This window comes from Labrys monachus, assembly GCF_030814655.1.
Classification (GTDB): Bacteria; Pseudomonadota; Alphaproteobacteria; order Rhizobiales; family Labraceae; genus Labrys; species Labrys monacha.
This window is the reverse complement of sequence record NZ_JAUSVK010000001.1, coordinates 3,946,241-4,002,658: the sequence shown is the minus strand read 5'-3', so window position 1 is coordinate 4,002,658 and position 56,418 is coordinate 3,946,241. Positions and strand designations below refer to the sequence as shown.

The window sequence follows — 56,418 nt, the reverse complement described above, 5'->3', positions numbered from 1 at the left end:
CCGAACCGGGCCATGTGCCAGGCGCGTCGGAAGCACGCCGATGTCGAGCATCCCAAGGTTCGCTGGCTGAGGCGTGCGCGCCGTTTCGTTTTGAGATAACAATGTGCCGCGCGAAACCGGGCCCATCAATGAAGGAAATGCCATGCTGGAATATCGCATGAAACGCCGCGACTACGCCTCTCTGGCCGCCTTCAAGGGCGCATTGCTCGCCGCGACCCTGTTCGCCGCTCCCGCGTTTGCTCAGACGGCGACGCCCGAGGGAGCCAAGCAGTTGCAGGATGCGCTGTCGAAGACGTTCGGGCCGGCCATGTTCGACAAGGGTGTCGTCAGCATTACGCCGCAAGGTGCCGCCTATGCCGTGAAGGTCGACTTCAATGCCTTGCGCGGCGAGGCCGACAAGGCCGGCGTCACCATCAACATCGGTCCGCTCGTTTATATGGCGACGCCGAACGCCGACGGCACCTATGGGGTGACGTCCGATTCCCCGATCGACTATTCCATGTCCAGGAAGGGAGACAAGCCGATCGATGCGAGCTTCAAGCTGGACGGCTGCAAGTCGACCGGCGTGTTCGATCCGAAGATTTCGGCCTTTTCGAGCTATGACGTGTCCTGCCCCGGTGCGTCCCTCATCGTGCATTCTCCGGAACAGGATATCGAGGCCAGCTACGGCGCGATCACGACCAAGCTGACCGGCCGGTCCGCGGGCCCGGACGGCACGACGATCAGTGTGGACGGCGTGCTGAACGACTTCGTCGAGACGGTCGTGCTCAAGGACTCGGAGACGCCCCTCACCATAACGATCAAGGCCAAGTCCGGCGTCCAGTCGGCGGCGATCGACAATCTGCGGGTCGCGCCGGCCCTCGATCTCGTTTCGCTCGCGGCCAATGCCGGCGGACGGAAGAACCTCATCGCCCAGCAGGACGCCATCAAGCAGAAGCTGCTCGCCGCCCTGCCGCTATGGGACAATATGAGCGGCAGGCTCACGCTGAGCGACGTCAGCGTCGGCACGCCGATGGGCGAGTTCAAGCTCGGCAGCCTGGAGGAGACGCTCGGCGTCACCGGCGTCGTCAAGGATGCGACCTACGGCATCGGCCTCAAATATGCCGGCCTCGAACTGCCGGAGGGACCCGTCCCGGCATGGGCGACGCCGCTGGTGCCGACCCAGGGCAATATCGACGTCAAGTTCTCGGGCGTCGATCTCGACGGCCTCGCCCGCCTCGCCATCCAGAACTTCGATGCCACCAAGAAGCCGCCGATCCCCGACAGCCTGAAGGGGCAATTCCTTGCCATCGCCCTCAGCGGCCAGCCGCATGTCACGCTGTCGCCCAGCACGTTCACGGCTTCCTCCGGTGCGGTGAGCGCCGAGGGCACCATGTCGGTGTTCCCGTCGCAGACCGGCAAGGTGACGATCTCCGCCACCAATCTCGATCAGATCATCGCGTCGATCAACAAGGCGGACGTTCCCAACAAGGACCAGGCCATGATGGGCATCGCCCTGCTCAAGGGCCTGGCCCGTTCCAGCCCGGACGGCAAGGCCATCTGGGACGTCGACTTCGACGCGGCGACCCAGGCGGTGAGCGTGAACGGCCAGGTCCTCAGTGCCGGCAAGGGTGGCGACGACCAATAGGCTTCACCATCCGTCATGCAAGCAAAGGGAGGGAGGCGGTCATCCGCCTCCCTTTTTAATGGGCCGATGCCATAGGCAGATCGGGGCGATCCCATGCCCGCTGCATCCCGCAAGCGCGGCGCGGACGCGGGACGACGGGCGGAAGCAACCTCTTCGGGGGAAAAGGCGGACGCATAGCAACGCGCGCGTGCAGCATGGCGTCCTTGCCATCGTCCTGTTTTTATGGATGGGCGAGCCCCTTGTCGGCGGCGGTCGCGTCTGGTCTTCTATTGCCGGGTCTTCGCTTTCTCGAATCTTGGCGGGCGTGGGGGAAACATTTCGTCAACGGATTTCATCGCAGGAGAATATCGATGTCTGCTTCCATGCTCGCTTCGATCCGGCTTCGCCGGCGCAGCGGGAGGCCGGCTGCTTGTGTCGCTTCGCTCGCGCGGGCGAGGGTCCTCGGTGCGCTCGTCGGCATCGGCTTCGCGGCATCGCCGGCCTGGGCGGAGCCGGCGACGCCGCAGGGCGCCCGGGACCTGACGGATGCGCTGGCCCGTTTCATCGGCCGGGCCCCTTTCGACAAGGGGCTGATCACCATCACGCCGCAGGGGGAGAGCTACGGGCTCGACGCCGACTTCGACAGCGGCAAGCTGGGTTTTCCCGCCGACGGTCCCGTCATCCGCTTCGGTCCCTTCCATCTCCAGCTGACACCTCAGGATGACGGCACCTACGCAATGACCTCGGCTCCGGCGCCTCTGTTCTTTTCCTTCGCGAGCGCCGGGAAGGCTCCGGCCGTCCGTCTCGAGGAACGGCTGGAGGGATGCACGGCAACCGGCACGTTCGACCCGAAGCTCGCTCTCTTCTCCCGTTCGACGTCAGGCTGCGATCGGCAGACGCTGACCCTGCGCACGCCGGTCGAGGATATCGACGCCACGTTCGGAAGGATCGCCGTCCAGACAAGCGCCGCCCCGGCCGCCGACAGTGTGGACGCCCATATGACGGCCGATCTGGCCGATCTCGTCGAGACCGTGACCGTGAAGAACCCACTTCGGCCGACGCCCGCGACGGTCATACGGGCCGGTGCCGCGCATCAGGACTTCACGGTAAAGGGTCTCGCCGCCGGCAAGATCCTGGAAATCATCGCTCTCCTGGCCGGCAAGGACATGGCTGGCGGGATCGCCGCCCTACAGGAGGGCATGAAGTCGAAGGCGCTCGCCGCGCTGCCGCTCTGGCGGGAGATCTCGGGGGATATGGTCCTCAACGATTTCAGCATGGGAACGCCTGCGGGTATCGTGCGTGCGGCGGCCGTCGACGAGAAGATCCGCAGCACTGGCCTCGTTCCGCAGGCGCGCTACAGCTTCGGTATCGCGGTCTCGGGGCTCTCCCTGCCGGACGACCTCGTTCCCGACTGGGCCAAGTCTTTCGTGCCGACGCAGGGGCGGCTGGATTTCGAGATTGCGGGCTTCGATCTCGAGGCCATGGCCCGCCGGGTCATCCGGGACTTCGACGCCACCAAATACCCGCCTCTGCCGGGCGACTTGCACGCGGCGCTCGCCGGCCTGTTCGCGCAAGGCCATCCGCGCCTCCATTTCGAGCAGGAACTCAAGGCATCCGGCTTGGATGTCACAGGGCGGGGCGACACGTCCATCGTTCCCGCCCAGCAGGGCACGGCGACCATTTCGGCCAGTGGGCTGGACGGGTTGATCGCGGCGATCAACGGTTCATCCCTGCCCAACAGGCAGCGCGCCCTGCTCAGCCTCGCCTTCATCAAAGGCCTGGCGAAGGCGGGCCCGGACGGGCGTGCCGTGTGGGATGTCGAATTCGACAGCCTGGCAAGGAGGATCACGGTGAACGGGCAGACCTTCGGGCCCGGCAAACCGAGGTGAGCCAAGACGGCGGCGGCTCGAACGGGCAAAAGAAAAACCCTGCCGACGGCATCGTCGCGCAGGGCTTTTGTCCATGAAGGCTTTTGGAGCCGGGCGTTTAGTCGCCGTCGTGCTTGTCCGCGTCTGCCGAAGCGGCATGCGCGTCGGTGGCGCGCTGGTTATGCAGCGGGCGGATCGTCTGGAAGGAGGAGCGCTCCTGCACGGCCGGCCGTGCGGTCAGGCTGACGACGTCGCGGCGGACGCTGGCGATCAGCTCGCGGATGGTGCCGCTGTCGCCGTCCGGGCGATATTCCTCGCCGAGAACGTCGAGCTTGGCGCAGAGTTCGACGGCGTTCTTCGAGGGAGCGCGCGAAATCGAGAGCGCGATCGAGCGCAACTCGTTCACGAGCTCGTCGCGCAGGCCCTTCTGGTCATCCGCGTCGATGATCGGGGAGGCGAGCATGCCACGCAGCGCCGCACGCCGCAGGCCCAAGGCGGCCACAGTGTTGGCGCTGTCGGTGGAGTCGCGCTGTTGTCCAAGTCCTGCCATGATGCTGCCCTCGCATAGAGTTCACTGTGAGCGATCAGCCTCCCTGCACGGCCAATGTGGCGAAAGAGCGATGGGAGGATCCGTCGCGGAATCCATCCCGCGTTTATCCTGCAACATCAGCAATGATGGCAAGGGTTTTCATCGAAAATATCACGTGTCTCCACAGTATTGCCGCAGACCGCACGGGCCCCGCGCAGAGGGGGTGACCGAAAAATCTGATCTGCGCAGGGCGAGGCGGACGGAATGCTTCGCCGGCTCGAATCGAAGCTTGCATCGCGCGAACAAATGTGGAACAAAAGCGTGCTCGCGGCATACGGCCATTTGGTTGGGGATAGGCAAGGCATAAATGCGCTCCCTGGCGTATTCCGCGCCGAGGACATGTTAAAGCAGAAGCGATGACGCGCTTTGACGGCGCGTGGAGGCGTGCGGCCGGATTCTGTGCCGGCGCCGTGAAGCGAAGGAGGATGCCGATGTCGGGATCGGTGAACAAGGTTATTCTTATCGGCAATCTCGGCCGTGATCCGGAGGTACGGCGTCTCAATTCCGGCGAGCCGGTGGTCAATCTCAGGGTGGCGACGACCGAGAGCTGGCGCGACAAGGCGACCGGCGAGCGCAAGGAGAAGACCGAATGGCACAGCGTCGTCATCTTCAACGAAGGGCTGGCGCGCATTGCCGAGCAGTATCTGCGCAAGGGCTCCAAGGTCTATATCGAAGGCCAGCTCCAGACACGCAAATACAATGACCAGCAGGGCGTCGAAAAATATTCGACCGAGATCGTGCTGCAGCGCTATCGCGGCGAGATGACGCTGCTCGATTCTCGCGGCGGCGGCGCCCCGGCTGCCGAGGGCGGCCGCGACTATGCCGGCGCCGATTTCGGAGCAGCCAGCCCGATGGAACGCCGTCCGGCACCGGCGGCGGCAGGCAGCAAGTTCTCCAGCTCCGACATGGACGACGACATTCCGTTCTGAGAGGTCCGGAGGCGGGCAGGGGGCGGAAGAAGCGTCCCCGCCCGCCCCGTCGGGTCCGGCGCCGCACAGGCGCTCATCCGGCCAGGACGGCGCGCGCTCCATCCAGGATGAACTGCACCGCCAGGGCCGACAGCACGATGCCGAGCAGGCGCGTCAGCACCACATTGCCGGTGATGCCGAGCAGCCTGTTGATGACCGATGCCAGGCGGAACGAGACATAGCAGCCCACCATGACGAGGGCGATCACCACGAACAGCATGCCGAAATCGACGATCCGGCCATGGGCCTGTTCCGCCAGCAGCATGGTGGCGGTGATCGCGCCCGGCCCGGCGATCAGCGGGATCGCCAGGGGAAAGGCCGCGACGTTCGAAATGAAATCCTTGGTGATCGCGGTCTCCGCGGTTTCGCTCTTGCGCGTATTGGAGCGGTCGAACACCATCTCATAGGCGATCACGAACAGCAGCAGGCCGCCGGCGATGCGCAGGGCCGGTGTCGAAATGCCGAGCAGTCGCAGGAAGGGCTCTCCGGCAAGGGCGAAGAAGGCGAGCACGCCCCCGCCGATCACGCTCGCCCGCCATGCGACGGCATGGCGCTGGTCCTTCGTCATGCCGCGCGTCAGGCCCAGGAAGATGGGACCGAGGCCCGGGGGATCGACCACCACCAGCAGGGTCACGATGGCGGCGGTGAGATAATCGGTGATCGACATGCCTTTTCCGCGTCCGCCGCTTCTTGTTGCGCCACGTCTTGCGCCGCACCCGCGCCTCACCAAGATTGACGCTGCGACGCAGCCTGAATAAGGCTGTGCGTCAACAGGCTGCCGGCAAAGGCCAAACCGCCGGGAACGGCCGGTCGTCCTCCGCAGCTAGCAGGAATCGTCGAGTTCATCATGTCAAATCTCTATCCGGCCGAGCTCGTCGCGGCCGCAAACGTTTCCGCCGCCTGGCCGTTCGAGGAGGCGAGGAAGCTCGTCTCGCGGCTCGAGAAGCGGCCCGGAGACGCGAAAGAGATCCTGTTCGAGACCGGCTACGGCCCCTCCGGCCTGCCGCATATCGGCACCTTCGGCGAGGTGGCGCGCACCAGCATGGTACGGCACGCCTTCCAGGTGCTGACCGAGGGCCGCGTGCCGACGCGCCTGATCGCCTTTTCCGACGATATGGACGGGCTGCGCAAGGTGCCGGGCAACGTGCCGAACCCCGCCCTGCTGCAGGCCAATCTCGGCAAGCCCCTGACGCAGGTTCCCGACCCCTTCGGCCAGTATGAGAGCTTCGCGCATCACAACAATGCGATGCTCAGGCGCTTCCTCGACAGCTTCGGCTTCCAATATGAATTCCTGTCCTCGACGCAATGCTATCGGAGCGGCCGCTTCGATGCGGCGCTGCTGCACATGCTGCGCCATATGGATGCGGTGATGGCGGTGATGCTGCCGAGCCTGCGCGAGGAGCGTGCCTCCACCTATTCGCCGTTCCTGCCGATTCACCCAAAGACCGGCATCGTCATGCAGGTGCCCGTCGAGGAGACCCGCGCCGAGGCCGGCACCATCGTCTGGAAGGATCCGGAAACCGGCGAGCGCTTCGAGACGCCGGTGACCGGCGGCCATTGCAAGCTGCAATGGAAGCCGGACTGGGCGATGCGCTGGTATGCGCTCGGCGTCGATTATGAAATGGCCGGCAAGGACCTGATCGATTCGGTGAAGCTGTCGTCCGAGATCGTGCGCGCCCTCGGCGGCACGCCGCCCGACGGTTTCAACTACGAGCTGTTCCTCGACGAGAACGGCCAGAAGATCTCCAAGACCAAGGGCAACGGCCTTTCGATCGACGAGTGGCTGACCTACGCCTCGCCCGACAGCCTCGCCCTGTTCATGTATCAGAAGCCGCGCGAGGCCAAGCGGCTCTATTTCGACGTCATCCCGCGCGCCGTCGACGACTATCTCCAATTCCTCGGCGGCTATGAAAAGCAGGACTGGAAGAACAGGCTCGGCAACCCGGTCTGGCATATCCATGGCGGCCATCCGCCCCAGCCCGAGACGATCGGCGGAGACGGGGAACGCACTTCCGTCACCTTCGCCCTGCTCCTCAACCTGGTGGCGGTGGCCAATGCCGAATCCAAGGACGTGCTGTGGGCGTTCCTGCAGCGCTACGCGCCCGGCGCCAGCGCGGCGACCCATCCGCGCCTCGACGCCATGGTGGGCTTCGCCATCCGCTATTTCCGCGATTTCGTGAAGCCGGCAAAGCGCTATGCGGCACCCACCGCAGAGGAAAAGGCCGCGCTGGAGAAGCTCTCGCAGGCCCTCGCCGACCTGCCGCCCGGCGCCGACGCCGCCGCCATCCAGGAGGCGGTCTACGACGTCGGCCGCGCCCTGCCGCCCTACCAGGATTTCAAGGCCAAGGGCGCCACGCCCGAACGGCCGGGCGTGTCGCTCGAATGGTTCAACACGCTGTACCGCATCCTGCTCGGCGAGCAGCGCGGCCCGCGCTTCGGCTCCTTCGTCGCCATCTACGGCATCGCCGAGACGCGGACCCTGATCGCCAAGGCGCTCTCCGGCGAGCTGCTGCGGGAGCACGAGACGTTCGTCGCCTCGCGGAAGGCGTCGTGACCGATCTTTGGCCGAAATAGGGGGCTGGTGCAGCCCGAATTGCCATCCTATATGCGCGGGGGTAGCCAGGGGCCCTCTCTTCGTGTAGGAACCCGCGCGAATTATATCCGGATCAGTCAATGCAAACCGTTCTCATTTCGATCCACCTCATGGTGGTTCTCGCGCTCGTCGTCGTGGTGCTCCTGCAGCGTTCCGAAGGCGGTGGGCTCGGCATCGGCGGTGGCACGGGCGGTTTCATGACCGGACGCGGCCAGGCCAACCTGCTCACGCGGGCGACGGCAGGCCTCGCGACGGCCTTCTTCATCACCAGCCTCCTTCTGAGCATCCTCGCCAATTATCACGGCAGTTCCTCGGGGTCGCTGCTCGACCAGATCCGGGCCCCGGCCGCCCCGGCGTCGCAGTCGGGCGCCCCCGCCCAGCAGCCCGCCGCGCCCGCCGGCAATTCCGGCGGCACCCTGTTCGACCAGTTGCAGCAGCAGCCCGCCGCGCCGGCGCCGGCCGCTCCCGCCAAGCCGTAGCGGCGAGTCGCCGTCCGGCCCTGGCCGGACGGCTCGATCGGTCGTGAAAATAATCCCGCGGGCAGTTGTTGCCCGCTCGTCGAATCATTTTGTTTTTCATTAAGTGGGGCTCCATGACGCGGTACATTTTCATAACCGGCGGCGTGGTCTCCTCTCTCGGCAAAGGTCTGGCCTCCGCCGCCCTCGGCGCGCTCCTGCAGGCGCGCGGCTACAAGGTTCGTCTGCGCAAGCTCGATCCTTACCTCAACGTCGATCCGGGCACGATGAGCCCGTATCAGCACGGCGAAGTCTTCGTGACGGACGACGGCGCGGAGACCGATCTCGATCTCGGCCATTACGAGCGGTTCACCGGCCGTCCCGCTTCGAGGGACGACAACATCACCACCGGCCGCATCTATCTCGACATCATCACCAAGGAGAGGCGCGGCGATTATCTCGGCGCCACCATCCAGGTCATTCCCCACGTCACCAACGCCATCAAGGAGTTCGTGCTGAAGGGCAATGACGGCATCGACTTCGTGCTGGTCGAGATCGGCGGGACGGTCGGCGACATCGAGGGCCTGCCCTTCTTCGAGGCGATCCGCCAGATCAAGAACGACCTGCCGCGCGGAGCCTGCATCTACACCCACCTCACGCTGCTGCCCTATATTCCCTCGGCCGGCGAGCTCAAGACCAAGCCGACCCAGCATTCGGTTGCCGAATTGCGTTCGATCGGCATCCAGCCTGACATTCTCCTGTGCCGGACCGACCGCGAGATCCCGCGGGAGGAGCGGCGCAAGCTCGCGCTCTTCTGCAATGTCCGCGAGGCCGCGGTGATCGAGGCTCGCGACGTCGCCTCGATCTACGACGTGCCGGTGGCCTATCACGAGCAGGGCCTCGACGGCGAAGTGCTCGCGGCCTTCGGCATCGAGGATGCGCCGCGGCCGGACCTGTCGCGCTGGCGCAGGATCTCCCAGACGATCCACAATCCCGAGGGCGAGGTCACCATCGCCATCGTCGGCAAGTATACCGGGCTCAAGGATGCCTATAAATCGCTGATCGAGGCCCTCACCCATGGCGGCATCGCCAACGGCGTGAAGGTCAATCTCGACTGGATCGAGAGCGAGATCTTCGAGCAGGGCGATCCCACGCCCTATCTCGAACATGTGCACGGCATCCTCGTGCCGGGCGGCTTCGGCCAGCGTGGCGCCGAAGGCAAGATCAAGGCGGTGACCTTCGCGCGCGAACGCAAGGTGCCATATTTCGGCATCTGCTTCGGCATGCAGATGGCGGTGATCGAAGGAGCGCGCTCCCTTGCCGGCATCGCAGAGGCCAACTCGACCGAATTCGGCCCGACCAGCGAGCCGGTGGTCGGCCTGATGACGGAGTGGATGAAGGGCAACGAGCTCGAGCAGCGTGCGCAGGGCGGCGACCTCGGCGGCACCATGCGGCTCGGCGCCTATCAGGCGACGCTCAAGCGCGGCTCGAAGATCGCCGCCATCTACGATACAACCTCCATCTCCGAGCGCCATCGCCATCGCTACGAAGTCAATATGGGCTATCGCGAGCGGCTGGAGCAGAAGGGCATGGTGTTCTGCGGCCTGTCGCCCGATGGCCTCCTGCCGGAGACGATCGAGTATGACGACCATCCCTGGTTCATCGGCGTGCAGTATCATCCCGAACTGAAGTCCCGCCCGTTCCAGCCGCATCCGCTGTTCTCCAGCTTCATCGCGGCCGCGGTGGAGCAGAGCCGGATGGTGTAGTCGCAAGGCCGGTCGTCCTGACCGGCCTTGCGGGAAGGCCGGTGAGGCGATCGGGCCCTGTCGGCGGGCAATCCAGGAGCATGCCATGGCGCGCGGTCTCGACCATCTCGTTCTCGCCACGCGCGACCTCGATGCCGCGGCCGACCACTACCGCTCGATGGGCTTCACCGTCGGGGCGCGCAACCGCCATCCCTGGGGCACCGAGAACCGCATCGTGCAGATGCCGGGCACCTTTCTCGAACTCATCACGCTGGGCGAGGGGATCGAGCTTCCCGCGCCCGAACCGGAAACGATGAGCTTCGCCCGCACGATCGCTCGCCAGTTCGACGCCCATGGCGACGGCTTCCCGATGCTGGTGGTGGAATCGCTGGACGCGGCGGCCGACAAGGAGGCCTTCGATGCGGCCGGCATCGGTGGCTTCAGGCCGTTCTTCTTCGAGCGCATCGCGGTGAAGCCGGACGGCACGAAGGCGCGGGTCGCCTTCACGCTGGCATTTGCCGCCGATCCCGCCATGCCCGAGGCCGGCTTCTTCGCCTGCCAGCAGCACGAACCGCAGAATTTCTGGAATCCCGCCTTCCAGCGCCATCCGAACGGCGCCACGGGCGTCGCCGGCGTGGTGCTGCTGGCGGAAACGCCGGCGGCGCTGGTGCCGTTCTTCGAAGCCTTCACGGCATCGAGGGCGGCCTGCGCCGGTGCACGCAACATGGCGATCGTGACGCCGCGCGGGACGATCGAGGCGATGACGCCCGACTGCTATCGCGATGTGCTGGGGTTGGAGCCTTCTCTGTCGCCGGCCGGCGGTCCGCGCCTTGCGGCGTTCAAGGTCTCGGCGCCTCTCGAGGCGATGGCGCAGCGGCTGGAGGAGGCCGGCATTCCCTTCCTCCGCCACCGCCGGCATCTGGCGGTCGCCGCCCCCGACAATTTCGGCACGGCGATCCTGTTCGAGGAGCCGAAGGCGGGCGCGCCGCGCGCCTGACCGGCGAGGCCGCGGTTGCCTCGGTGTCCCCGTGCCTCCATCCCCATCCCCGATGAACCCACCCCGGATCGATCATGAAACCCAATCCTGTCGTCGCCCTCGGCTCCCTGCGCATCGGCAATGCGCTGCCGCTGACACTGATCGCTGGTCCGTGCCAGATGGAAAGCCGCGACCATGCGATGGAGATGGCGGCGGCGATCAAGGAGATCACCGACCGGCTCGGCATCGGCCTGATCTACAAGACCTCCTTCGACAAGGCCAACCGCACCTCCGCCAAGGGCGCGCGCGGCGTCGGCCTCGACAAATCGCTGCCGGTCTTCGCTGAGATCCGCGAGAAATTCGGCCTGCCCGTGCTCACCGACGTGCATGAGATCGAGCAATGCGCGAAGCTGGCGCAGGTGGTCGACGTGCTGCAGATCCCGGCCTTCCTCTCCCGGCAGACCGACCTGCTTGTCGCCGCGGCGCGCACCGGGCGGGTGATCAACGTCAAGAAAGGCCAGTTCCTGGCGCCCTGGGATATGGCCAACGTCGTCGCCAAGATCACCGAAGCCGGTAACCCCAACGTGCTGGTGACCGAGCGCGGCGTCTCCTTCGGCTACAACACGCTGGTGAGCGACATGCGCTCTCTGCCGATCATGGCGCGGCAGATCGGCGCGCCCGTGGTGTTCGACGCCACCCATTCGGTGCAGCAGCCGGGCGGGCAGGGGACCTCGTCCGGCGGCCAGCGCGAATTCGTGCCCGTCCTCGCCCGTGCGGCGGTGGCGGTCGGCGTCGCCGCCGTGTTCATCGAGACCCATCAGGATCCCGACCACGCCCCGTCGGACGGCCCGAACATGGTGCCGCTGCGCGAACTCGAAGCCCTGTTGAAGCGGCTGAAGCAGTTCGACGAGATCGCCAAGAGCTGATCCCCCGGGAGCGCGGGCTTCCAGCCCGCATCCTGAAACGCGGGGGGCTAGGAAAGAGCGGACAGGATGTCCGCGCTGCCGCTCAGCCCCGTCCGCGATAGGTCGGCACGCCCTGGTCGGGCAGCCAGAGGCTCTCCGGCGGCTTGCCGGTCTGCCAGAACACGTCGATGGGCATGCCGCCGCGCGGATACCAATAACCGCCGATGCGCAGCCAGTGCGGATCGAGCAGGTCTACCAGCCGCCGGCCGACCGCGACCGTGCAGTCCTCGTGGAACGCACCGTGGTTGCGGAAGCTGGCGAGGTAGAGCTTGAGGGATTTGGACTCCACCAGCCAGTCCCTCGGGGCATAGTCGATGACGAGGTGGGCGAAGTCGGGCTGGCCGGTCACCGGGCAGAGCGAGGTGAATTCCGGGCAGGTGAAGCGCGTGAGATAGAGCGTGTCCGCCTGCGGGTTGGGCACCCTGTCGAGGCGGGCTTCCCTGGGCGAAGAGGGGATGGCGGCGGCGCTGCCCAGCTGCAGCGTGGAAGGGTCGAAAGACGTCATGGGTCCTCGCTCGCATGGTGGGGACCCGGCACGCGGCCGGATCCCGCCATGCGTCAAAAGGCCGTCGCGAAAGCTTCGCGTATGGCAGGCTAGAGTCGAGGCGAGCCATTCCGCCATTTCCGGGGCGGATGCAAGCTTTGCGTTCTGCAGCGGCCATGGACTGGCCGATATGACGGGATATACGAAACGGGAGGCGCTGGAATCCGGCGCTTTCAACCCGGGAGCGCTCCGATCGATGGCGTTCCCATGACATTGTTTTACTCTTCCGCCTCTTCCTCTCATCCGCTATGAGCCGGACCGACGTCACAACCGAACAGGAGCAGCCCCATGACCGCCATCAGCGACATCATCGCGCGCGAAATTCTCGACAGCCGCGGCAATCCGACGGTCGAGGTCGATGTCCTGCTGGAAGACGGATCGATGGGGCGCGCGGCGGTTCCCTCGGGCGCCTCGACGGGCGCCCATGAAGCGGTCGAACTGCGCGACGGCGACGAGCGCTATGGCGGCAAGGGCGTCCAGCTGGCCGTCGATGCCGTCAATGGCGAAATCTACGACGCGCTGGGCGGGCTCGACGCCGAGGACCAGATCCAGATCGACCAGACGATGATCGATCTGGACGGCACCGCCAACAAGGCGCGTCTCGGCGCCAATGCCATTCTCGGCGTTTCCCTGGCGGTGGCGAAGGCCGCGGCGCAGTCTTCCGGCCTGCCGCTCTGGCGCTATGTCGGCGGCGCTTCGGCTCGCGTCCTGCCGGTCCCGATGATGAACATCGTCAATGGCGGCGTCCATGCCGACAATCCCATCGACTTCCAGGAGTTCATGGTGATGCCGGTGGGCGCCGAGAGCTTCGCCGAAGGCCTGCGCATGGGCGCCGAAATCTTCCACACGCTGAAGAAGGCGTTGAAGAAGGCGGGCCACAACACCAATGTCGGCGACGAGGGCGGCTTTGCCCCGAACCTGCCTTCTGCCAAGGCGGCGCTGGACTTCGTCATGACGGCGATCGAGGAGGCCGGCTACGAGCCGGGCGGCGACGTCATGCTCGCGCTCGACTGCGCGGCCACCGAATTCTTCAAGGGCGGCGTCTATGACTACACCGGCGAAGGCGTGAAGCGCGACATCGCGGCCCAGGCCGACTATCTGGCTTCGCTCGCCGCCGACTACCCGATCGTATCGATCGAGGACGGCCTTTCCGAGGATGATTTCGAGGGCTGGAAGCTCCTGACCGACAAGATCGGCAGCAAGGTGCAGCTTGTCGGCGACGACCTGTTCGTCACCAACACCGAGCGCCTCTCCATGGGCATCAAGCAGGGCCTCGGCAATGCGATCCTCGTCAAGGTCAACCAGATCGGTACCCTTACCGAGACGCTCGCCGCCGTGGAGATGGCGCACAAGGCGGGCTATCGCGCGGTGATGTCGCATCGCTCCGGCGAGACCGAGGATTCGACCATCGCCGATCTCGCCGTCGCCACCAATTGCGGACAGATCAAGACCGGCTCCCTGGCCCGCTCCGACCGTACCGCGAAGTACAATCAGCTCCTGCGCATCGAGGAAGCCCTGGGAACGCAGGCGCTGTATGGCGGCCGCGCCGCCTTGAAGGCGCTCGCCTGACGCTTTCCGCACCGCCTCCCGACGGAGCGGTCGGCACTTTACTTCGATGCCGGAAAGCAACCTTGCCTTCCGGCATTTCTTTTTGCATGGCGATCCTGTGATAGGCGAATGGCTCGCCACGCCCGGGGCGCTGGATGCTGCAGTGCAGCATAAAGTCTCAACACAAAATCAACCACCTCGCGCCATCATGGCGGCATGGTCATCCGCACACGCCTTCGTGCCTTCCTCAACCAGCTCGCCCTCTTCGTCGGGACGGCGGCGGCAATCGCCTATTTCTCGTTCCAGGCCTTCAACGGGGACCACGGCATCCAGGCCCAGCGCCAATTTGACCAGCAGAAGCAGAAATTGAGCGACGAGCTGGCGTCGCTGAAGGACCAGCATGCCGCGCTCGAGCGCCGGGTGAATCTCCTCCGCGCCGACACGATCGACCCCGACATGCTGGAAGAAAAATCCCGCGAGCTTCTCGGCTTCGTCCATCCAAATGACGTAATTGTGTTTCTGCCGAAATAGGCTTGGCTTTCCGCTTGTTGCGCTGCCGCCGAGGCGAAACGACGTTTACTTTCAGCCGCCGCTCCCGACCCGGATTTTGCAACGAATTCATGTCACGAAATTAATTCGATTTCAGTTGATCCTTCAATTAATTGAATTCCGGTTGATTACCAATTCTGTTGCGCATTCAACATGTTGCACTGCAGCATGGCGCCTGCCCCTCGCTTTTTGGTATTGGATGCGCTAGCTGTCTGTCAGCTAAGCCATCAATATTTTCGGAGGGTCCATGGCCGCTACAGCCACCAAGGCCGTCGCCAGCGCCAGCAAAGCGTCCAAGCCTGCCCGCACGGCCGGCAGGGGCGCCGCGGCGTCGCCGGCGTTCGACAAGGCGCAGGAGCTCGAGGCCTATCGCGAGATGCTGCTGATCCGGCGCTTCGAGGAGAAGGCGGGCCAGATGTACGGCATGGGGCTGATCGGCGGCTTCTGTCACCTGTATATCGGGCAGGAAGCCGTGGTCGTCGGCATGCAGAAGGCCGTGCGTGAGGGCGACAAGATCATCACGGGCTATCGTGACCATGGCCACATGCTGGCGACGGGCATGGCTTCCCGCGGCGTGATGGCCGAGCTGACCGGCCGGCGCGGGGGCTATTCCCACGGCAAGGGCGGCTCCATGCACATGTTCTCGGTCGAGAAGGGCTTCTATGGCGGCCACGGCATCGTCGGCGCGCAGGTCTCCCTCGGCACCGGCCTCGCCTTCGCCGGCGCCTACCGGCAGGACGGCTCGGTGAGCCTGACCTATTTCGGCGACGGCGCGGCCAACCAGGGCCAGGTCTATGAGAGCTTCAACATGGCGGCGCTGTGGAAGCTGCCGGTGGTCTACGTCATCGAGAACAACAAATATGCGATGGGCACCTCGGTGAACCGCGCCTCGGCGCAGACCGATTTTTCCCGCCGCGGCCTGTCCTTCAACATTCCCGGCGAGCAGGTGGACGGCATGGATGTGCGCGCCGTCCATGCCGCGGGCCTCAAGGCGATCGAGCATGCCCGGTCCGGCAAGGGTCCCTATATCCTGGAGATGCTGACCTACCGCTATCGCGGCCATTCGATGTCCGACCCGGCCAAATACCGGACGAAGGACGAGGTCCAGAAGATGCGGACCGAGCATGACCCGATCGAGCAGAGCCGGGCCCGGCTGCTGAACGAGCACGGCCTCGCGGAGGAGGAGTTGAAGAAGATCGATTCCGACATCCGGGAGATCATCAACGATGCCGCCGATTTCGCCACCCATGATCCGGAGCCGGATCCCTCGGAACTGTGGACCGACATCCTGAAGTGACGATGTCGTCGGCCGCCTTGCACGGTTCGTCCGCTCCCGCGTTAATCCATCCCAGAATTCGAGGCACCTATGCCTGACGTATTGATGCCGGCCCTTTCCCCGACGATGGAGCAGGGCAAACTGTCCAAATGGATCAAGAAGGAAGGTGACACCATCAAATCGGGTGACGTCATCGCCGAAATCGAGACCGACAAGGCGACGATGGAGGTCGAAGCGGTCGACGAGGGCGTGCTGTCACAGATCCTCATCCCCGAAGGCACGGACAATGTCGCGGTCAACACCAAGATCGCGTTCATCAAGGGCGAGGGCGAAAGCGAGCCGGCGCCGGCTGCTCAAGCTCCCGCCACTGAGGCTCCCGCGGCCCAGGCGCCTGCTCCCGCAGCCGCCGCTCCGGCCGTGACGCCCGCCGTCGCCGCCCCCGCCGTGGCCAGGGACGTCCCGCCCGCCGCCGAGGCGCATGACGCTTCGGGAGAGATTCCGGCCGGCACCGAATTCGTCACCATGACGGTGCGCGAGGCGTTGCGCGATGCGATGGCCGAGGAAATGCGCCGCGACGACAAGGTCTTCGTCATGGGCGAGGAGGTCGCCGAATATCAGGGCGCCTACAAGATCACGCAGGGCCTCCTGCAGGAATTCGGTGCCCGCCGCGTCGTCGATACGCCGATCACCGAGCATGGCTTCGCCGGTCTCGGCATCGGTGCCGCGATGGCCGGGCTGCGTCCGATCGTCGAGTTCATGACCTTCAACTTCGCCATGCAGGCGATGGACCAGATCATCAATTCGGCCGCCAAGACGCTCTATATGTCCGGCGGGCAGATGGGATGCCCGATCGTGTTCCGCGGCCCCAACGGCGCGGCGGCCCGCGTCGCCGCCCAGCACAGCCAGGACTACAGCGCCTGGTATTCGCATATTCCGGGCCTGACCGTGATCGCGCCCTATTCGGCGGCCGACGCCAAGGGCCTGCTGAAATCGGCGATCCGCAACCCGAACCCGGTCGTCTTCCTCGAAAACGAGATCCTGTACGGCCACAGCAATCCCGTTCCGAAGCTCGACGACTTCACCCTACCGATCGGCAAGGCCAAGGTGGTCAAGCCGGGCCGCCACGTCACGCTGGTCGCCTGGTCGATCGGCATGACCTATGTGCTCAAGGCCGCCGAATTGCTGGCCGCCGAGGGGATCGAGGCCGAGATCATCGACCTGCGTACCCTGCGTCCGCTCGATTCGGCGACCGTGGTCGCCTCGGTGAAGAAGACCGGCCGCTGCGTCGTCGTCGAGGAGGGCTGGCAACAGTCCGGTGTCGCGGCCGAAGTCGCCGCCCGCATCCACGAGCAGGCCTTCGACTATCTCGACGCGCCGGTTGCCCGGGTTTCGGGCAAGGACGTGCCGATGCCGTATGCGGCCAATCTGGAAAAGCTGGCTTTGCCGAACGCGGCCGAAGTCGTCGAGGCGGCCAAGGCCGTCCTCTATCGCTGAGGAGCGCACCATGCCTGCGAACGTCCTGATGCCCGCCCTTTCGCCGACGATGGAGAAGGGCAACCTCACCAAATGGCTGAAGAAGGAAGGCGACGCCGTCAAGTCCGGCGACGTCCTCGCCGAGATCGAGACGGACAAGGCGACGATGGAAGTCGAGGCGATCGACGAGGGCGTGCTCGCCAGGATCGTGGTGCCCGAAGGAACGACGGACGTTCCCGTCAACGAGCTGATCGCGGTGATCGCCTCGGAGGGCGAGGACGCTAAGGCCGTGGCCGCCGGGGCCGGCGCAGCGCCGGCGAAGGAGGCTCCTAAGCCTTCCGAAGCTCCCAAGCCTTCCGAAGAGGTCAAGCCTGTGGAAGCTTCGAGGCCGGCAGCGGCGCCCGCCGCCGCGCCGCCCGCCGCCGCGCCGCCCGCGGTGGCCTCCGCACCGGCGCGGAGCGACTCGCGCGTCTTCGCCTCGCCGCTGGCCAGGCGTCTCGCCAAGGAGGCGGGCCTCGATCTTTCCGCCGTGGCCGGCTCCGGGCCGCATGGCCGGATCGTCGAGCGCGATATCCAGGCGGCTGTCGCCGGCGGCGGTGCCAGGCCGGCGGCCGCTGCGCCTGCACCGGCCGCGCCCGCCAAGGCGGCGGCGCCCGTGCCCGCCGCGGCCTCGGACGAGGCCGTCAGGAAACTGTTCGCGCCCGGCTCCTACGAGGAGGTTCCCCATGACGGCATGCGCAAGACGATCGCGCGCCGCCTCGTGGAGGCCAAGTCCACCATTCCGCATTTCTACCTGACGGTGGACGTCGATATCGACGCCCTTCTCGCCTTGCGCGAGCAGATCAACCATGGCGCGCCGCTGACGAAGGACGGCAAGCCGTCCTTCAAGATCTCCGTCAACGACATGGTGATCAAGGCCTATGCGCTGGCGCTGCGCGCCGTGCCGGACGCCAACGTCTCCTGGACCGAGGGCGCCATGCTCAAGCATCGCCAGGCCGATGTCGGCGTTGCCGTCTCCATTCCCGGCGGCCTGATCACGCCGATCATCCGCGATGCCGGCAACAAGACGTTGTCCGCCATCTCCGGCGAGATGAAGGATCTCGCGGCCCGTGCCAAGAGCCGCAAGCTCAAGCCGGAGGAATATCAGGGCGGCACCGGCGCGGTCTCCAATCTCGGCATGTTCGGCATCAAGGCGTTCTCCGCCGTCATCAACCCGCCGCATGCGACGATCCTCGCGGTCGGCGCCGGCATCCAGCAGCCGGTGGTGCGCGGCGGCGAGATCAAGATCGCCACGCTGATGTCGCTGACGCTCTCCACCGACCACCGCGCCGTCGACGGCGCCCTCGGCGCCGAACTGATGCAGGCGATCCGGGGCTACATCGAAAAGCCGCTGGGCATGCTGGTGTGAGGTATGGCGATGGATGCCTTTGGCGCCATCAACGAGACGCAACGCTTGGATCTCCCCTCCCTCTTGCAGGGAGGGGTAAGGGGTGGGAGGCGTGACAGCTGATGCCGCCCGCGGGAAAATGGGCACGCACGCCTTCACATGTCGGCGCAACATTTCGCGCCAAGGCGCTGGCTGTCGACCAGCGCCGGAACATGACGGATCCTGAGCGCAGGCTCTGGCGATCCCTGAGAAAGGACCTACCTGAAGACGGTAGTCATTTTCGGCGTCAGGTGGCGATCGGTCCCTATGTCGCAGATTTTGTCCATCTGGGCGCGCGTCTCATTGTCGAAGTCGACGGCAACCAGCACGGTTTCGAAAGACAAGCGAGGCACGACGAGAAACGCGATGCATATCTGGCCAATGCCGGCTTCGAGGTGCTTCGCTTCTCGAACCATGACGTCATGAGGGCGACCCGGTCTGTCGTCGACACGATCTTCGCCGCACTTCACCCGTCGCCCCCCACCCCTTACCCCTCCCCGCGAGGGGGAGGGGAGGCCCGAGCGTCGCGCTCCTCTAGCCAACAGCCGAGCCTTTCTGGAGACGTTTCATGACTTCCTACGACGTGATCATCATCGGCTCGGGACCCGGCGGCTATGTCACGGCCATCCGGGCGGCGCAGCTCGGGCTGAAGACGGCGATCGTCGAGCGCGAGCATCTCGGCGGCATCTGCCTCAACTGGGGCTGCATTCCCACCAAGGCGCTGCTGCGCTCGGCCGAGATCCTTCACTATGCCGAGCATGCGGGGGATTACGGCCTCGTGCTCGACGGTACGATCAGGCCGGACACGGCGGCGGTGGTCAAGCGCTCGCGCGGCGTTGCCAACCAGCTCAACACCGGCGTTGGCTTCCTCCTCAAGAAGAACAAGGTCGATGTGATCTGGGGCGTGGCGACGGTGACCAAGCCCGGCGAGATCAACGTCATCCCGTCGACCCGGTCGGTACAGGGGCCGCCGGTCGCCGCGCCGAAGGGCGCGCAGGCGCCCGGCATCTACCAGGCCAAGCACATCATCGTCGCCACCGGCGCGCGTCCGCGCGTGCTGCCTGGCCTCGAACCCGACGGCAAGCTGATCTGGACCTATTTCGACGCCATGGTGCCGGCGGTCATGCCCAAGAAGCTCCTCGTGGTCGGCTCGGGCGCCATCGGCATCGAATTCGCCTCCTTCTACCGCACCATGGGCGCCGAGGTGACGGTGGTGGAGGTGCTGCCGCAGATCCTCCCCGTCGAGGACGAGGAGATCGCCGCCCACGCCCGCAAGCGCTTCGAGAAGGCGGGCATCAGGATCCTGTCGAGCGCCAAGGTCGTCAAGGTCGACAAGGGCGAGAACTCGCTCAAGGCGACGGTCGAGACCGCCGACGGCAAGACGCAGGTGATCGAGGCGGACAGGCTGATCTCGGCGGTCGGCGTGGTCGGCAACATCGAGAATCTCGGGCTCGAGAAGCTCGGCGTGAAGACCGATCGCGGCTGCGTCGTCATCGACGGCTACGGCAAGACGAACGTCGCGGGCATCTACGCCATCGGCGATGTCGCCGGGCCGCCGATGCTGGCCCACAAGGCCGAGCATGAAGGCGTGGTCTGCATCGAGGCGATCGCCGGGCAGCACCCCCATCCGCTCGAAAAGGACAAGATCCCCGGCTGCACCTATTGCACGCCGCAGATCGCCAGCGTCGGCCTGACAGAGAAGAAGGCCAGGGAGGCCGGTTACACCGTCAAGGTCGGCCGCTTCCCCTTCATCGGCAACGGCAAGGCGATCGCGCTCGGCGAGCCCGAGGGACTGGTGAAGACGGTGTTCGACGCCAAGACCGGAAAGCTCCTCGGTGCCCATCTGGTCGGCGCCGAAGTCACCGAACTGATCCAGGGCTTCGTCATCGCCATGAACCTGGAGACCACGGAAGAGGATCTCATGCACGCGGTGTTCCCGCATCCGACATTGTCGGAGACGATGCATGAAAGCGTTCTGGACGCCTACGGCCGCGCTATCCATATATGATCCTGCGGCGGCCGCTTCGCGCGAAGCCGGCCGCCCCGCCTCAACCGAAAGGTCCGCCATGCCCGTTGTCGTCGACCTCCTGAACAACGACAGCCGTCCCCGCCATCCCGAAAAGGCCCATCGGCCGGACCAGCCGATGCTGCGCAAGCCGGAATGGATCCGGGTCAAGGCGCCGGGCTCCCCGGGCTGGCGCGACACGCAGGCGATCGTGAAGGAGAACAAGCTCGTCACCGTCTGCGAGGAGGCGGGCTGCCCCAATATCGGCGAGTGCTGGGACAAGAAGCACGCGACCTTCATGATCATGGGCGACACCTGCACGCGGGCCTGCGCCTTCTGCAACGTGCGGACCGGGCTTCCCGGGCCGCTCGACCCGAACGAGCCGGAGCACACCGGCATCGCCGTGGCCAAGCTCGGCCTCAACCATGTGGTGATCACCTCCGTCGACCGGGACGATCTCGCCGACGGCGGTGCGCAGCACTTCGCGGAGGTCATCCGTGCCATCCGCCGGCACGCGCCGGGCACGACGATCGAGGTGCTGACGCCCGACTTCCTGCGCAAGGACGGGGCCCTGGAGACGGTGGTGGCGGCCCGCCCCGACGTGTTCAACCACAATCTCGAAACCGTCGCCTCGAACTACCTCACCGTGCGGCCGGGCGCGCGCTATTTCCATTCGATGCGGCTCTTGCAGCGCGTCAAGGAAATCGATGCGTCGATCTTCACCAAATCCGGCATCATGGTCGGGCTCGGCGAGAAGCGGAACGAGGTCCTGCAACTGATGGACGATCTGCGTTCCGCCGATGTCGACTTCATCACCATCGGCCAATATCTCGCGCCGTCCCGCAAGCATCATCCGGTCGTGGCCTATGTCACGCCCGACGAGTTCAAGAGCTACGAGACGGTGGCCTATGCCAAGGGCTTCCTGATGGTTTCCGCCTCGCCGCTGACGCGGTCTTCCCATCATGCGGGGGACGACTTCGCCAAGCTCAAGACCAACCGCGCCGCCAAACTGGGACGGTGAGGAGAAGCGGCGGGGCGCAGGAGGCCGCCGCGTGTTTTCTGCATCGCAGGCGCACCGAGACGAGGCGGAAGGCTATTCCGCCCCTGCGCCGATGCCTATATGAGGGCATCGGAGTTCTGTTCATGCCGTCTTTCCGCACTTCCCGCCGTGTCAGGCATTCGCCAGACGAGATGTTCGCTCTCGTTGCCGACGTGGAAAAATACCCGCTTTTCGTGCCGCTGTGCGCGGCGTTGCGCGTGCGCAGCCGCCAGCCTCAGGCGGACGGCCGGCTGATCATGATCGCGGACATGACGGTGGCCTACAAGCTCATCCGCGAGACCTTCGGCAGCCGCGTCACCATGAACAGGGACCGGCTGGAAATCCTGGTCGAATATCTCGACGGCCCGTTCAGCCATCTCGAGAACCGCTGGAGCTTCAAGGATGACGGCGCCGGCGGCTGCATCGTCGAATTCTTCATCGACTACAGCTTCCGGTCCCGCATGCTGGGCATGCTGATGGGCACCATGTTCGATGCGGCGTTCCGGCGTTTCGCCGACGCCTTCGAAAAGCGTGCCGACGTCATATACGGCCGCAAGGCGCTCGGTACGGCGTAGCGCCACAGCCCGCTTCCGTGCGGCGGGCCTCCCGGAGCGCTGCGGCATGTCCGGCAAGGCGTCAGGCCAGGACCGTGATCTCGCCGGCCAGCTGCAGCAGCAGGTCCAGCGCCTGCTCGACCGACCGCTTGCGGATCTCGGAGCGCGTGAGTTCGCCGAATCGCCGCTCGACGTGGAGGCGGGGGCCCCGGCGGCTCCAGGCCGCGAAATGCACCAGCCCGACCGGCTTTGCCGCGGTGCCACCGCCCGGACCGGCAACGCCGGTGATCGCCACCGAAAGGCCGGCCCGCGAATGGCCTACGGCGCCCTCCGCCATGGCGAAGGCGACGCTTTCGCTCACCGCGCCGTCCCGCTCGATCAGCGCCCGGGGAACGCCGAGCATCTCGATCTTGGCCTCGTTCGAATAGGTGACGAAGCCGCGGTCGACCACGTCGGACGAGCCGGGCACCGCGGTGAGGGCGCCGGCGACGAGGCCTCCGGTGCAGGATTCCGCCGTGGCGACCGTCAGGCCCTTGCCGCGGCAGGCCGCGAGGACCGCTTCGGCCTGCCGGAAGAAGATGTCGTCGTTCATGAGCCGCTCCATGGTCGTTTTCCCGCCTGTGCCGCGAGCGCCGTCAGTTCCAGGGCAGGCGCACGGTGGCGGAGGCCATCGCGGCGATGCCCTCGCGCCGCCCGGTGAAGCCGAGGCTTTCCGTCGTCGTCGCCTTCACGCCGACGCGATCGACGGGAATGGCGGCGATGTCCGCGATGCGGGCCCGCATCGCCTCGCGGTGAGGCCCGATCTTCGGCGCCTCGCACAGGATCGTCACGTCGAGATGCGCGATGGCGCCCCCGCGGCGGGCGACGAGGCCGGCGGCATGGGCGAGGAAGCGGTCGGACGAGGCGCCCTTCCATTGCGGATCGGACGGCGGAAAATGCGAACCGATATCGCCGTCGCCGATCGCCCCGAGGATCGCATCCGTGAGGGCGTGCAGGCCGACATCGGCGTCCGAATGCCCCTTCAGCGCCTGCTCATGCGGGATCCTGACGCCGTTCAGCCAGACATGGTCGCCGTCCGTGAAGGCGTGGACGTCGAAGCCCGTGCCGGTGCGGACGTCGCCGAGGGCGGCGAGCGGCGAGACGGCCTGTTCGGCACGCTGGAAATCGGCTTCGGTGGTGAGCTTCATGTTGGTTGCCTCGCCTTCAAACACGAAAAGGGGATGTCCGGCCCATTCGACGACGGCGCCGTCGTCGGTCAGCGTCTCGATGCCGGCGGAAGCGGCGCGCAGATGGGCGTCATGGATGAGGCCGAACGCGAAGGCCTGCGGCGTCTGCACCGAGCGCAGGAGCGCCCGCTCGGGCGTATCGACGACCCGCCCGTCCGCATCGATGCGCTTGACGGTATCGGTCACCGCCAGGCCGGGGACGGCGGCGCCGTGGAGAAGCGCCGCCTCGATGGCCCGGTCGATCAGGCCGGCGGAGGCGAAGGGGCGGGCGGCATCGTGCAGCAGGACGATGTCGGGTTTGGCCGGCGCCAGCGCCTGCAGCCCCGCCAGGCAGGATGCCTGCCGCGTCCTGCCGCCGACCACGACGCCCGCAAGCTTGCCGATCCCGCGGGCGCTCGGGCGGAACAGCGGCTCGTCGTCCGGCCCGATCGCCACGACGATGCTGCCGACGGACGGATGCCGCTCGAACAAAGCGAGCGTGCGCGCCAGAACGGTCCGGCCGCCCAGCAGCCGGTATTGCTTGGGAACGTCGCCGCCGACTCGCGATCCGCGCCCGGCGGCGACGACGAGAACGGCGACGGATTTCGGCGGGGTCGCGGCGCCTGGAGACATGGGTATCACAATACACTGGCCCGGCGTGTCGCCGGCGGCGAAGCAATGCGGCGAGTCAGGCCGGATAACACGGTTATGTTCACAATTCTCTCTCGCCACGGACGCGGAACTTGTTACACTCATATACGAAGTGGCGGAATGCCTGCGGCGCGTGAAAACTGCGACCGGGCAAAGTCAAGGTCAGATTTTGGTGGATCGCAGTTTGGAGGGTCAGGCCCCCTGGTCGAGTGACGGTGGAAATGCCGCGGTGCCCAAGATGCACCAGGCGGAGCATGCCCGCCGCCACCATACCTATGCCGCGCTCGACCTCGGCACCAACAATTGCCGGCTGCTGGTCGCGCGCCCCGCCGGCGACGGTTTCCGTGTCATCGACGCCTTTTCGCGCATCGTCCGTCTCGGCGAAGGGCTCGGCGCGACCGGCAGCCTCCACGTCAACGCGATGAGGCGCGCCGTCGACGCGCTGGCCGTCTGCGCCCAGAAGATGCACGACCGGCGCGTCGACCGCGCCCGCCTCATCGCCACCGAGGCCTGCCGTGCCGCCGACAACGGTCTTCTTTTCGTCGAGCGGGTCCTGCGCGAGACCGGCCTCGACCTCGAGATCGTCGACCGCGAGACCGAGGCGCGCCTTGCCGCGGCGGGCTGCATTCCCCTGATCGATCGCCACATGGACGGCGTGGTGCTGTTCGATATCGGCGGCGGCTCGTCCGAGGTCGTCTGGCTCGACATCGATCCGGCAGATCCGGCGCGTCAGCCAGTGGTGAAAGGCTGGATCTCGCTGCCCGTGGGCGTCGTCACGCTCTCCGAGCGCCATGGCGGCGTGCGCGTCACCCGCGAGAGCTTCGAGAGGATGGTCGATGACGTCGCCGCGATGCTCGACCCCTTCGAGCATCGCCAGGCGATCGCCGAGCGCGTCGGGCGGCTGCATCTCCTCGGCACGTCGGGCACCGTCACCACCATGGCGGGCATCCATCTCGGCCTGCCGCGCTATGACCGGCGCCGGGTCGACGGTCTCTGGATGCGACGGGGCGATGTCGATGAGGTGCTTGAAGGGCTGCTGGCGATGACCTATGAGCAGCGCGTGGCCAATGCATGCATCGGGCCGGAACGGGCCGACCTCGTCATGGCCGGCTGCGCGATCTTCGAGGCGATCCGCCGGGCTTTCCCCTGCGAGCGGTTGCGTGTCGCCGATCGTGGTCTTCGGGAAGGACTGCTGGTGCAGATGATGCAGAAGGACCACGTCTGGCGGCGCAACGGCGCGGGACGGCATCCGTGAGCGCTGGCAGCGGCAAGGGCGGCTCGGGCAAGAACAGTTCCGGGCGCGGCAGCGGCGCCCGCGAGATGGGCGTGCGCCTGAAGACGGCGCGCGGCCGCACCCATTCCTCGCAGCTCTGGCTCGAGCGCCAGCTCAACGATCCCTATGTGGTCCGTGCCAAGCGTGAGGGTTATCGCTCGCGCGCCATCTACAAGCTGCTCGAGATCGAGGAGAAGGCCAGGCTGTTCAAGCCGGGCCAGCGCGTGCTCGACCTCGGTGCCGCTCCGGGGGGGTGGTCGCAGCTCGCCGCCGAGCGCACCGATGCGGTCGCCGGCCGCGGCACGGTGGTGGCGATCGACCTGCTGCCGGTCGATCCGATACCCGGCGTCGATTTCATCCAGATGGACTTCATGGACGATGCCGCGCCGGAGCGCCTCAAGGCCATGCTGGGCGGCCCGGCCGATCTCGTCCTCTCCGACATGGCGGCCAACACCGTCGGCCACCGTGCGACGGACCATTTGCGCATCGTCGCCCTGGTGGAGGCGGCTGCGCATTTCGCCGTCGAGGTTCTGGCGCCAGGGGGCGCCTTCCTCGCCAAGGTCTTCCAGGGCGGCACGGAAGGCGAGCTCCTCGCCTTGCTCAAGCGCGATTTCACCGTGGTGAAACACGTCAAGCCGGCGGCAAGCCGTTCCGGATCCAGCGAGATGTACGTGCTGGCGACCGGCTTTCGCCGCAAGGCATAGGCCGGCGGGCGGGAAACCGCAGGCGGAAAAGGACGCGGACGAGATGTCCGCGCGCCCTGTGAAATTGCCATGATCGCCGAGTTGACTGGGCGCTCCGCCGAACGGGATCGCTCATGCACCATCCGGATCGTCTCCTCAGCCGCCGCACCCTCCTGGCGGGGCTCGCCTCCTCGGCCGCAATCGCCCCTGGAACAGCCCACGCCTTCGCCTCGCCCGATCCGCCGCCGCTCATCGCCCGGGACTATGCGATCGACCGCGAGGGTTTCCGCACCCGTCTTCTGCGGCGCGGCCCGGCGCCGGACGAAGGCGATCCGCTGACCCCGCCGGACGGCGCGCGCCTGCTGACCTATCGCTCCGGAGGATTGCAGCTTGCCGCGTGGCGTTCGGTGCCGGAGGGCGGCAGGCGCCCCGCGGTGCTCTTCCTGCATGGCGGCAACGCCCTTGGTGACGGGCATTGGGATCTGGTGCAGCCCTATATCCGCGCCGGCTATGTGGCGATGGTGCCCGCCCTGCGGGCCGAGAACGGGCTGCCCGGCGCGTTTTCGGGCTTCTATGACGAAACCGACGACGTGCTCGCCGCCGGCCGGGCGCTCGCGGCGCAACCGGACGTGGATCCCCACAGGCTCTTCCTGGCGGGGCACAGCGTCGGCGGCGTGCTGACGCTGCTGGCGGCGATGACGAGCCCGATGTTCCGGGGAGCCGCCTCCTTCTCCGGCAATCCCAGCGCGTTCGCCTTCTTCCGGCGCTTTCCCAAGGATATCCGCTTCGATGCGGGCGATATCCGCGAATTCGAGATGCGCTCGGCGGTGTGCTACGCGACCAGCTTCAAAAGCCCCGTGCTGATGCTGCACGGCGCGGCGGAGAGGCAGATGGACGGATCCGCGGACCTGACGACGCGCCGTGCCCGGTCGGCAGGCCTGGAGGTCGACAGCATCTCGGTGCCGGGCGACCATTTCACCGCCATCCCCCAGGAGACCGCGCGCAGCCTCGCCTTCTTCGCACGTCTGGCGAACCGGCCGGGCGGATGACCGGCGCGTCGCAATACCGATGCGAGGAAGCCCTATCATCCGGGCGGCGGTGCTCCCTCGCGCGCCGCGGTCCCGGGCGGGAAAGGCGGCCGGGCGCGGATACATCTTGGAAATCGCTCGCCTCGCGTCTTGATCCTTGGCGCGTGCCATTGCACAAGAGCCGACCCTCTTTTTCGGACTGACTATGGCTGACCCTCTCAGAATTGGCATTGCCGGGCTTGGTACCGTCGGTACCTCGACCATCCGGCTGCTGGACCGCCGTGCCAATGCGCTGGCTGCAAGTTGCGGCCGTGCGATCACCGTTGCCGCCGTCTCGGCCCGTTCGCGCAGCCGCGATCGCGGCATTTCGATCGAGCGCTATCGCTGGTTCGACGATCCCGTCGCCCTCGCGCGCGATCCCGGCATCGACGTGTTCGTCGAGCTGATGGGCGGCGACGAAGGGCCAGCGCATGAGGCGGTACGCGCTGCGCTCGACATGGGAACGCCGGTGGTCACCGCGAACAAGGCGCTGCTTGCCCGCCACGGCGTCGATCTCGCCCGCCGTGCCGAGAAAGCGGGCGTGGCCCTGAATTTCGAGGCCGCCGTCGCCGGCGGCGTCCCGATCATCAAGACGTTGCGCGAGGCGCTCGTCGGCAACAATATCGACCGCGTCTACGGCATCCTGAACGGGACCTGCAACTACATCCTGACCAGGATGGAAGCCGAAGGCCTGTCCTTCGGCGCCTGCCTCGCGGAAGCCCAGCGGCTCGGCTATGCCGAGGCCGATCCGACCTTCGACATCGGCGGCTTCGACACCGCGCACAAGCTCGCCCTTCTCACCAGCCTCGCCTTCGGTACCCAGGTCGACGCCGAGGCCATTCATGTCGAGGGCATCGAGCGGATCACCACCGAGGATCTGGCGGCCGCGGCCGAGCTCGGCTACCGCATCAAGCTGCTCGGTGTCGCCACGCGCTCCGAAAGCGGCGTCGAGCAGCGCGTGCACCCGACGATGGTGCCGCGGTCGACGCCGATCGCGCAGGTCGACGGCGTGACCAATGCCGTGGCGATCGACGCGGATGCCATCCCCGAACTCACCCTCGTCGGCCCCGGCGCCGGGGGGGAGGCGACGGCTTCCGCTGTGGTCGGCGATCTCGCCGACATCGCGCGCGGCCAGGTCATGGCGCCGTTCGGCCGCCCCAGCGGCGAATTGACACCGCTGCCGCATGCGGCGATGCAGGCGCATAAGGGCGGCTATTACGTCCGCCTTTCGGTCGTCGACCGCCCCGGCGCGGCGGCCGGCATCGCCACACGCATGGCCGAAAGGGGCATCTCGCTCGAATCGATCGTGCAGAAGCATCGTGGCGGCCGGGTCTATGGCGGGGACGATCCGAGCAAGGTTGCCGGCTCGGTGCCCGTCGTGCTCATCACCTACGCCACGACGGAAGCGCACATACGCCTGGCGCTCGAAGCCATGGTGGCCGACGGCTATATCGTCGAGCCGCCCCAGCTCATCCGCATCGAACGCGAATAGATCATTGTCAGCGATGGAATTGGAGAAAGCGATGTCGGACATCATTCAGGTCAAACCCAAGGACGTCATCGAACGCATTCTTTCGCTGGAGCTGGTGCGGGTCACGGAGCGGGCGGCGGTCGCCTCGGCTCTGCTGCGCGGCAGGGGCGACGAGAAGGCCGCCGACAAGGCGGCCGTCGACGCGATGCGTCGCGAACTGAACAAGATGCCGATCGACGGCACCATCGTCATCGGCGAGGGCGAGCGCGACGAGGCGCCGATGCTGTTCATCGGCGAGCGCGTCGGCAACGGCCTCGGACCGAAGGTCGATATCGCCGTCGACCCGCTCGAGGGCACGACGCTGTGCGCCAAGGACATGCCGGGCTCGATCGCGGTGATGGCGATGGCCTCCGCCGGCTCGCTCCTCAACGCGCCGGACGTCTATATGGACAAGATCGCCATCGGGCCGGGCTACCCGGAAGGCATCGTCGACCTCGACGCGAGCGTGGAGGAGAACCTCAACGCCCTCGCCAGGGCCAAGGGCGTCAAGCCGCACCAGCTCACCGCCCTGGTGCTCGACCGCCCGCGCCACGCCCCGATCATCGAGGCGATCCGCAAGGTCGGCTCCTCCATCCGCGTCATCACCGACGGCGACGTCGCGGGCGTGATCTTCACCGCCAACGCCTATGAGACCGGCATCGACATCTATCTCGGCACCGGCGGCGCGCCGGAAGGCGTGCTGGCCGCGGCGGCGCTGCGCTGCGTCGGCGGCCAGATGCAGGGCAGGCTGATCCTCGATACCGAGGCCAAGCGCGAACGCGCCGCCAAGATGGGCGTCGCCGATCCCAACAAGAAATACCGCATGGAGGAGCTCGCCTCGGGCGACGTCATCGTCGCGGCGACCGGGGTCACCGACGGAGCGCTGCTGCAGGGCGTCAAATTCCGCGGACCGGTGATCACCACGGAGACGCTGATCTACCGTTCCCTCAACGGGACCGTGCGCCGCATCCATGGCGAGCATCGCCAGATGTCGAAATTCAACCTCGACTGACGGACGCATGATGGAAATCCGCAGCCTCGTCCCCGACGATCGCGCCGCATGGGAACCGCTCTGGCAAGGCTATCTCGCCTTCTACCAGACATCGGTCACCGACGACCTCACGGCGCTGACCTGGGCCCGCTTCCACGACCCGGCCGAACCGATGCATGCCTACGGGGCCTTCATCGACGGCCGTCTGGCGGGGATCACCCACCTCATCCTGCACCGTTCGACCTGGACGGCATCGCCCTACTGTTATCTGCAGGACCTGTTCACCGCCGAGTGGGCGCGGCGCCGCGGCGTCGCCAGCACGCTGATCGAATGGGTCTACGGGGAGGCGGCCCGCCTCGGCGCAGGACGGGTCCACTGGCTCACGCAGGAGAGCAATCGCGAAGCGCAGGCGGTCTATGACCGCATCTCCGCGCGGTCGGGCTTCATCCAGTACCGCACCCTCCTGCCGGTGTAACGGCTCCGGGCGGGGCGCTCCGAGACGCGCTGCGCTCCCCACCGAATCGGCGGGATTCGCAAAGACACATTGGGAACAAGGAGTTAGGGCAAAGCGCGGCTCCGCCGTAAACGCGTTTTGCTCTAGCCATCCCCCGCGGTTCGGATTAGATCGTCGCCATGCCAGTACCGCCGCTCTCCATCTTCATCATCGCCTTCAACGAAGCCGACCGCATCGGCGCCACGATCCGTGCCGTGCGAGCCCTGACGGACGACCTCATCGTCGTCGATTCCGGCTCGACCGACGGGACGCGCGAGGTCGCGGAGGAACTGGGCGCGCGGGTCATCGTCAACGAATGGCCGGGCTACGGGCCGCAGAAACGCTTCGCCGAGGATCAATGCCGGCATAACTGGCTCCTGAACCTCGATGCCGACGAGGTGGTGCCGCCCGATCTCGCCGAGGAGATCGGGGGCCTGTTCGCGGGGAAAGAACCGCAGGCGGACGGCTATGAGATCCGGATCGCCGAGATCTTCCCGGGAGAGAAGAGGCCGCATCCCTGGGGCTATACGCTGGCGCCGGTGCGCCTCTACAGGCGCGACCGCGGCCGCTACGTCGATTCGACCGTGCACGACCGCGTCCATTTCGAGCGCGAGCCGCGCATCGCCCGGCTGAAGGGCATCATCCACCATTTTTCGGTGCGCTCGCTGGGCGACCAGATCGCCAAGCTCAATTCCTACTCCGAGCAGCAGGCCGACGACCTCGACATGCGGGGCAAGAGGCTGAACGAATGGCGCGTGCTCACCGAATTTCCTCTCGCCTTCGTCAAGGCCTATATCGGGCGGCGTCACTTCGTGCGTGGCCTCTATGGGGTGTCGACGGCGATCAACTTCGCCTATTTCCGCTGGCTGCGCGTGAGCAAGCACATCGAAAGGCGACGCCGCCGCGACAGGCGCTGAAGCCGCCGATCCGATCATTCCGCTTGTCTTCGGGACCGGAAAGACCGAAGCTGACATGGCTGGACGGCCGTATGGCGAGGGGTTGGGCAACCTGATCTTGTGGTGCGTATCCTTTCGAAAGGCTATGGCATGGACGGTGGACCGAACTTCGATGCGCAGGCCGTCATCGATGCGATGGGGCCGCTGATCGGTATCGACATCGCGCCGGACGATCGCGACGGCATCGGCGATTATCTGCGGGTCATGGCCGATTTCGCGGCGCTGCTGTTCGCCTTTCCGCTCGACGGCCGCGACGAGCCGGCGCCGGCGTTCGAAGCATGAGCGGCATACTCGATGCCGGCTGCTCGCCGGGCCTGGGCATCCTGGACATCTCGACCGCCGTGCGCAGCGGCCGATTTACCGCTCGATCCATGGTGGAGCATGCGCTCGCACGTATCGCGCGCCTCGACGGCGAGGTCGGCGCCTTCACCGCGGTCATCTCGGAGCGGGCTCTGGCGCGGGCCGACGCCATCGATGCGCGGCATGCGGCGGGCAAGCCGGTCGGTGCGCTGGCGGGCGTTCCCTTCGCGGCCAAGAACCTCTTCGACATCGCCGGCCTGGTCACGCGGGCGGGATCCCGCATCAACCGGGACAATCCGCCCGCCACCCGCGACGCGACCCTGATCGAAAGGCTGGAAGGGCAGGGCGCCATCTGCCTCGGCGCCCTCAACATGGGCGAGTTCGCCTATGATTTCACCGGCGAGAACATCCATGACGGGCCGGCGCGCAACCCGCACGCTCTCGGTCATATGGCCGGCGGCTCGTCGGGCGGTTCGGCGAGTTCCGTCGCCGCCGGCTTCGTGCCGCTGTCGCTTGCCTCGGACACCAACGGTTCGATCCGCGTCCCCGCCTCGTTCTGCGGCCTCTTCAGCCTGAAGCCCACCTTGGGCCGGCTGAGCCGGGCGCGAACCTTTCCTTTCGTTGCCAGCCTCGACCATCTCGGGCCGCTCACGCGTTCGGCTCGCGATCTCGCCCTCGCCTATGACGTGATGCAGGGGCCCGATCCCGATGATCCCAGCTGCGCCGAGCGTCCCGCCCAGCCGGTCCTGTTCGAACTCGGGCGAGGCATAGAGGGCCTTCGCATCGCGGTCGCCACCGGCTATTTCGCCGGCGGCGGCAACAGCGAGGCCTTCCGGGCGGTGGAACGATGCGCGAGAGGGTTGGACGCCACGGAGATCGTCGATCTGCCGCAGGCGGTCATCGCCCGCGCCGCTGCCTATATCGTCACCTCCACCGAGGCGGGGGCGCTGCACCGCGAGAGGCTGCGGCAGCGCGCCGGCGATTTCGATCCCGCGGTGCGCGACAGGCTGATCGCGGGAAACATGGTGCCGGCTACCTGGGCGGCCCAGGCCTATAAATTCCGCAACTGGTTCGCGGCGGAGATGCGCCGCCTCTTCGAGCGGATCGACCTGATCCTCGCGCCGGCGACACCCTGCCGTGCCCCCCGGCTCGGCCAGAGCGTCATCGACATCGCCGGGGAGAGCAGGCCGGTGGGCGCCAGCCTGGGGATCTATACGCAGCCGATCTCCCTTGTCGGTGTCCCCGTCGTCACCGTCCCGGTGTGGGAGGACGGCGAAGACCTGCCGATCGGCGTGCAGATCGTCGCGCCGGCCTGGCGGGAAGACCTCGCCCTGCGCGCCGCGTGGGCGCTGGAGACGGCCGGTATCGTCCGGGCGCCGGTTGCAAATATCGGCTGCGGCCCCTCTACTGCGGGCGCAGCCACGTAATGTCGGCGACATGCCGGCCGGCCCCCCGGGGAGTTGTATGGCCCATCGATTGAAGGCCCTGTTCTTGTTTGTGTCGCTTGCGTTTGCCGGAGTGGCCTGCCTCGCCTCACCGGGCCCGGCTGCGGCCATGGATTTCAATCTCGTGAGATTGTCCCGTGGCGAGCAATGCCGGCCGCGCTGCCCCGAGGTGATGGTTGCGACCGGCGATATGGACCTCGGGACGGCGGACGCTTTTCTCGACTTCTCGCAGAAGGCAGCCGCCCGAGGCGCGAGCAAGATGTTGATCATCGATTCGCCCGGCGGCCATCTGATCGAGGGAATGAAGCTCGGCTTCATGCTGCGCAGCCTGGGCATCAGCATTTTCGTCGGGCGCGTGGGCCAGCAGGGCGGGGGAAACGTCGCCTTCAACGGCTCGTGCATGTCGGCCTGCGTCTACGCTCTGATGGGCGGCAGCAAACGATTCGTGATGCCGGGCTCGCGGGTCGGCATTCACCGTGAACTGCTGCCGGGCAGCACGGGCAATGATCCGATATCCGTTCTGAGAAGCCAGCGGCGTTTTCCCCAGATCACCCAGATGGTGCGCAATTACGCCGAGCAGATGGGGGTAGACCCCGCTTTGGTCGATCTTGCCGAACAATATGGGGCCGGTGGCCTGCGCATTCTGACGCCGGACGATCTCACACGCTTTCGGCTGGCAACAATTGCTCCCTGATTTCGCCGGGCTCGCGGAATTGAGCTTGACACTTCGCAAGCCGCCACGCTATCAGCGCCACGTCAACGCGGTTCGCCGCGGGGCAAGACGGGGGTGTAGCTCAGTTGGTTAGAGCGTCGGCCTGTCACGCCGAAGGTCGCCGGTTCAAGTCCGGTCATCCTCGCCAGTCTTGCCAATGACTTAGTGAACTCCCCTGCGGGGGAGGTTCACCCTGCGGGCTTCCCCTTCACTCATTTATTTGGCGTCCGGTTCGCGATGGTTTCAGTCGCGGAGCTCCACCCACGCGGGCGCGTGGTCGCTCGCTTTCTCCCAGCCACGGACCTCGCGGTCGACCCCGGCGGCGGCGAGACGATCGGCAAGCGAGGGACCCAGCAGGAGGTGGTCGATGCGCAGGCCTGCATCGCGTCCCCAGGCATTCCGGAAATAATCCCAGAACGTATAGATGCGCTCCTCCGGGTGCAGCGCCCGCAACGCATCGGTCCAGCCCTGAGCGACGAGACGTGCGAAGGCGCCGCGGACCTCCGGCCTGAACAGGGCGTCGTCGAGCCAGCGTTCGGGCTTGTAGACGTCGAGATCGGTCGGCATCACGTTGTAGTCGCCGGCGAGCACGACCGGCACACCGTTTGAGCAGGTCGGCGGCATGGGCGCCCAGCCGTTCGAACCAGCGAAGCTTGCCGTCGAATTTCGGGCCGGGCGTGGGATTGCCGTTCGGCAGATAGAGGCAGCCGACGAGGATGCCATGCACGGCGGCTTCGATATAGCGGCTATGCCCGTCCTCGGCATCGCCGGGCAGGCCGCGCCTCGTCTCCACCGGCGCACCGTCCCGGGCGAGGATCGCAACGCCGTTCCAGCTCTTCTGCCCGTGCCAGATGGCGCCGTAGCCGGCCTTCTCCAGGGCGTCGGCGGGGAATTTTTCGTCCGGCGCCTTCAGTTCCTGCAGGCAGACGATGTCCGGCCGAGCCTGCGCAAGCCAGCGCAGCAGCACCGGCAGGCGCCCGTTGACGCCGTTGACGTTGAAGGTGGCGACCTTCATGGGCGGGCAGCCGTCATTTCGACTTCGCCGCCTTTTCGATCACGACCTGGAATCCGAAATCGCCGGCCTTCGAAACCGTGAACTTCACGCCGTTCACCTGCTGGGACTGGGCGTGCTGCTGGGAAATCGCCGCCTGCATCTCCTGGGCGAGGAAGGCGGAGACCTGCGCGACGTCGAAGACCTCGCTCGTCAGGATCGATGCGCCCACGGCGGTGCCGAGCGCGGCGCCGGCGACCTGGTCGGTGTCCGCGATGGGCAGGCTGAACTGGGCAGCCGATCCGTTCTTGCGGCGATAGATCGCCGCAAAGCCGTAAGGCTGGCTCAGGGTCGAGCCCTTCACGGTGACGGTGCAGGCGAAGCTTCCGGCCTCCGCCGGCCGGCAGTCGCCGGCCTTGAAGCTGGCCTTCAGCTTCGCCTCGCCGGAATAGGTGTTCATGGCGGCCACGGTCGACCTGTGCGCGGCCTCCTGGGCGAGCGCCGGCGAACATCCGAGGCCGGCAAGCAACGCGGCAATCCAGATACGCATGATGTTCTCCACGTTTGGGCGGAAGGATGGGGACGATCGCGATCCTGCGCAAGCGACGCGGGCTCGCGGATCTGCCGCGATCGTTGACGGCAAGTCCGGCCATGATGCCGCATGATGGTTTCCGTCCTGGAAACGCATCCCGTCGATTCGCGCCGATCGGCGGATGCCCCGGCATGTTTCCGCGGACGAGCCCTCTGCGGCCTTTCGCGCCGCTCCGCTCGAACGAAGGTTCCGTCAGGGAACACTCGCGAGGGCCGCAGGTTTGCTGGGCATGACCGCATTCCGGCGGGGGAGGGCGGAGGAGGCCGAGCATGCAAACAACCCTGTCATCCGCTGACGCCGGGCAGCGACCCGCTTCCCGCCGGGAGGATGTCAGCCCGTCCTGGATCGCGGGCGCGATGATCGTGCTGGCCGCCTGGTGGCTCTTGCGCAGCCCGCACGCGGCGGCCAGGAGTGCGGCTTCGGCGGGGCCCGGCCAATTTCCCGATCTCCCCGCCGATCCGCTGCGCGACGAGGGGCGGGGAAGGCTGGCCGCCTCGCCGTCGGAAATCCCGGTCCGCGGCTGGAAGGACATCGTCCTGCGCGCCTACGGCAATATTGCCGCCCACCGCATCCCGGCAATTGCGGCCGGGGTGACGTTCTATGCCATTCTCGCGATCTTCCCCGCGATTGCCGCCCTGGTTTCGGTCTATGGCCTGTTCACCGATCCCGGCACGATCGCCGTGCAGACCGACCAGCTCTCCGGCCTGTTGCCGGGGGGAGCCATCGAGGTGATGCGCGACCAGATGACCAGGGTGTCGTCCCATGGCGGCGGCACGCTCGGGCTGACATTCGCCATCGGCCTCGTCACCGCGCTCTGGAGTGCGAATGCGGGCATGAAGGCGCTCTTCGACGCGCTGAACGTCGTCTATGACGAGGAGGAGAAGCGGGGCTTCGCGAAGCTCAACGCGATTTCGCTCGCCTTCACCGTGGCAGCCATCCTCTTCGTTCTCGCCGCGATCGGTGCCCTCGTCCTTCTTCCGGTCGCGCTGACCTTTATCGGGCTGCACGCCGTCACGGAAATGCTCCTCCGGGTCGGACGGTGGCCGGCGCTGTTCCTGGTGGTGGCGACCGCGATCGCCGTCCTCTATCGCTATGGCCCCAGCCGCGACGAGCCGCGGTGGCGCTGGATCACCTGGGGCAGCGCCTTCGCCACCTTCGGCTGGCTGGCCGCGTCAATGCTCTTTTCCTGGTATGCCGCGAATTTCGGCAGCTATGACCAGACCTACGGGTCCCTCGGCAGCATCATCGGCTTCATGATCTGGATCTGGCTGTCGGCGATCGTGATTCTGATCGGCGCCGAACTCAATGCCGAGACGGAGCACCAGACGGCGCGCGACACCACGGTAGGCCGCCCGGAGCCGATGGGCACCCGCGGTGCGGCGATGGCCGATACCGTCGGCTCGCCCCAAGGTTCCTGGAGCGTTTCCCAGAAAAGCTGACGGACTTTTCGTTTTAGCAAATGCCTTGAATCAAAAGGTCTGAGAGGCGCGGCACGCCGCGTTCCGTCCGCAATCGCACTGGGATGGCCGACGGCGTGGATCGAGACGGCACGGTCATCGATGCTTTCCGCGAGCGCCGGTGAAGAAGTCGATCAGTCCGAATGGTGCGCGGTCGTCGAGGCAGAGCTCCAGGATCATCTGCGCGTCGGCGGCAGCCGACTCGCTGCGCGGGAACAGCGCCTCCTCGTAGGCGGTCAGAGCCGTGTCGAGGTTGTCGGGGTGCGCAGCGATCGCCTTGCCGAGTTCGGCCCCGTCGAACATCGCAAGGTTCGCGCCCTCGCCGGCCGGCGGCGCCAGGTGCGCGGAGTCCCCGAGGAGCGTCACCCCCGGCACGTGGTCCCATCGGTGTCCGTTCGGGAGGGCGTGGATCGGACGCGGGATCGGTGCGGTTTCGCCGTCGGTGATCAGCGCGGTGAGCGCCGGCGCCCACCCGTCGAACTCGGCCGCGATGCGAGCGGTCGCGGCGGCCGCATCGGTGAAGTCGATGCCGGCGATCCACTCGGCGGGGCGCTTCAGCGCGACATAGGCGTGAAGAACGTTCCCCGCCTCCCGGTGCGCGAAGATCCCCTTTCCCGGAGAGGGCGCGAACAATGCGCCGCCGCCGACCGCTTCGGCAGCCGCCGCGTGCCGCTCGTCGGCGTCGTACAGGTAGGTTTCGATGAAGGTCGTGCCGACATATTCGGGCCTCGCGTCCGAAAGCCGCGGGCGGACCTTCGACCAGGCGCCGTCGGCACCCACGAGGAGTTCGGTGCGGACGGTGCACCCGTCGGCGAACGCGAGCTCGTGCCGGCCGTCGCCGAACGCCACGACGCCGGTGAGTTTCTTTCCCCATCGGATCGTCCCAGCAGGCAGGGAGTCGAGGAGGAGCCGTCGCAGATCGCCCCGAAGCACCTCGGGGCGTCCACCGGTGCCGTCGTCGGGCTCGTCGAGCAACAGCGTGCCGTGCCGGTCGAGCACGCGCGAGGCCTGGCCGCCCTCGTGGATGATCGCGCGGAACGCGTCGGCAAGGCCGGCGACTTCGAGCGCGAGCTGCCCGTCGCGCTCGTGGATGTCGAGCTGGCCGCCCTGCTCACGCGCCTCCGCCGAAGGCTCCGCCTCGTAAATCGTTGCGGGGATGCCATGGACGTGCAGGACGCGTGCGAGGGTGAGGCCGCCGAGACCTGCACCGACGATGGTGATCGGTGTCGTCATCGTATTCCTTTCAGAATTAGACTGGAACAACGTTCCATAAATAGGTATTGGAACGGCGTTCCAGAAATGTCAAGGTGAAGCTATGGGGATCAGGACTCGACGGACCGAACGGCGCACGGACGCACTCTCGAAGGAGCGGATCGTCGAGGCGGCGATCGAGATCCTCGACAATGACGGCGAGAGCGCCCTGACCTTCCGCGCGCTCGCGGCTCGGCTGACAACGGGGAGCGGGGCGATCTACTGGCACGTCGCCGACAAGAACGAGCTGCTCGCGGCGGCCATCGAGGACGTGATCACCCGAGCCACGACCGACATGGTCGGCGGTACGGAGCCACGGGAGACGATCCGGGCCATTGCGCTGGGGGTGTTCGACGCGATCGACCTGCACCCCTGGGTAGGCAGCCAGCTTTCGCGCGAACCGTTGCAGCCCGCGATGCTGCAGATCTTCGAAGGCATCGGCGGCCGGCTTCAGGCGCTCGGCGTTCCCGAACGAGCGCAGTTCGACTCGTGGTCAGCGCTGGTGAACTACATTCTCGGGGTCGCCGGACAGAACGCCGCGAACGCCCGCCACACGCGCGAGACGGATCGATCGGCCTTCCTCTCGACCGTCGCCGCACGGTGGGCCCAGCTCGACCCTGCGAAGTACCCGTTCCTGCGCCAGGTGGCGACGCCGATGCGCGAGCACGACGACCGCGAGCAGTTCCTCGCCGGCATCGACCTCATCCTGGCCGGCATCGGCACCGTCCGATAGGCGACCGCACGCATGCGGCTCATGGCGCGCCACGACCTCCGGATGAGTGCTGTTTCATCGGTGTCAGCCACGCCGACGTGACGCCTCGGCCGGGCGAGCCGCGGCATGGCGGAACGCCGGGAACTATCCTATCGTGGCCGGCGGGGGATCGACCCGAGGCAGTGTCGACATGGCGGATATCCTGATCGTCGGTGCCGGGCCCGTCGGCCTGACCATGGCAGCCGAACTGGCCCGCTATGGCGTGCCCGTGCGCATCGTCGACCGTGCGGCGCAGGCCACCCAGACGTCGAAGGCGCTGGTGGTCTGGAGCCGCACCCTCGAGCTCATGGACCGCATGGGCTGCACGCCCGCTTTTCTCGACGCAGGGTTGCGCGCTCACGCCGCCGCGATGCGTAGCGGCACCACGCTGCTCGGGCGAGCCCGCTTCGACGACATCCGCAGCCCCTACAATTTTGCCCTGATGCTTCCGCAGCGCGACACGGAACGTCTGTTGTCCCTCCACCTGCGGTCTCTGGGCGTCGAGGTCGAGCGCCAGGTGGAACTCGCTGCCTTCGCCGAGGGGCCCGATGGCGTCGAAGCGCGCCTCCGCCATCCGGACGGACGCGAGGAACGGGTCCATGCCCCCTGGCTCATCGGCTGCGACGGCGCCCACAGCGCGGTCAGGCACGGCCTCGGCTTCGAATTCCGAGGCTCGGCGCAGGAGGATGACTGGCTGCTTGCCGACATCCGCTTCGAAGGAAGGGACAGGCCTGCCCCCGACGAGGTCTCGATCTTTCTCCACCGTGACGGTCCGCTGGTGGCCTTTCCGATGCCGGGCGGGCGGGCGAGGGTCGTCGCCACCGTCGGGAAGGCCGACCCCGGCGGTGCAAGGCCGGACCCGAGCCTTTCGGACGTCCAGGCCCTGGTGGACAGGCGCTGCGGGGGCGACATGCGCGTCGCGGATCCGGCATGGCTCAGCCGCTTCCGCATCAATGAGCGCAAGGTCGCCCGCTATGGCCGCGGTCGGGTATTCCTGGCGGGGGATGCCGCCCATGTGCACAGTCCGGCCGGCGGGCAGGGCATGAACACCGGCATGCAGGATGCGTTCAACCTGGCCTGGAAGCTCGCGATGGTGGTGCGGGGGCAGGGCGCGGCGGCGCTGCTCGACAGCTACAGCCCCGAGCGCAGTGCCGTGGGCGACATGGTGCTTCGCAACGCGACCCGGCTGACCGATATCGCGACGCTGTCCGCTCCTGCGGCGCAGGCGGCGCGCAATGTCGCGCTGCGCCTCCTTCTCAGCCTGCACACCGTGCAGGATCGGCTCGCCAATATGATGGGGGAGGTCGAGATCGGCTATGCCGGCAGCCCTCTGTCGGTCGGCCATGGGGCCGGCGCGAGAGTGGTACCGGAGCATTATGGCGGCTCCGCACCGGGCAGCGGCGGGACGCCGCGCTTCCTGCTGTTCACGGACGATGTCCGGCGCGGTACTGCCGTCGCCGCCCGCTATCCGCAACTCTTGGATGCCCCCCGAAAAGCCGTCGGGCCGGACCGCCTGCTGGCAGTCCGGCCCGATGGCTATATCGGCTTGTCCGCGCCGCCCGGCGATTGGGATGCCCTGGAGGCCTATCTAAGGCGCCTTGCCTGATGCCGCGCTACGGCGCGACATGGTCGACGACAGGATCGTCAAGGCCGCGTACGGAGGCTGGAGCCCCAGCCTCCGCGGCTTGTCTTCCGAGCGATCAGGCAGCCTTGCGGTTGACGGTGGTGTTGGCGAGCTGCGACAGCAGCTTGTCCGTCTTGATCTCCTCCTGCAGCGTCAGGTCGAGCAGCTTCACGGCATCGTTCATGCCGAGCTGTCCGGCCCATGTCTTGAGCGTGCCGTAACGGGCGATCTCGTAATGCTCGACCGCCTGGGCCGATGCCGTCAGGCCGGCATCGAGCGCGGAGGCGCCCTTGAATTCCTCCATCACTTCCTTGGCTTCCTCGATGATGCCGACGATGGCGTCGCAGGTCTTGCCGCGCGCCGGCTTGCCGATCTGCTCGAAGATCTGCTGCAGCCGCTCGACATGGCCTTCGGTCTCGTCGCGATGGGTCTCGAACGCCTTCTTGAGTTCCGGCGACGTGGCTTCCCGTGCCATCTTGGGCAGAGCCCGCAGGATCTGCTTCTCCGCGTAATAGATGTCTTTCAGCGTTTCGATGAACAGTTCGTTAAGGTTCTTTTCGCTGGGCATAAGGATGAGCTCCTTGGAGGGATGATGGGAACACAACTGAGGCGGGAGGAACTTGTTCCGGTTGCACCGACCGCCGGCCCGTGCCCGGCCTGTGCAGGCGGGGCGTCGAATCGCTTGACGCTCGCCCGGGGCGTCGGTGCCGGGCTGTGAAAAAGACGGCGGCCCGCGCACCGGATTCCCGAACGCGCGGCGCGACGCCGGGAGGCGCCCTCCCGCAAGGGTAGTTCCCTTTGCCGCAGTGCGGTATGAATCTGACTGGCTGGAACGCTTCCAAGCTTGCGCCTGTCATGGCCGTGGTTTAAGGCTCGCAGCAGGCGGCCCACCATTCGGCGCGGGACAGAATTTCCGCGCCCGGAAACCTGGGCGGCCCGCATGGGCGTGCGCTCTTCCGTTCGGGACCGCCGTGCCTATATCGTCCAAATAGCGGTCGCCGCAGCGTTTTCGCAGGGCTGCCGCAGCCAGGGTTCTGCCGATGGACACTCTTCTCGCCGGCTATCTGCCGCTCATCATCTTCGTGGGGGTCTCGGCCGTGATCGGTCTGGCTCTGCTGGTGGCGCCCTTCATCGTGGCGTTCCAGAGCCCGGATCCGGAAAAGCTCTCCGCTTATGAATGCGGGTTCAATGCCTTTGACGACGCGCGTATGAAATTCGACGTGCGCTTTTATCTGGTTTCGATCCTCTTCATCATTTTCGACCTGGAAGTGGCGTTTCTTTTTCCCTGGGCGATCACCTTCAAGCATGTCGGGCTGTTCGGCTTCACCTCGATGATGATTTTCCTGGCCGTGCTGACCATCGGCTTTGTCTATGAATGGAAGAAAGGCGCGCTCGAATGGGATTGAATCTCGACGCTCCAACCTCCGGCGTTCGGGGCCGCACGCTGACGGCGCCGGCTCCGCGCGGGATCATCGACCCGAACACCGGCATGCCGGTCGGCTCGACGGATCCCTTCTTCGTCGAAATCAACAATGAGCTGGCCGATCGCGGCTTCCTGGTGACCACGGCCGACAACCTCATCAACTGGGCCCGCACCGGCTCGCTGATGTGGATGACGTTCGGCCTGGCCTGCTGCGCCGTCGAGATGATGCAGGTTTCGATGCCGCGCTACGACGTCGAGCGGTTCGGCTTTGCGCCCCGCGCCTCGCCGCGCCAGTCGGACGTGATGATCGTCGCGGGCACGCTGACCAACAAGATGGCTCCTGCGCTGCGCAAGGTCTATGACCAGATGCCGGAGCCGCGCTACGTCATCTCCATGGGCTCCTGCGCCAATGGCGGCGGCTATTATCACTATTCCTATGCGGTGGTGCGCGGCTGCGACCGGATCGTCCCGGTCGACATCTACGTACCCGGCTGCCCGCCCACGGCTGAAGCGCTGCTGTATGGCGTCCTTCTGCTGCAGAAGAAAATCCGCCGCACCGGCACAATCGAACGTTGAGCGGGCCCGACATGGCAAAGACCGAAGTCCTGCAGTCGATCGGCGAGGCGGTTCAGCAGGCGTTTCCCGGCGCCGTGACCGGCGTCGTCCACGCCTTCGACGAGCTCACGGTCACCACCGGTCCGGACGATATCCTGGCGGTGCTGACCTATCTGCGCGATGATGCGGGCTGCCGCTTCGTATCGTTCATCGACATCTGCGGTGCGGACTACCCCGCCCGGGAGAAGCGTTTCGACGTCGTCTATCATCTGCTGTCGCCGACGAAGAATGCGCGCATCCGCATCAAGGTCGAGACCGACGAGGCGACGCCGGTGCCGTCCGCGGTGGGCGTGTTCTCCGGCGCGCTTTGGTTCGAACGCGAGGCCTATGATCTCTACGGCATCCTCTTCACCGGCCATCCGGATCTGCGACGCCTGCTGACCGATTACGGTTTCGACGGCTATCCGCTGCGCAAGGATTTTCCGCTCACCGGCTTCGTCGAGGTGCGCTGGGACGACGAGGCCAAGCGGGTGGTCTACGAGCCGGTACGGCTCAATCAGGAGTTCCGGAATTTCGACTTTCTTTCGCCCTGGGAAGGCACGGACTACGTGCTGCCGGGCGATGAAAAGGCGAAGGCCGGCTGAACCGGACGATGATTTGAGGCTGGCCGGTTTCCCGCCTGGAGCGTGGAGCCGGCGCCGATGGAACTTCGGGCCGGAGGGGCTTCCGGCGCGCTGGAGCATTTGGGAACGCGATGAACGACCAACCACACCTGCGTAATTTCGCGATCAATTTCGGCCCGCAGCACCCCGCGGCCCATGGTGTGCTGCGTCTCGTCATGGAGCTGGACGGCGAGGTGGTCGAGAGGGTCGACCCGCATATCGGCCTGCTCCATCGCGGTACCGAGAAGCTGATCGAAGCCAAGACCTTCATGCAGGCGATCCCCTATTTCGATCGCCTGGACTATGTCGCCCCGATGAACCAGGAGCACGCTTATTGCCTGGCGATCGAGCGTCTGCTCGGCATCGAGGTGCCCCGGCGCGGCCAGCTGATCCGTGTGCTCTATTGCGAGATCGGCCGGCTGCTGTCGCATCTTCTCAACGTGACGACGCAGGCCATGGACGTCGGCGCCCTGACGCCGCCGCTGTGGGGCTTCGAGGAGCGCGAGAAGCTGATGATCTTCTACGAGCGGGCATCGGGAAGCCGCATGCACGCCGCCTATTTCCGCGCCGGCGGGGTGCATCAGGACCTGCCGCCCGACCTCATCAACGACATCGAGGCCTTCTGCGACCCCTTCCTGAAGGTGTGCGACGACCTCGAGGGCCTGCTGACCGACAACCGCATCTTCAAGCAGCGCAATGTCGACATCGGTATCGTCGCGCTCGACGACGCCTGGGCCTGGGGCTATTCGGGCGTGATGGTGCGCGGCTCCGGCGCCGCCTGGGACCTGCGCAAGTCGCAGCCCTACGAATGCTATGCCGAGCTCGATTTCGACATCCCCATCGGCAGGAACGGCGACAATTTCGACCGCTATTGCATCCGCATGGAAGAAATGCGGCAGTCGGTCCGCATCATGAGGCAGTGCATCGCGCTGCTCAGGAAGACACCGGGCCCGGTTTCGACGGTGGACAACAAGATCGTGCCGCCCAAGCGCGGCGAAATGAAGCGCTCGATGGAAGCCCTCATCCACCACTTCAAGCTCTATACGGAAGGCTACCACGTGCCGGCCGGCGAGGTTTATGCGGCGGTGGAGGCTCCCAAGGGCGAATTCGGCGTCTATCTCGTCTCGGATGGCGGCAACAAGCCTTATCGCTGCAAGATCCGGGCGCCCGGCTTCGCCCATCTGCAGTCGATGGACTGGCTGTGCCGCGGCTACATGCTGGCCGACGTTTCGGCCATTCTCGGCTCGCTCGACATCGTGTTCGGCGAGGTCGATCGTTGAGTATCGTATGTTTGCCGACGGCGGATCGTAGTCCGGCCGGCGGCATCAGGAAAGAGGATTGAGCGCATGTCCGTTCGCAGGCTCGCGCCCCAGGAACTCCAGCCGGCATCCTTCGCCTTCACGGCTGAAAACGAGGCCTGGATCGACCAGCAGATCGCCAAATATCCGCCAGGCCGTGAGGCCTCGGCGGTGATTCCGCTGTTGTGGCGGGCGCAGGAGCAGGCCGGCGGCTGGGTGTCGCAGGCGGCGATCGAGGCGATCGCGGCCAGGCTCGGCATGGCGCGGATCCGGGTGCTGGAGATCGCCACCTTCTACACGATGTTCAACCTGGCGCCCGTCGGCAAATATTTCATCCAGCTGTGCGGAACCACGCCCTGCATGCTGCGTGGCGCCGAAGCGATCAAGGATGCGGTCCGGAAGCGCGTCGGTCCGGAGCATCACGTGTCCGCGGACGGCAATTTCTCCTGGCTCGAGGTGGAGTGCCTCGGCGCCTGCTGCAATGCACCGATGGTGCAGATCAATTACGACTTCTATGAGGACCTCACCGCGGAGAGCATCACCAAGGTGCTCGACGACCTGGCCGCCGGCCGGCCGGTGAAGCCCGGGCCGCAGAACGGGCGTTTCTCCTCGGAGCCGGAAGGCGGCGCGGAGACGCTGAGCGACCCCGCCCTTTATGACGGCTCCGTCGTCGGTTCCTGGCAGAAGCGCTTCGCCGAGGAGAAGGAGAAGCAGGCTGCCGCCAAGGCGGCCGAAGCGGCCAAGGCTGCGGAGGCGGCCAAAGCTTCGGCGGCGGCTCCGGTCAAGCCGGCGTGACGGCGAAAGGGGAGGGCGGCTTCGCATGATCCGCCCTTCGACGACAGGTTCTTTCGCCGGGCGTGGTTCGACGAAATATTTTCCGCTCTCAGATTTTCAGGTCCGCCATGCTTGCTGATCGCGACCGTATCTTCACCAATCTCTACGGGTTTCACTCGCCCGGCCTGCAGGCCGCGATCAAGCGGGGCTCGTGGGACGGCACCAAGCAGATTCTCGAGATGGGCCAGGACTGGATCATCAATGAGATGAAGGCTTCGGGCCTGCGCGGACGCGGCGGAGCGGGCTTTCCGACCGGCCTCAAATGGTCCTTCATGCCGAAGAAGTCGGACGGCCGGCCGAGCTATCTGGTCGTCAACGCCGACGAGTCGGAGCCGGGCACCTGCAAGGACCGCGAGATCATGCGGCATGATCCGCATCATCTGGTGGAAGGCTGCCTGATCGCCTCCTTCGCGATGAACGCCCATGCCTGCTACATTTATATACGCGGCGAATATGTGCGCGAGCGCGAGGCGCTGCAGGCAGCCGTCGACGAGGCCTACGAGGCCGGCCTCATCGGCAAGAACAACAAGCATGGCTGGGAATTCGATCTCTACGTGCATCACGGCGCCGGTGCCTATATCTGCGGCGAGGAAACGGCGCTGCTCGAGAGCCTCGAAGGCAAGAAGGGCATGCCGCGCATGAAGCCGCCCTTCCCGGCCAATATGGGCCTGTATGGCTGCCCGACCACCGTCAACAATGTGGAATCGATCGCCGTCGCGCCGACCATCCTGCGCCGCGGTGCCGGCTGGTTTGCCGGCATCGGCAATCCCAACAATGTCGGCACCAAGCTTTTCTGCGTCTCCGGCCACGTCAACAAGCCGTGCAACGTCGAAGAGGCGATGGGTATTCCGTTCCGCGAGCTGATCGAGCGCCATTGCGGCGGCGTCCGCGGCGGGTGGGAAAACCTGAAGGCGGTCATCCCCGGCGGATCGTCCGTGCGCATGGTGCCGGCCGAACAGATCATCGACACGCCGATGGACTTCGACTCGCTTTCCAAGCTCCGCTCCGGTCTCGGCACCGCGGCCGTCATCGTGATGGACAAGTCCACCGACGTCATCCGCGCCATCGCCCGCCTCGCTTATTTCTACAAGCATGAGAGCTGCGGCCAGTGCACGCCGTGCCGCGAGGGCACCGGCTGGATGTGGCGGGTGATGACCCGCATGGCCGAAGGCCGTGCCCAGAAGCGCGAGATCGACATGCTGCTCGACGTCACCAAGCAGGTGGAGGGCCATACGATCTGTGCGCTCGGCGATGCCGCGGCCTGGCCGATCCAGGGGCTGATCGCCCATTTCCGTCACGAGATCGAAGCGCGGATCGATCAATATGCCGCCAATCCGCATTCCGATCCCGTTCTGCAGGCGGCGGAATAGGCCGCCGGCAGCCGCCGGTTGCAAGTCATTCTGCGGCGGGGGCGACACAACGTCCCCGCCGCTTCACAGCGCTTCTTTTTCGCATCGCAGCAGTTGATCGCGGCGCGGAATTTTGCGAAGTCGAGTTTGGAAAGAGTCTGGATTGCGTGTCGCGCTCCGGGCCTGATCGTCAAGGTTATCCATGGCCAAGCTGATCGTCGACGGACAGGAAATCGAAGTCCCGGCGGAGTATACGCTCCTCCAGGCCTGCGAAGCTGCGGGAGCTGAGATCCCGCGTTTTTGCTTTCACGAGCGCCTGTCGATTGCCGGCAACTGCCGCATGTGCCTGGTCGAGGTGAAGGGCGGACCGCCCAAGCCGACGGCATCCTGCGCCATGGCGGTACGCGATCTCCGGCCTGGCCCGAAGGGCGAGCCGCCGGTGGTGCTCACCAAGAGCCCCATGGTCAAGAAGGCCCGCGAGGGCGTCATGGAGTTCCTGCTCATCAACCATCCGCTGGATTGCCCGATCTGCGATCAGGGCGGCGAGTGCGATCTGCAGGACCAGGCGATGGCCTATGGCGCCGACAAGAACCGCTACGCCGAGAACAAGCGGGCGGTCGAGGACAAATATATCGGGCCGCTCGTCAAGACGGTGATGAACCGCTGCATCCACTGCACGCGTTGCGTCCGCTTCACCACGGAAGTCGCCGGCGTCTCCGATCTTGGCGCGATCGGCCGCGGCGAGGACATGGAGATCACGACCTATCTCGAAAAGGCGATGAGCTCCGAATTGCAGGGCAATGTCATCGATCTCTGCCCGGTCGGCGCGCTGACGTCCAAGCCCTACGAGTTTCATGCCCGTCCGTGGGAACTGTCGAAGACCGAATCGATCGACGTCATGGACGCCGTCGGATCGGCCATCCGCATCGACGCCCGCGGCCGCGAGGTGATGCGGATCATGCCCCGCACCAACGAGGCGGTGAACGAGGAGTGGATTTCGGACAAGACCCGCTTCGTGTGGGACGGCCTGCGCACGCAGCGGCTCGACAAGCCCTATCTGCGCGTCGACGGCCGTCTGAAGGCGGTCGGCTGGCAGGAGGCGTTCGCCGCCATCGCGGCCAAGGTCAAGGCGGCCAGGCCCGAGCGCATCGGCGCCATCGCGGGCGATCTTGCCGCCGTGGAGGAACTCTACGCGCTCAAGGACCTGATCGCCCGGCTGGGTTCGAAGAACCTCGATGCCCGCCAGGACGGCGCCAGGATCGACCCCTCGCTCGGCCGCGCTTCCTATCTGTTCAATCCGACCATCGCCGGCATCGAGGAGGCCGACGCCATCCTCCTCGTCGGCACCAATCCGCGCAAGGAAGCGGCGGTTCTCAACGCCCGTATCCGCAAGCGGTGGCTCCGGGGCACCAGGGTCGCGCTGATCGGCGAGAAGGTCGATCTCACTTATTCCTATGACTATCTCGGCGCTGGCGCCGATACGCTCGCCGATCTCGCGGCGGGCAGGGGCGCGTTCGCCGACGTGCTCAAGGGTGCGCAGAAGCCGATCATCATCGTCGGCGGCGGCGTCTATGCCCGAGAGGACGGTGCGGCGCTGCTCTCTCTGGCCGCCAGGGCGGCGCGGGATCTCGGCGCGGTCAAGGACGGCTGGAACGGCTTCGGCGTGCTGCACAACGCGGCCTCGCGCGTCGGCGCCCTCGACCTCGGCTTCGTGCCGGGCGAGGGCGGCCTCGACGCAGCCGGCATGGCCGCTGCGGGCGCCCTCGACGTCCTCTTCCTGCTCGGCGCGGACGAGGTGACGGTCGCGCCCGGCGCCTTCGTCGTCTATCAGGGCAGCCATGGCGATCGCGGTGCCCACCGCGCCGACGTGATCCTGCCGGCGGCGGCCTATCCCGAACGTTCGGGCCTCTACGTCAACACCGAAGGACGCGTGCAGTTCGCCAACCGTGCGGCCTTCCCGCCGGGCGAGGCGCGCGAGGACTGGGCGATCCTGCGCGCCCTGTCGGAGGTTCTCGGCGTCAAGCTCGGCTATGATTCGCTTGCTGCGCTGCGCCGGACGCTGACGGCCGCCTTCCCGCATTTCGGGGCGGTGGACCATATCGTCCCGGCCGACCCGGCCGCCATCGCGCTGCTTGCCGGCAAGGGCGGGACGCCGGCCAAGGATGCTTTCGTGGCGCCGATCGCCGATTTCTATTTGACCAATCCCATCGCGCGCGCTTCGGCAGTGATGGCGCAGTGTTCGCAGCTGGCCCGGGGCGGGCTGCCGCTGGCAGCAGAATAAGGGCAGGGGCCATGACGATTTGGGATACTTTGCTCTGGAAGGTCGGTCTGCCGATCGTTGAGAGCCTTGTGCTGCTTGTCTGCCTGCTGGTCTTCATCGCCTTTTATCTTCTGGCGGACCGCAAGATCTGGGCGGCGGTGCAGCTCCGTCGCGGTCCGAACGTCGTCGGGCCGTTCGGCCTCTTCCAGTCCTTCGCGGACCTCCTCAAATTCGTCCTCAAGGAGCCGGTGATTCCGGCCGGCGCCAACAAGGGTGTCTTCCTTCTCGCCCCCCTCGTCACCTGCGTGCTCGCCTTGGCGGGCTGGGCAGTGCTGCCGCTCACCGCGGGCTGGGTGATCGCCGACATCAATGTCGGCATTCTCTACGTCTTTGCGATCTCCTCGCTCGGCGTCTACGGCACCATCATGGCCGGCTGGGCGTCCAATTCGAAATATCCGTTCCTGTCGGCGCTGCGTGCCGCCGCGCAGATGGTGTCCTACGAAGTCTCGATCGGTTTCGTCATCATCACGGTGCTGCTCTGCGCCGGTTCCCTGAACCTCACCGCGATCGTCGAGGCGCAGCACAGCCGCGGCCTCGCCAGCCTGCTCGGCGTGCCCTGGCTCACCATCCTGAACTGGTACTGGCTGCCGTTGCTGCCGATGTTCGTGATCTTCTTCATCTCGGCGCTGGCCGAGACGAACCGCCCGCCCTTCGACCTGGCGGAAGCGGAGTCCGAACTCGTGGCCGGCTTCATGGTCGAATACGCCTCGACGCCCTACCTTCTGTTCATGCTCGGCGAATATGTGGCGATCATGACCATGTGCGCCCTGCTCACCATCCTCTTCCTCGGAGGATGGACGGCGCCGATCGACCTGCCGCCCTTCACCTGGGTGCCCGGCATCATCTGGTTCCTGATCAAGGTGTCGCTGGCTTTCTTCATGTTCGCGATGGTGAAGGCCTTCGTGCCGCGCTACCGCTACGACCAGCTGATGCGTCTCGGCTGGAAGGTCTTTTTGCCGCTGTCGATCGCCATGGTCGTGATCGTCGCAGGCTTCCTGCAAATTACGGGATGGGCACCATGACTGCCGCCAATATCAGGCGCCCCGGCATCGGGCTCGACCAGGCTGCCAAGGCGCTGTTCCTGAAGGAGTTCGTGTCGGCCTTCTTCCTGTCGATGCGCTATTTCTTCAAGCCGAAGGCGACGCTGAACTATCCCTTCGAGAAGGGACGCCTGTCGCCGCGGTTTCGCGGCGAGCACGTGCTTCGCCGCTATCCAAACGGTGAGGAGCGCTGCATCGCCTGCAAATTGTGCGAGGCGATCTGCCCTGCGCAGGCCATCACCATCGAGGCTGGGCCGCGCGGCAATGACGGCACGCGCCGCACGACGCGCTACGACATCGACATGGTGAAGTGCATCTATTGCGGCTTCTGCCAGGAAGCCTGCCCGGTCGACGCGATCGTCGAAGGACCGAACTTCGAGTTTGCGGTCGAGACGCGCGAGGAACTGTTCTACGACAAGGATCGCCTCCTGGCGAACGGAGACCGCTGGGAGCGCGAGATCGCCAAGAATATCGCACTGGATGCGCCCTATCGCTGATGGCGGACGGCGCGTAAGCCCCTGTGCCTGATCGTCCTTCCTGGTGAAGGCGATCCTGCGCGGGGATGAGGAACGGAAGTGGACGGCCCGGAGACGGACCGGAGAGGGGTTTGGACATGAACGTGGCGACAGCCTTTTTTTACCTGTTCGCCTTTGTTTGCGTGGCATCGGCCTTGATGGTCATCCTGTCGCGCAACCCTGTGCATTCGGTGCTCTATCTGATCCTGGCCTTCGTCAACGCGGCCGGCCTGTTCATGCTGGCGGGTGCCGAGTTCCTCGCCTTGATCCTCATCGTCGTCTATGTCGGCGCGGTGGCGGTTCTCTTCCTCTTCGTCGTAATGATGCTCGACGTCGACTTCACGGAGCTTCGGCAGGGCTTCCTGCAATATATGCCGATCGGCTTCGTCGTGGGTGTGATCGTGCTGATCGAGCTCCTGATGGTGGTGATCGGCTGGGTGATCTCGCCGGGCGTCGTGGCGAACCCGGCCATGCAGATCGATCCCTCCCTCACCAACACGCAGGCGCTCGGGGGCGTCCTCTATACGCACTATGCCTTCTTCTTCGAGACGGCCGGGCTCGTGCTGCTGGTGGCCATGATCGGCGCCATCGTGCTGACCCTGCGCCACAAGCAGGGCGTCAAGCGCCAAAATCCGGCGCTGCAGTCGGCGCGCACCAAGGCGCAGTCCGTCGAGGTCGTCAAGGTTCAGCCAGGGCAGGGTATCTGACAATGGCCGTCAGTCTTTCCAACTTCCTCGCCGTCGCCGCCATCCTCTTCACCATCGGCGTGTTCGGCATCTTCATCAACCGCAAGAACGTCATCGTCATCCTGATGTCGGTGGAGCTCATCCTGCTGTCGGTGAATATCAATATGGTCGCCTTTTCGGCGGCGCTGCACGACATCACGGGCCAGGTCTTCTCCCTCCTGATCCTGACCGTCGCGGCCGCCGAAGCGGCGATCGGCCTGGCTATTCTCGTGGCTTTCTACCGCAACCGCGGATCGATCGCCGTCGAAGACATCAACGTGATGAAGGGCTGAGGGCGTGTACAACGCAATTGTCTTCCTGCCGCTCCTCGGCTTCCTGATCGCCGGCATCGCCAACATGCTGACATGGCATCTCGCGCCGGCGAATGCCGCCGAGGCCACTTCGCATGGGCATGACCACGGCCACCACGATGCGCATGAGGATCATGGCCATGGCGGTCATGACGACCATCACGAGGTGGAGGTCTCCCCGCATTCGCCCGGCAAGATCCGCTTTGCCGAATATGTGACCACCGGCTTCCTGTTCCTGTCCTGCGTGCTGTCATGGGTCGCCTTCATCCAGGTCGGCTTCGGCGGAGCGGCGACGACCGTGCCCGTGCTCGAATGGATCCATGTCGGCGCGCTGCAGGTCGACTGGTCGCTGCGCATCGATACGCTGACGGCGGTCATGCTGGTGGTGGTCACCACCGTGTCGTCGCTCGTCCATCTCTATTCCATCGGCTATATGGCGGAGGATCCGTCCCGCCCGCGCTTCTTCGCCTATCTGTCGCTCTTCACTTTCGCGATGCTCGCGCTGGTGACGGCCGACAATCTGGTGCAGATGTTCTTCGGCTGGGAAGGCGTCGGCCTCGCCTCCTACCTCCTCATCGGTTTCTGGTACAAGCGGCCCTCCGCCAATGCGGCGGCGATCAAGGCCTTCGTCGTCAACCGCGTCGGTGATTTCGGCTTCGCCCTCGGCATCTTCGCCGTCTTCGCCATCTTCCGTTCGGTGGGCTTCGAGGAGATCTTCGCCGCGGCCGGCGACAAGGCGGCGACCAACCTCCATTTCCTCGGCCACGACCTGCCGGCCCTCGAGGTCGCCTGCTTCCTGCTCTTCATGGGCGCCATGGGCAAATCGGCCCAGTTCCTGCTCCACACTTGGCTGCCCGACGCCATGGAGGGCCCGACGCCGGTCTCCGCCCTCATCCACGCCGCGACCATGGTCACGGCCGGCGTCGTCATGGTGGCGCGCCTGTCGCCTTTGTTCCAGCACGCCCCCCATGCGCTGACCTTCGTCACCTTCATCGGCGCGACCACGGCCTTCTTCGCCGCGACGGTCGGCCTCGTGCAGAACGACATCAAGCGCGTCATCGCCTATTCCACCTGCTCGCAGCTCGGCTACATGTTCGTCGCGCTGGGCGTGGGCGCCTATAATGTCGGCGTGTTCCATCTCTTCACCCACGCCTTCTTCAAGGCGCTGCTGTTCCTCGGCGCCGGCTCGGTGATCCATGCCATGCATCACGAGCAGGACATGCGGAAGATGGGCGGACTTCGGGCCAGGATCCCGCTGACCTATCTGGCGATGGTGATCGGCACGCTGGCGCTGACCGGCGTCGGCCTGCCCTTCACCCAGATCGGCTTCGCCGGCTTCAACTCGAAGGACGCCATCATCGAGGCGGCCTATGCGAGCTATGGCGAGAGCGGCGGCTTCGTTCCCCTCTATGCCTTCTTCATGACGGTGATCGCGGCACTGATGACCTCCTTCTACTCGTGGCGCCTCATCTTCATGACCTTCCATGGGCAGACGAGGGCGGATGCCCATACCTATGGCCATGCGCATGAATCGCCGCTGACGATGATGATCCCGCTCGGGGTCCTCTCGGTTGGCGCCGTCCTGGCGGGCATGGTGTTCCATAATGATTTCGCCACCAGCGAAGGCCTTGAACGGTTCTGGCACGGCGCCGTTTCCCTCGGCGACGGCAGCAAGGTGCTGGAAGGCATGGAGAGCGTGCCCGCGCTCGTGCATCTCGCCCCGTTCACCATGATGGCGGTCGGCTTCCTCATTGCCTTCTACATGTATATCGTGGCGCCCGGCGTGCCCGCCGCGGTCGCGAACGCCAATCCGCTGCTCTACAAGTTCCTGCTCAACAAGTGGTATTTCGACGAGATCTACGACTGGGCGTTCGTACGCCCGGCGAAGCGGATCGGCCGCTTCCTGTGGAAGCAGGGCGATGGCGCGACGATCGACGGGCTTGGTCCAGACGGGGTATCCGCCCGTGTCGTCGACATTACGCGCGGCGTGGTCAAGCTGCAGTCGGGCTATCTCTATCACTACGCCTTCGCCATGCTGATCGGCGTCGCGGCCTTGTTCACCTGGTCCATGTTCGGAGGCACGCACTGATGTCCTGGCCCGTTCTCTCCGTAACGACATTCCTGCCGCTGGTCGGCGTGGTGCTTCTGATCGCCCTGCGCGGCGATGCCGAGGTGGTCAAGCGCAATGCGCGCGTCATCTCGTTATGGACGACGATCGCGACCTTCGTCGTGTCGCTGTTCCCCCTCTTCGCCTTCGATCCGTCGAATGCGCAGTTCCAGTTCGTCGAGACGGCGCAGTGGCTGGGCGGTTCGGGCTCCTCGGCCATCAGCTACCGCATGGGCGTCGATGGCATCTCGCTGCCCTTCGTCGTGCTCACTACCTTCCTGATGCCGTTCTGCATCCTTGCCAGCTGGCGCTCGATCCAGAACCGCGTGCGCGAGTACATGATCGCCTTCCTCGTGCTGGAGACGCTGATGATCGGCGTGTTCTGCGCGCAGGATATCGTGCTGTTCTACCTCTTCTTCGAGGGCGGCCTGATCCCGATGTTCCTGATCATCGGCGTCTGGGGCGGGCAGCGCCGCATCTATGCGAGCTTCAAGTTCTTCCTCTATACGCTGCTCGGCTCTGTGCTGATGCTCATCGCGATCATGGCGATGTACTGGCAGGCGGGGACGACAGACATCGCCGTGCTGTTGAAGCACAACTTCCCCGCCCAGATGCAGACCTATCTGTGGCTCGCCTTCTTCGCCTCCTTCGCGGTGAAGATGCCGATGTGGCCGGTGCATACCTGGCTGCCGGACGCCCATGTCGAGGCGCCGACGGCGGGTTCAGTCGTCCTGGCGGGCATTCTCCTGAAGATGGGCGGCTACGGCTTCATCCGCTTCTCGCTGCCGATGTTCCCCGCCGCCTCGGAATATTTCGCTCCACTGGTCTTCACCCTCTCCGTCGTCGCCATCGTCTACACCTCGCTGGTGGCGTTGATGCAGGAGGACATGAAGAAGCTGATCGCCTACTCCTCCGTCGCCCATATGGGCTTCGTCACCATGGGGCTGTTTTCCATGACGGAGCAGGGCGTGCAGGGCGCGATGTTCCAGATGATCTCGCACGGCATCGTCTCGGGAGCGCTCTTCCTGTGCGTCGGCGTGGTGTATGACCGCATGCATACCCGCGAGATCGCGGCCTATGGCGGCCTCGTCAACCGCATGCCCTGGTATGCCCTGGCGCTGCTGGTGTTCACCATGGCCAATGTCGGCCTGCCCGGCACGTCCGGCTTCATCGGCGAATTCCTGACGCTGATGGGTGCGTTCAGCGCCAACACCTGGGTCGCCTTCTTCGCCACCTTCGGCGTGATCCTCTCGGCGGCCTATGCGCTGTGGCTCTACAGGCGCGTCGTCTATGGTGCGCTGGAGAAGCCGAGCCTGGCCGGCATCGCCGACCTGACCTGGCGCGAATTCGCGGTGCTGACGCCCCTCGTCGTGCTGACGATCTATTTCGGCGTCTATCCGAAGCCAGTCCTCAACATGAGCGAGGCGGCCGTCGCCCATCTCATCCAGTCGGCCAAGGCCGCTGCTGTTGCACTCAACTGATCCGAAGGCGAGCGATGCTGTCTGTTTCCGAACTTGCAACGGCCCTTCCCGAGATCGTTCTCGTCCTCGGTGCGATCGCGTTGCTGATGCTGGGGGTCTTTTCGGCCCCGCGCGGGGCCGGTCTGGTCACCAACCTCGCCGTCCTGCTTCTGCTGGTCGTCATGGTGCTGGTGGCGACCGGGCATGACGGTAGCGCCTTCTACGGTTCCTTCGTCGTCGATGCCTTCGCGCGGTTCACCAAGATCCTCGTGCTGATCGGTTCGGCGGCGGCGATCCTGATGTCGGGCGAGTTCCTCAGGGCCAAGCAGATCGAGAAGTTCGAATACCCCGTGATGATCCTGCTGGCGACCACCGGCATGATGCTGATGCTGTCGGCCAACGACCTTATCGGGCTCTATATCGGGCTCGAACTTCAGTCGCTTGCCCTCTATGTCATCGCCTCGATCCATCGCGACGACCTGAAGTCCACCGAAGCCGGCCTCAAATATTTCGTCCTCGGCGCCCTGTCTTCCGGCATGCTGCTCTATGGCGCTTCGCTGATCTACGGCTTCACCGGCACGGTCTCGTTCCACGGCATCGCCGATGCGGTGAAGGGCCATGTCGGGCTGGGCCTCGTCTTCGGCATCGTCTTCCTGTTCGCGGGGCTCGCCTTCAAGATCTCCGCCGTTCCCTTCCATATGTGGACGCCGGACGTCTATGAGGGATCGCCGACCCCCGTCACGGCGCTGTTGGCCGGTGCGCCGAAGATGGCGGCGATGGGCCTGATGGTGCGGGTGATCATCACCTCTTTCCCCGCCGCACTCGACCAGTGGCAGCAGATCGTCGTCTTCGTTTCGATCGCCTCGATGGCGCTGGGTTCCTTCGCGGCGATCGGGCAGAGCAACATCAAGCGCCTGATGGCCTATTCCTCGATCGGCCATATGGGCTTCGTTCTCGTCGGCCTCGCCGCGGGCTCGCAGGAGGGCGTGCTCGGCGTCCTGGTCTATCTGGCGCTCTATCTCGCCATGACGCTCGGCACCTTCGCCTGCATCCTGGCGATGAAGCGCCGCGGCGGCTATGTGGAGAATGTCAGCGATCTCGCCGGCCTCTCGCGTACCCATCCGATGATGGCCTATTCCCTGGCGGCCCTGATGTTCTCGATGGCCGGCATTCCGCCGCTCTCGGGGTTCTGGGCCAAGTGGTACGTTTTCGTCGCCGCCGTGCATGGCGGGCTCTACTGGCTCGCCGTCCTCGGCGTCTTGTCCAGCGTCGTGGGGGCGTTCTATTACCTGCGTATCGTCAAGGTCATGTTCTTCGACGAGCCGGCGGAGACGCTGGAGCCGATGTCGGGATCGCTCAAGACGGTGCTGGTGCTGGCGACGATCGTCACCGCCTTCTTCGTGGTCTTCCCAACGCTCATCAGCGGACCTGCGGCCTCGGCCGCGGCGTCGCTGTGGCCGGCCGGCTGATACCATCGGGTCGATGAAACTCGGTACAGGGGCACAGGCGGCAGGCTTCCGTCATCTCCATCTCGACGATGTCGGCTCGACCAATGTCGAGGCCCTGGCACGGGGGCAGGACCGGCTATGGGTCACGGCCGGCCGCCAATCGGCCGGCAAGGGGCGGCGCGGGCGGGCCTGGGCGTCGCCTGCCGGCAATCTCTACGCCTCGCTTCTGCTGGTCGATCC

General features: G+C 66.0%; 52 protein-coding genes, 1 tRNA gene and 2 pseudogenes (1 of these 55 running past the window's edge). 46 read left to right on the top strand and 9 right to left on the bottom strand.

Annotated elements, in window-relative coordinates; translation table 11 throughout:
• Positions 1–157: 157 nt before the first annotated feature.
• Entirely contained in the window at positions 158–1,627 is a 1,470-nt protein-coding gene (locus J3R73_RS18245; RefSeq protein WP_307429880.1) for a hypothetical protein, read from the top strand.
• Positions 1,628–1,977: 350 nt separating this feature from the next.
• The gene (locus J3R73_RS18240) at positions 1,978–3,495 is read left to right on the top strand and encodes a hypothetical protein (RefSeq protein ID WP_307429877.1); all 1,518 of its coding nucleotides are present in this window, start codon (positions 1,978–1,980) and stop codon (positions 3,493–3,495) included.
• A gap of 97 nt (positions 3,496–3,592) precedes the next feature.
• Here J3R73_RS18240 and J3R73_RS18235 read toward each other — a convergent pair whose 3' ends face one another.
• Positions 3,593–4,024 carry a hypothetical protein gene (locus J3R73_RS18235; protein WP_307429873.1) on the bottom strand — a complete coding sequence of 144 codons (432 nt, stop codon included), beginning with the start codon at positions 4,022–4,024 and terminating at the stop codon, positions 3,593–3,595.
• Positions 4,025–4,494: 470 nt separating this feature from the next.
• Here J3R73_RS18235 and ssb point away from each other — a divergent pair, with 470 nt between their 5' ends.
• Complete coding sequence (gene ssb / locus J3R73_RS18230; RefSeq protein WP_307429871.1) at positions 4,495–4,992, top strand: single-stranded DNA-binding protein; 498 nt, start codon at positions 4,495–4,497, stop codon at positions 4,990–4,992.
• Positions 4,993–5,065: 73 nt separating this feature from the next.
• Here the strand turns inward: ssb and J3R73_RS18225 are convergent, their stop codons facing one another.
• The gene (locus tag J3R73_RS18225) at positions 5,066–5,698 is read right to left on the bottom strand and encodes a MarC family protein (protein WP_307429868.1); all 633 of its coding nucleotides are present in this window, start codon (positions 5,696–5,698) and stop codon (positions 5,066–5,068) included.
• A 180-nt stretch (positions 5,699–5,878) separates the two neighbouring features.
• Here J3R73_RS18225 and J3R73_RS18220 point away from each other — a divergent pair, with 180 nt between their 5' ends.
• From J3R73_RS18220 to kdsA, 5 genes are all read left to right on the top strand, one after another.
• The gene (locus J3R73_RS18220) at positions 5,879–7,585 is read left to right on the top strand and encodes a lysine--tRNA ligase (protein WP_307429865.1); all 1,707 of its coding nucleotides are present in this window, start codon (positions 5,879–5,881) and stop codon (positions 7,583–7,585) included.
• 119 nt (positions 7,586–7,704) lie between these two features.
• Entirely contained in the window at positions 7,705–8,103 is a 399-nt protein-coding gene (gene secG, locus J3R73_RS18215; protein WP_307429863.1) for a preprotein translocase subunit SecG, read from the top strand.
• A 113-nt stretch (positions 8,104–8,216) separates the two neighbouring features.
• Positions 8,217–9,845, top strand: coding sequence for a CTP synthase (pyrG, locus tag J3R73_RS18210; RefSeq protein WP_307429860.1), 1,629 nt, complete (start codon positions 8,217–8,219; stop codon positions 9,843–9,845).
• 85 nt (positions 9,846–9,930) lie between these two features.
• Positions 9,931–10,821: a VOC family protein gene (locus J3R73_RS18205; protein ID WP_307429857.1), complete on the top strand. Its 891-nt coding sequence runs from the start codon at positions 9,931–9,933 to the stop codon at positions 10,819–10,821.
• A gap of 74 nt (positions 10,822–10,895) precedes the next feature.
• Positions 10,896–11,726, top strand: coding sequence for a 3-deoxy-8-phosphooctulonate synthase (gene kdsA, locus J3R73_RS18200; protein WP_307429854.1), 831 nt, complete (start codon positions 10,896–10,898; stop codon positions 11,724–11,726).
• Positions 11,727–11,808: 82 nt separating this feature from the next.
• Here the strand turns inward: kdsA and queF are convergent, their stop codons facing one another.
• Positions 11,809–12,270, bottom strand: coding sequence for a preQ(1) synthase (queF, locus tag J3R73_RS18195; RefSeq protein ID WP_307429852.1), 462 nt, complete (start codon positions 12,268–12,270; stop codon positions 11,809–11,811).
• A 327-nt stretch (positions 12,271–12,597) separates the two neighbouring features.
• Here queF and eno point away from each other — a divergent pair, with 327 nt between their 5' ends.
• From eno to J3R73_RS18150, 9 genes are all read left to right on the top strand, one after another.
• The gene (gene eno / locus J3R73_RS18190; RefSeq protein WP_307429850.1) at positions 12,598–13,878 is read left to right on the top strand and encodes a phosphopyruvate hydratase; all 1,281 of its coding nucleotides are present in this window, start codon (positions 12,598–12,600) and stop codon (positions 13,876–13,878) included.
• A gap of 195 nt (positions 13,879–14,073) precedes the next feature.
• A complete protein-coding gene (locus J3R73_RS18185) occupies positions 14,074–14,388 on the top strand; it encodes an FtsB family cell division protein (protein ID WP_307429846.1) in 315 nt (104 codons plus the stop codon).
• A gap of 265 nt (positions 14,389–14,653) precedes the next feature.
• Entirely contained in the window at positions 14,654–15,703 is a 1,050-nt protein-coding gene (gene pdhA, locus J3R73_RS18180; protein WP_307429842.1) for a pyruvate dehydrogenase (acetyl-transferring) E1 component subunit alpha, read from the top strand.
• Between the two features lie 69 nt (positions 15,704–15,772).
• Positions 15,773–17,176 (top strand): pyruvate dehydrogenase complex E1 component subunit beta, encoded by a 1,404-nt coding sequence (locus J3R73_RS18175; protein ID WP_307429838.1) that lies wholly within the window; start codon positions 15,773–15,775, stop codon positions 17,174–17,176.
• A gap of 10 nt (positions 17,177–17,186) precedes the next feature.
• Positions 17,187–18,563, top strand: coding sequence for a pyruvate dehydrogenase complex dihydrolipoamide acetyltransferase (locus tag J3R73_RS18170; RefSeq protein WP_307429835.1), 1,377 nt, complete (start codon positions 17,187–17,189; stop codon positions 18,561–18,563).
• A gap of 101 nt (positions 18,564–18,664) precedes the next feature.
• Positions 18,665–19,153: an endonuclease domain-containing protein gene (locus J3R73_RS18165; protein WP_307429831.1), complete on the top strand. Its 489-nt coding sequence runs from the start codon at positions 18,665–18,667 to the stop codon at positions 19,151–19,153.
• Positions 19,150–20,589, top strand: a complete 1,440-nt coding sequence (gene lpdA, locus J3R73_RS18160; protein WP_307429829.1) for a dihydrolipoyl dehydrogenase — start codon at positions 19,150–19,152, stop codon at positions 20,587–20,589. The genes J3R73_RS18165 and lpdA overlap by 4 nt, the downstream gene beginning before the upstream one ends.
• Before the next feature lie 58 nt (positions 20,590–20,647).
• A complete protein-coding gene (gene lipA, locus J3R73_RS18155) occupies positions 20,648–21,607 on the top strand; it encodes a lipoyl synthase (RefSeq protein WP_307429825.1) in 960 nt (319 codons plus the stop codon).
• Between the two features lie 122 nt (positions 21,608–21,729).
• Positions 21,730–22,200 (top strand): type II toxin-antitoxin system RatA family toxin, encoded by a 471-nt coding sequence (locus J3R73_RS18150; RefSeq protein WP_307429821.1) that lies wholly within the window; start codon positions 21,730–21,732, stop codon positions 22,198–22,200.
• 61 nt (positions 22,201–22,261) lie between these two features.
• Here the strand turns inward: J3R73_RS18150 and J3R73_RS18145 are convergent, their stop codons facing one another.
• On the bottom strand, positions 22,262–22,771 hold the full coding sequence (locus tag J3R73_RS18145; RefSeq protein ID WP_307429817.1) for a CinA family protein: 510 nt from the start codon (positions 22,769–22,771) through the stop codon (positions 22,262–22,264).
• A gap of 43 nt (positions 22,772–22,814) precedes the next feature.
• Positions 22,815–24,017, bottom strand: a complete 1,203-nt coding sequence (locus J3R73_RS18140; RefSeq protein WP_307429814.1) for a bifunctional 2-C-methyl-D-erythritol 4-phosphate cytidylyltransferase/2-C-methyl-D-erythritol 2,4-cyclodiphosphate synthase — start codon at positions 24,015–24,017, stop codon at positions 22,815–22,817.
• Positions 24,018–24,273: 256 nt separating this feature from the next.
• On the opposite strand from J3R73_RS18140, the gene J3R73_RS18135 reads away from it, so the two are divergent.
• The 11 genes from J3R73_RS18135 (at position 24,274) to J3R73_RS18085 (ending at position 33,613) form a co-directional block, all read left to right on the top strand.
• Positions 24,274–25,290: a Ppx/GppA phosphatase family protein gene (locus J3R73_RS18135; protein ID WP_307437468.1), complete on the top strand. Its 1,017-nt coding sequence runs from the start codon at positions 24,274–24,276 to the stop codon at positions 25,288–25,290.
• A 65-nt stretch (positions 25,291–25,355) separates the two neighbouring features.
• A complete protein-coding gene (locus tag J3R73_RS18130) occupies positions 25,356–26,012 on the top strand; it encodes an RlmE family RNA methyltransferase (protein WP_307437466.1) in 657 nt (218 codons plus the stop codon).
• A gap of 113 nt (positions 26,013–26,125) precedes the next feature.
• Positions 26,126–27,040 (top strand): alpha/beta hydrolase family protein, encoded by a 915-nt coding sequence (locus J3R73_RS18125; RefSeq protein ID WP_307429811.1) that lies wholly within the window; start codon positions 26,126–26,128, stop codon positions 27,038–27,040.
• 184 nt (positions 27,041–27,224) lie between these two features.
• The gene (locus tag J3R73_RS18120) at positions 27,225–28,550 is read left to right on the top strand and encodes a homoserine dehydrogenase (protein WP_307429808.1); all 1,326 of its coding nucleotides are present in this window, start codon (positions 27,225–27,227) and stop codon (positions 28,548–28,550) included.
• 31 nt (positions 28,551–28,581) lie between these two features.
• Complete coding sequence (gene glpX / locus J3R73_RS18115; protein ID WP_307429805.1) at positions 28,582–29,580, top strand: class II fructose-bisphosphatase; 999 nt, start codon at positions 28,582–28,584, stop codon at positions 29,578–29,580.
• 7 nt (positions 29,581–29,587) lie between these two features.
• Positions 29,588–30,034: a GNAT family N-acetyltransferase gene (locus J3R73_RS18110; protein WP_307429804.1), complete on the top strand. Its 447-nt coding sequence runs from the start codon at positions 29,588–29,590 to the stop codon at positions 30,032–30,034.
• 158 nt (positions 30,035–30,192) lie between these two features.
• On the top strand, positions 30,193–30,969 hold the full coding sequence (locus J3R73_RS18105) for a glycosyltransferase family 2 protein (RefSeq protein WP_307429802.1): 777 nt from the start codon (positions 30,193–30,195) through the stop codon (positions 30,967–30,969).
• A gap of 102 nt (positions 30,970–31,071) precedes the next feature.
• Complete coding sequence (locus J3R73_RS18100) at positions 31,072–31,290, top strand: DUF4089 domain-containing protein (RefSeq protein WP_307429799.1); 219 nt, start codon at positions 31,072–31,074, stop codon at positions 31,288–31,290.
• Positions 31,287–32,735, top strand: a complete 1,449-nt coding sequence (locus tag J3R73_RS18095) for an AtzE family amidohydrolase (protein WP_307429796.1) — start codon at positions 31,287–31,289, stop codon at positions 32,733–32,735. The genes J3R73_RS18100 and J3R73_RS18095 overlap by 4 nt, the downstream gene beginning before the upstream one ends.
• 37 nt (positions 32,736–32,772) lie before the next feature.
• Complete coding sequence (locus J3R73_RS18090; protein ID WP_307429793.1) at positions 32,773–33,447, top strand: COG3904 family protein; 675 nt, start codon at positions 32,773–32,775, stop codon at positions 33,445–33,447.
• A gap of 89 nt (positions 33,448–33,536) precedes the next feature.
• Positions 33,537–33,613, top strand: a tRNA-Asp gene (locus tag J3R73_RS18085).
• 95 nt (positions 33,614–33,708) lie between these two features.
• Here the strand turns inward: J3R73_RS18085 and xth are convergent.
• Both xth and J3R73_RS18075 read right to left on the bottom strand, forming a co-directional pair.
• Positions 33,709–34,480 (bottom strand): annotated as a pseudogene (gene xth / locus J3R73_RS18080) (exodeoxyribonuclease III).
• A gap of 13 nt (positions 34,481–34,493) precedes the next feature.
• Entirely contained in the window at positions 34,494–35,006 is a 513-nt protein-coding gene (locus tag J3R73_RS18075) for a hypothetical protein (RefSeq protein ID WP_307429790.1), read from the bottom strand.
• Positions 35,007–35,317: 311 nt separating this feature from the next.
• On the opposite strand from J3R73_RS18075, the gene J3R73_RS18070 reads away from it, so the two are divergent.
• Positions 35,318–36,487, top strand: coding sequence for a YihY/virulence factor BrkB family protein (locus J3R73_RS18070; RefSeq protein ID WP_307429787.1), 1,170 nt, complete (start codon positions 35,318–35,320; stop codon positions 36,485–36,487).
• A 114-nt stretch (positions 36,488–36,601) separates the two neighbouring features.
• Here the strand turns inward: J3R73_RS18070 and J3R73_RS18065 are convergent, their stop codons facing one another.
• Positions 36,602–37,738 (bottom strand): FAD-dependent oxidoreductase, encoded by a 1,137-nt coding sequence (locus tag J3R73_RS18065; RefSeq protein ID WP_307429784.1) that lies wholly within the window; start codon positions 37,736–37,738, stop codon positions 36,602–36,604.
• A gap of 82 nt (positions 37,739–37,820) precedes the next feature.
• Between J3R73_RS18065 and J3R73_RS18060 the strand changes: the two genes are divergently transcribed.
• Complete coding sequence (locus J3R73_RS18060) at positions 37,821–38,489, top strand: TetR/AcrR family transcriptional regulator (protein WP_307429780.1); 669 nt, start codon at positions 37,821–37,823, stop codon at positions 38,487–38,489.
• Positions 38,490–38,658: 169 nt separating this feature from the next.
• Positions 38,659–40,113 (top strand): FAD-dependent monooxygenase, encoded by a 1,455-nt coding sequence (locus J3R73_RS18055; protein WP_307429777.1) that lies wholly within the window; start codon positions 38,659–38,661, stop codon positions 40,111–40,113.
• A gap of 94 nt (positions 40,114–40,207) precedes the next feature.
• Here J3R73_RS18055 and J3R73_RS18050 read toward each other — a convergent pair whose 3' ends face one another.
• The gene (locus J3R73_RS18050; protein ID WP_307429774.1) at positions 40,208–40,699 is read right to left on the bottom strand and encodes a YciE/YciF ferroxidase family protein; all 492 of its coding nucleotides are present in this window, start codon (positions 40,697–40,699) and stop codon (positions 40,208–40,210) included.
• A 472-nt stretch (positions 40,700–41,171) separates the two neighbouring features.
• Between J3R73_RS18050 and J3R73_RS18045 the strand changes: the two genes are divergently transcribed.
• The 15 genes and pseudogenes from J3R73_RS18045 to J3R73_RS17975 all read left to right on the top strand — a co-directional run.
• The gene (locus tag J3R73_RS18045) at positions 41,172–41,537 is read left to right on the top strand and encodes an NADH-quinone oxidoreductase subunit A (protein ID WP_307429771.1); all 366 of its coding nucleotides are present in this window, start codon (positions 41,172–41,174) and stop codon (positions 41,535–41,537) included.
• Positions 41,528–42,130, top strand: a complete 603-nt coding sequence (locus tag J3R73_RS18040; protein ID WP_370879951.1) for a NuoB/complex I 20 kDa subunit family protein — start codon at positions 41,528–41,530, stop codon at positions 42,128–42,130. Before J3R73_RS18045 ends, J3R73_RS18040 begins: the two co-directional genes overlap by 10 nt.
• Positions 42,131–42,141: 11 nt before the next feature.
• The gene (locus tag J3R73_RS18035; RefSeq protein WP_307429767.1) at positions 42,142–42,753 is read left to right on the top strand and encodes an NADH-quinone oxidoreductase subunit C; all 612 of its coding nucleotides are present in this window, start codon (positions 42,142–42,144) and stop codon (positions 42,751–42,753) included.
• A gap of 110 nt (positions 42,754–42,863) precedes the next feature.
• Positions 42,864–44,051, top strand: coding sequence for an NADH-quinone oxidoreductase subunit D (locus J3R73_RS18030; RefSeq protein WP_307429764.1), 1,188 nt, complete (start codon positions 42,864–42,866; stop codon positions 44,049–44,051).
• 66 nt (positions 44,052–44,117) lie between these two features.
• Positions 44,118–44,858: pseudogene (gene nuoE, locus J3R73_RS18025) on the top strand (NADH-quinone oxidoreductase subunit NuoE); the annotation flags it as partial.
• Between the two features lie 113 nt (positions 44,859–44,971).
• A complete protein-coding gene (gene nuoF / locus J3R73_RS18020) occupies positions 44,972–46,273 on the top strand; it encodes an NADH-quinone oxidoreductase subunit NuoF (protein ID WP_307429758.1) in 1,302 nt (433 codons plus the stop codon).
• Between the two features lie 181 nt (positions 46,274–46,454).
• Positions 46,455–48,533, top strand: a complete 2,079-nt coding sequence (nuoG, locus tag J3R73_RS18015) for an NADH-quinone oxidoreductase subunit NuoG (protein ID WP_307429753.1) — start codon at positions 46,455–46,457, stop codon at positions 48,531–48,533.
• A gap of 11 nt (positions 48,534–48,544) precedes the next feature.
• Positions 48,545–49,594 carry an NADH-quinone oxidoreductase subunit NuoH gene (gene nuoH, locus J3R73_RS18010; protein ID WP_307429750.1) on the top strand — a complete coding sequence of 350 codons (1,050 nt, stop codon included), beginning with the start codon at positions 48,545–48,547 and terminating at the stop codon, positions 49,592–49,594.
• The gene (gene nuoI / locus J3R73_RS18005) at positions 49,591–50,109 is read left to right on the top strand and encodes an NADH-quinone oxidoreductase subunit NuoI (protein ID WP_307429748.1); all 519 of its coding nucleotides are present in this window, start codon (positions 49,591–49,593) and stop codon (positions 50,107–50,109) included. The genes nuoH and nuoI overlap by 4 nt, the downstream gene beginning before the upstream one ends.
• 116 nt (positions 50,110–50,225) lie before the next feature.
• The gene (locus J3R73_RS18000; protein WP_307429745.1) at positions 50,226–50,834 is read left to right on the top strand and encodes an NADH-quinone oxidoreductase subunit J; all 609 of its coding nucleotides are present in this window, start codon (positions 50,226–50,228) and stop codon (positions 50,832–50,834) included.
• 2 nt (positions 50,835–50,836) lie between these two features.
• Positions 50,837–51,145, top strand: a complete 309-nt coding sequence (nuoK, locus tag J3R73_RS17995) for an NADH-quinone oxidoreductase subunit NuoK (protein ID WP_307429742.1) — start codon at positions 50,837–50,839, stop codon at positions 51,143–51,145.
• A 4-nt stretch (positions 51,146–51,149) separates the two neighbouring features.
• On the top strand, positions 51,150–53,252 hold the full coding sequence (nuoL, locus tag J3R73_RS17990; RefSeq protein ID WP_307429739.1) for an NADH-quinone oxidoreductase subunit L: 2,103 nt from the start codon (positions 51,150–51,152) through the stop codon (positions 53,250–53,252).
• Positions 53,249–54,751: an NADH-quinone oxidoreductase subunit M gene (locus J3R73_RS17985; protein ID WP_307437458.1), complete on the top strand. Its 1,503-nt coding sequence runs from the start codon at positions 53,249–53,251 to the stop codon at positions 54,749–54,751. Before nuoL ends, J3R73_RS17985 begins: the two co-directional genes overlap by 4 nt.
• Before the next feature lie 14 nt (positions 54,752–54,765).
• Positions 54,766–56,199 (top strand): NADH-quinone oxidoreductase subunit NuoN, encoded by a 1,434-nt coding sequence (gene nuoN, locus J3R73_RS17980; protein ID WP_307429736.1) that lies wholly within the window; start codon positions 54,766–54,768, stop codon positions 56,197–56,199.
• A 13-nt stretch (positions 56,200–56,212) separates the two neighbouring features.
• Positions 56,213–56,418: the 5' end (the start) of a biotin--[acetyl-CoA-carboxylase] ligase gene (locus J3R73_RS17975; RefSeq protein WP_307429733.1), read on the top strand. It continues 565 nt past the right edge of the window; 206 of the gene's 771 nt are visible here — the first part of the coding sequence; its start codon is at positions 56,213–56,215; the stop codon falls past the right edge of the window.

Bases quoted from the DNA above. Each gene is read 5' to 3' on its own strand.
- J3R73_RS18245 (WP_307429880.1), top strand. From the start codon at position 158: ATGAAACGCCGCGACTACGCCTCTCTGGCCGCCTTCAAGGGCGCATTG.
- J3R73_RS18240 (WP_307429877.1), top strand. From the start codon at position 1,978: ATGTCTGCTTCCATGCTCGCTTCGATCCGGCTTCGCCGGCGCAGCGGG.
- J3R73_RS18235 (WP_307429873.1), bottom strand. From the start codon at position 4,024: ATGGCAGGACTTGGACAACAGCGCGACTCCACCGACAGCGCCAACACT.
- ssb (WP_307429871.1), top strand. From the start codon at position 4,495: ATGTCGGGATCGGTGAACAAGGTTATTCTTATCGGCAATCTCGGCCGT.
- J3R73_RS18225 (WP_307429868.1), bottom strand. From the start codon at position 5,698: ATGTCGATCACCGATTATCTCACCGCCGCCATCGTGACCCTGCTGGTG.
- J3R73_RS18220 (WP_307429865.1), top strand. From the start codon at position 5,879: ATGTCAAATCTCTATCCGGCCGAGCTCGTCGCGGCCGCAAACGTTTCC.
- secG (WP_307429863.1), top strand. From the start codon at position 7,705: ATGCAAACCGTTCTCATTTCGATCCACCTCATGGTGGTTCTCGCGCTC.
- pyrG (WP_307429860.1), top strand. From the start codon at position 8,217: ATGACGCGGTACATTTTCATAACCGGCGGCGTGGTCTCCTCTCTCGGC.
- J3R73_RS18205 (WP_307429857.1), top strand. From the start codon at position 9,931: ATGGCGCGCGGTCTCGACCATCTCGTTCTCGCCACGCGCGACCTCGAT.
- kdsA (WP_307429854.1), top strand. From the start codon at position 10,896: ATGAAACCCAATCCTGTCGTCGCCCTCGGCTCCCTGCGCATCGGCAAT.
- queF (WP_307429852.1), bottom strand. From the start codon at position 12,270: ATGACGTCTTTCGACCCTTCCACGCTGCAGCTGGGCAGCGCCGCCGCC.
- eno (WP_307429850.1), top strand. From the start codon at position 12,598: ATGACCGCCATCAGCGACATCATCGCGCGCGAAATTCTCGACAGCCGC.
- J3R73_RS18185 (WP_307429846.1), top strand. From the start codon at position 14,074: ATGGTCATCCGCACACGCCTTCGTGCCTTCCTCAACCAGCTCGCCCTC.
- pdhA (WP_307429842.1), top strand. From the start codon at position 14,654: ATGGCCGCTACAGCCACCAAGGCCGTCGCCAGCGCCAGCAAAGCGTCC.
- J3R73_RS18175 (WP_307429838.1), top strand. From the start codon at position 15,773: ATGCCTGACGTATTGATGCCGGCCCTTTCCCCGACGATGGAGCAGGGC.
- J3R73_RS18170 (WP_307429835.1), top strand. From the start codon at position 17,187: ATGCCTGCGAACGTCCTGATGCCCGCCCTTTCGCCGACGATGGAGAAG.
- J3R73_RS18165 (WP_307429831.1), top strand. From the start codon at position 18,665: ATGCCGCCCGCGGGAAAATGGGCACGCACGCCTTCACATGTCGGCGCA.
- lpdA (WP_307429829.1), top strand. From the start codon at position 19,150: ATGACTTCCTACGACGTGATCATCATCGGCTCGGGACCCGGCGGCTAT.
- lipA (WP_307429825.1), top strand. From the start codon at position 20,648: ATGCCCGTTGTCGTCGACCTCCTGAACAACGACAGCCGTCCCCGCCAT.
- J3R73_RS18150 (WP_307429821.1), top strand. From the start codon at position 21,730: ATGCCGTCTTTCCGCACTTCCCGCCGTGTCAGGCATTCGCCAGACGAG.
- J3R73_RS18145 (WP_307429817.1), bottom strand. From the start codon at position 22,771: ATGAACGACGACATCTTCTTCCGGCAGGCCGAAGCGGTCCTCGCGGCC.
- J3R73_RS18140 (WP_307429814.1), bottom strand. From the start codon at position 24,017: ATGTCTCCAGGCGCCGCGACCCCGCCGAAATCCGTCGCCGTTCTCGTC.
- J3R73_RS18135 (WP_307437468.1), top strand. From the start codon at position 24,274: ATGCACCAGGCGGAGCATGCCCGCCGCCACCATACCTATGCCGCGCTC.
- J3R73_RS18130 (WP_307437466.1), top strand. From the start codon at position 25,356: ATGGGCGTGCGCCTGAAGACGGCGCGCGGCCGCACCCATTCCTCGCAG.
- J3R73_RS18125 (WP_307429811.1), top strand. From the start codon at position 26,126: ATGCACCATCCGGATCGTCTCCTCAGCCGCCGCACCCTCCTGGCGGGG.
- J3R73_RS18120 (WP_307429808.1), top strand. From the start codon at position 27,225: ATGGCTGACCCTCTCAGAATTGGCATTGCCGGGCTTGGTACCGTCGGT.
- glpX (WP_307429805.1), top strand. From the start codon at position 28,582: ATGTCGGACATCATTCAGGTCAAACCCAAGGACGTCATCGAACGCATT.
- J3R73_RS18110 (WP_307429804.1), top strand. From the start codon at position 29,588: ATGATGGAAATCCGCAGCCTCGTCCCCGACGATCGCGCCGCATGGGAA.
- J3R73_RS18105 (WP_307429802.1), top strand. From the start codon at position 30,193: ATGCCAGTACCGCCGCTCTCCATCTTCATCATCGCCTTCAACGAAGCC.
- J3R73_RS18095 (WP_307429796.1), top strand. From the start codon at position 31,287: ATGAGCGGCATACTCGATGCCGGCTGCTCGCCGGGCCTGGGCATCCTG.
- J3R73_RS18090 (WP_307429793.1), top strand. From the start codon at position 32,773: ATGGCCCATCGATTGAAGGCCCTGTTCTTGTTTGTGTCGCTTGCGTTT.
- J3R73_RS18075 (WP_307429790.1), bottom strand. From the start codon at position 35,006: ATGCGTATCTGGATTGCCGCGTTGCTTGCCGGCCTCGGATGTTCGCCG.
- J3R73_RS18070 (WP_307429787.1), top strand. From the start codon at position 35,318: ATGCAAACAACCCTGTCATCCGCTGACGCCGGGCAGCGACCCGCTTCC.
- J3R73_RS18065 (WP_307429784.1), bottom strand. From the start codon at position 37,738: ATGACGACACCGATCACCATCGTCGGTGCAGGTCTCGGCGGCCTCACC.
- J3R73_RS18060 (WP_307429780.1), top strand. From the start codon at position 37,821: ATGGGGATCAGGACTCGACGGACCGAACGGCGCACGGACGCACTCTCG.
- J3R73_RS18055 (WP_307429777.1), top strand. From the start codon at position 38,659: ATGGCGGATATCCTGATCGTCGGTGCCGGGCCCGTCGGCCTGACCATG.
- J3R73_RS18050 (WP_307429774.1), bottom strand. From the start codon at position 40,699: ATGCCCAGCGAAAAGAACCTTAACGAACTGTTCATCGAAACGCTGAAA.
- J3R73_RS18045 (WP_307429771.1), top strand. From the start codon at position 41,172: ATGGACACTCTTCTCGCCGGCTATCTGCCGCTCATCATCTTCGTGGGG.
- J3R73_RS18040 (WP_370879951.1), top strand. From the start codon at position 41,528: ATGGGATTGAATCTCGACGCTCCAACCTCCGGCGTTCGGGGCCGCACG.
- J3R73_RS18035 (WP_307429767.1), top strand. From the start codon at position 42,142: ATGGCAAAGACCGAAGTCCTGCAGTCGATCGGCGAGGCGGTTCAGCAG.
- J3R73_RS18030 (WP_307429764.1), top strand. From the start codon at position 42,864: ATGAACGACCAACCACACCTGCGTAATTTCGCGATCAATTTCGGCCCG.
- nuoF (WP_307429758.1), top strand. From the start codon at position 44,972: ATGCTTGCTGATCGCGACCGTATCTTCACCAATCTCTACGGGTTTCAC.
- nuoG (WP_307429753.1), top strand. From the start codon at position 46,455: ATGGCCAAGCTGATCGTCGACGGACAGGAAATCGAAGTCCCGGCGGAG.
- nuoH (WP_307429750.1), top strand. From the start codon at position 48,545: ATGACGATTTGGGATACTTTGCTCTGGAAGGTCGGTCTGCCGATCGTT.
- nuoI (WP_307429748.1), top strand. From the start codon at position 49,591: ATGACTGCCGCCAATATCAGGCGCCCCGGCATCGGGCTCGACCAGGCT.
- J3R73_RS18000 (WP_307429745.1), top strand. From the start codon at position 50,226: ATGAACGTGGCGACAGCCTTTTTTTACCTGTTCGCCTTTGTTTGCGTG.
- nuoK (WP_307429742.1), top strand. From the start codon at position 50,837: ATGGCCGTCAGTCTTTCCAACTTCCTCGCCGTCGCCGCCATCCTCTTC.
- nuoN (WP_307429736.1), top strand. From the start codon at position 54,766: ATGCTGTCTGTTTCCGAACTTGCAACGGCCCTTCCCGAGATCGTTCTC.